General features: G+C 67.5%; 57 protein-coding genes and 2 pseudogenes (1 of these 59 only partly in view). 35 read left to right on the forward strand and 24 right to left on the reverse strand.

Going from position 1 to position 56,313, the window contains the following annotated elements:
• Nucleotides 1–280 precede the first annotated feature (280 nt).
• From M3498_07640 to M3498_07695, 12 genes and pseudogenes are all read right to left on the reverse strand, one after another.
• The gene (locus M3498_07640) at nt 281–955 is read right to left on the reverse strand and encodes a Crp/Fnr family transcriptional regulator (protein ID MDQ3459155.1); all 675 of its coding nucleotides are present in this window, start codon (nt 953–955) and stop codon (nt 281–283) included.
• A gap of 189 nt (nt 956–1,144) precedes the next feature.
• Nucleotides 1,145–1,312 carry a tetratricopeptide repeat protein gene (locus M3498_07645; GenBank protein ID MDQ3459156.1) on the reverse strand — a complete coding sequence of 56 codons (168 nt, stop codon included), beginning with the start codon at nt 1,310–1,312 and terminating at the stop codon, nt 1,145–1,147.
• Nucleotides 1,313–1,532: 220 nt separating this feature from the next.
• A pseudogene (locus tag M3498_07650) lies at nt 1,533–1,559 on the reverse strand (hypothetical protein).
• 200 nt (nt 1,560–1,759) lie between these two features.
• Nucleotides 1,760–1,876: pseudogene (locus tag M3498_07655) on the reverse strand (hypothetical protein).
• A gap of 80 nt (nt 1,877–1,956) precedes the next feature.
• Nucleotides 1,957–2,976, reverse strand: a complete 1,020-nt coding sequence (csaB, locus tag M3498_07660; GenBank protein ID MDQ3459157.1) for a polysaccharide pyruvyl transferase CsaB — start codon at nt 2,974–2,976, stop codon at nt 1,957–1,959.
• Between the two features lies 1 nt (nt 2,977).
• Nucleotides 2,978–4,804, reverse strand: a complete 1,827-nt coding sequence (locus M3498_07665) for a DUF5693 family protein (protein MDQ3459158.1) — start codon at nt 4,802–4,804, stop codon at nt 2,978–2,980.
• 347 nt (nt 4,805–5,151) lie between these two features.
• Entirely contained in the window at nt 5,152–6,861 is a 1,710-nt protein-coding gene (locus tag M3498_07670; GenBank protein ID MDQ3459159.1) for a CTP synthase, read from the reverse strand.
• A gap of 44 nt (nt 6,862–6,905) precedes the next feature.
• Nucleotides 6,906–7,823: a GNAT family N-acetyltransferase gene (locus tag M3498_07675; protein ID MDQ3459160.1), complete on the reverse strand. Its 918-nt coding sequence runs from the start codon at nt 7,821–7,823 to the stop codon at nt 6,906–6,908.
• A 150-nt stretch (nt 7,824–7,973) separates the two neighbouring features.
• The gene (locus M3498_07680) at nt 7,974–9,119 is read right to left on the reverse strand and encodes a glycosyltransferase (GenBank protein MDQ3459161.1); all 1,146 of its coding nucleotides are present in this window, start codon (nt 9,117–9,119) and stop codon (nt 7,974–7,976) included.
• Complete coding sequence (locus M3498_07685; protein ID MDQ3459162.1) at nt 9,119–9,370, reverse strand: hypothetical protein; 252 nt, start codon at nt 9,368–9,370, stop codon at nt 9,119–9,121. Before M3498_07685 ends, M3498_07680 begins: the two co-directional genes overlap by 1 nt.
• Nucleotides 9,367–9,564: a hypothetical protein gene (locus tag M3498_07690; protein ID MDQ3459163.1), complete on the reverse strand. Its 198-nt coding sequence runs from the start codon at nt 9,562–9,564 to the stop codon at nt 9,367–9,369. Before M3498_07690 ends, M3498_07685 begins: the two co-directional genes overlap by 4 nt.
• A gap of 49 nt (nt 9,565–9,613) precedes the next feature.
• Nucleotides 9,614–10,828 carry an NAD-dependent epimerase/dehydratase family protein gene (locus M3498_07695; GenBank protein ID MDQ3459164.1) on the reverse strand — a complete coding sequence of 405 codons (1,215 nt, stop codon included), beginning with the start codon at nt 10,826–10,828 and terminating at the stop codon, nt 9,614–9,616.
• 158 nt (nt 10,829–10,986) lie between these two features.
• On the opposite strand from M3498_07695, the gene M3498_07700 reads away from it, so the two are divergent.
• From M3498_07700 to M3498_07720, 5 genes are all read left to right on the forward strand, one after another.
• Nucleotides 10,987–13,284, forward strand: a complete 2,298-nt coding sequence (locus M3498_07700) for a DEAD/DEAH box helicase (GenBank protein MDQ3459165.1) — start codon at nt 10,987–10,989, stop codon at nt 13,282–13,284.
• A gap of 31 nt (nt 13,285–13,315) precedes the next feature.
• Entirely contained in the window at nt 13,316–13,555 is a 240-nt protein-coding gene (locus tag M3498_07705) for a ribbon-helix-helix protein, CopG family (GenBank protein ID MDQ3459166.1), read from the forward strand.
• Nucleotides 13,556–13,642: 87 nt separating this feature from the next.
• Nucleotides 13,643–13,849: a hypothetical protein gene (locus M3498_07710; protein ID MDQ3459167.1), complete on the forward strand. Its 207-nt coding sequence runs from the start codon at nt 13,643–13,645 to the stop codon at nt 13,847–13,849.
• A complete protein-coding gene (locus M3498_07715) occupies nt 13,850–14,554 on the forward strand; it encodes an AzlC family ABC transporter permease (protein ID MDQ3459168.1) in 705 nt (234 codons plus the stop codon). It abuts the gene before it with no gap.
• Nucleotides 14,555–14,577: 23 nt separating this feature from the next.
• Nucleotides 14,578–14,862 (forward strand): AzlD domain-containing protein, encoded by a 285-nt coding sequence (locus M3498_07720; GenBank protein MDQ3459169.1) that lies wholly within the window; start codon nt 14,578–14,580, stop codon nt 14,860–14,862.
• A gap of 130 nt (nt 14,863–14,992) precedes the next feature.
• Here the strand turns inward: M3498_07720 and M3498_07725 are convergent, their stop codons facing one another.
• The 3 genes from M3498_07725 to M3498_07735 form a co-directional block, all read right to left on the reverse strand.
• Nucleotides 14,993–16,882 (reverse strand): polysaccharide biosynthesis protein, encoded by a 1,890-nt coding sequence (locus tag M3498_07725; protein MDQ3459170.1) that lies wholly within the window; start codon nt 16,880–16,882, stop codon nt 14,993–14,995.
• A gap of 367 nt (nt 16,883–17,249) precedes the next feature.
• Nucleotides 17,250–18,227 (reverse strand): SDR family oxidoreductase, encoded by a 978-nt coding sequence (locus M3498_07730; GenBank protein ID MDQ3459171.1) that lies wholly within the window; start codon nt 18,225–18,227, stop codon nt 17,250–17,252.
• Nucleotides 18,228–18,390: 163 nt separating this feature from the next.
• Entirely contained in the window at nt 18,391–18,948 is a 558-nt protein-coding gene (locus M3498_07735; GenBank protein ID MDQ3459172.1) for a hypothetical protein, read from the reverse strand.
• 271 nt (nt 18,949–19,219) lie between these two features.
• Here M3498_07735 and M3498_07740 point away from each other — a divergent pair, with 271 nt between their 5' ends.
• Nucleotides 19,220–20,083: a malectin gene (locus M3498_07740; protein ID MDQ3459173.1), complete on the forward strand. Its 864-nt coding sequence runs from the start codon at nt 19,220–19,222 to the stop codon at nt 20,081–20,083.
• A 103-nt stretch (nt 20,084–20,186) separates the two neighbouring features.
• Here the strand turns inward: M3498_07740 and M3498_07745 are convergent, their stop codons facing one another.
• Nucleotides 20,187–21,023: a metallophosphoesterase gene (locus M3498_07745; protein MDQ3459174.1), complete on the reverse strand. Its 837-nt coding sequence runs from the start codon at nt 21,021–21,023 to the stop codon at nt 20,187–20,189.
• Nucleotides 21,024–21,517: 494 nt separating this feature from the next.
• Between M3498_07745 and M3498_07750 the strand changes: the two genes are divergently transcribed.
• The 17 genes from M3498_07750 (at nt 21,518) to M3498_07830 (ending at nt 39,871) form a co-directional block, all read left to right on the forward strand.
• Complete coding sequence (locus M3498_07750) at nt 21,518–23,914, forward strand: GDSL-type esterase/lipase family protein (GenBank protein MDQ3459175.1); 2,397 nt, start codon at nt 21,518–21,520, stop codon at nt 23,912–23,914.
• 198 nt (nt 23,915–24,112) lie between these two features.
• Nucleotides 24,113–25,903 (forward strand): hypothetical protein, encoded by a 1,791-nt coding sequence (locus M3498_07755; protein MDQ3459176.1) that lies wholly within the window; start codon nt 24,113–24,115, stop codon nt 25,901–25,903.
• A complete protein-coding gene (gene lpxD, locus M3498_07760) occupies nt 25,903–26,901 on the forward strand; it encodes a UDP-3-O-(3-hydroxymyristoyl)glucosamine N-acyltransferase (protein MDQ3459177.1) in 999 nt (332 codons plus the stop codon). Before M3498_07755 ends, lpxD begins: the two co-directional genes overlap by 1 nt.
• Nucleotides 26,883–27,677 (forward strand): UDP-3-O-acyl-N-acetylglucosamine deacetylase, encoded by a 795-nt coding sequence (locus M3498_07765; GenBank protein ID MDQ3459178.1) that lies wholly within the window; start codon nt 26,883–26,885, stop codon nt 27,675–27,677. The genes lpxD and M3498_07765 overlap by 19 nt, the downstream gene beginning before the upstream one ends.
• On the forward strand, nt 27,674–28,642 hold the full coding sequence (locus M3498_07770; GenBank protein MDQ3459179.1) for a Gfo/Idh/MocA family oxidoreductase: 969 nt from the start codon (nt 27,674–27,676) through the stop codon (nt 28,640–28,642). The genes M3498_07765 and M3498_07770 overlap by 4 nt, the downstream gene beginning before the upstream one ends.
• 254 nt (nt 28,643–28,896) lie before the next feature.
• Nucleotides 28,897–29,748: an NAD-dependent protein deacetylase gene (locus M3498_07775; GenBank protein MDQ3459180.1), complete on the forward strand. Its 852-nt coding sequence runs from the start codon at nt 28,897–28,899 to the stop codon at nt 29,746–29,748.
• Between the two features lie 77 nt (nt 29,749–29,825).
• Entirely contained in the window at nt 29,826–30,200 is a 375-nt protein-coding gene (locus tag M3498_07780; GenBank protein ID MDQ3459181.1) for a hypothetical protein, read from the forward strand.
• Nucleotides 30,200–30,442 (forward strand): chaperone modulator CbpM, encoded by a 243-nt coding sequence (locus M3498_07785; protein MDQ3459182.1) that lies wholly within the window; start codon nt 30,200–30,202, stop codon nt 30,440–30,442. The genes M3498_07780 and M3498_07785 overlap by 1 nt, the downstream gene beginning before the upstream one ends.
• A gap of 121 nt (nt 30,443–30,563) precedes the next feature.
• Nucleotides 30,564–32,891, forward strand: coding sequence for a glycosyltransferase (locus M3498_07790; protein ID MDQ3459183.1), 2,328 nt, complete (start codon nt 30,564–30,566; stop codon nt 32,889–32,891).
• 8 nt (nt 32,892–32,899) lie between these two features.
• On the forward strand, nt 32,900–33,934 hold the full coding sequence (locus M3498_07795) for a glycosyltransferase family 4 protein (protein MDQ3459184.1): 1,035 nt from the start codon (nt 32,900–32,902) through the stop codon (nt 33,932–33,934).
• A 45-nt stretch (nt 33,935–33,979) separates the two neighbouring features.
• A complete protein-coding gene (locus M3498_07800) occupies nt 33,980–34,999 on the forward strand; it encodes a glycosidase (protein MDQ3459185.1) in 1,020 nt (339 codons plus the stop codon).
• Between the two features lie 89 nt (nt 35,000–35,088).
• On the forward strand, nt 35,089–35,511 hold the full coding sequence (gene fabZ, locus M3498_07805; protein MDQ3459186.1) for a 3-hydroxyacyl-ACP dehydratase FabZ: 423 nt from the start codon (nt 35,089–35,091) through the stop codon (nt 35,509–35,511).
• 5 nt (nt 35,512–35,516) lie between these two features.
• Entirely contained in the window at nt 35,517–36,287 is a 771-nt protein-coding gene (gene lpxA / locus M3498_07810; GenBank protein MDQ3459187.1) for an acyl-ACP--UDP-N-acetylglucosamine O-acyltransferase, read from the forward strand.
• 133 nt (nt 36,288–36,420) lie between these two features.
• Nucleotides 36,421–37,545 (forward strand): sugar synthetase, encoded by a 1,125-nt coding sequence (locus tag M3498_07815; protein ID MDQ3459188.1) that lies wholly within the window; start codon nt 36,421–36,423, stop codon nt 37,543–37,545.
• 87 nt (nt 37,546–37,632) lie between these two features.
• On the forward strand, nt 37,633–39,228 hold the full coding sequence (locus M3498_07820; protein ID MDQ3459189.1) for an ABC transporter ATP-binding protein/permease: 1,596 nt from the start codon (nt 37,633–37,635) through the stop codon (nt 39,226–39,228).
• 60 nt (nt 39,229–39,288) lie between these two features.
• A complete protein-coding gene (locus M3498_07825; GenBank protein MDQ3459190.1) occupies nt 39,289–39,570 on the forward strand; it encodes a hypothetical protein in 282 nt (93 codons plus the stop codon).
• Between the two features lie 76 nt (nt 39,571–39,646).
• On the forward strand, nt 39,647–39,871 hold the full coding sequence (locus M3498_07830) for a hypothetical protein (GenBank protein ID MDQ3459191.1): 225 nt from the start codon (nt 39,647–39,649) through the stop codon (nt 39,869–39,871).
• On the opposite strand, the gene M3498_07835 is transcribed toward M3498_07830, so the two are convergent.
• Both M3498_07835 and tyrS read right to left on the reverse strand, forming a co-directional pair.
• Nucleotides 39,855–40,421, reverse strand: a complete 567-nt coding sequence (locus tag M3498_07835; protein MDQ3459192.1) for a hypothetical protein — start codon at nt 40,419–40,421, stop codon at nt 39,855–39,857. The genes M3498_07830 and M3498_07835 overlap by 17 nt on opposite strands.
• 250 nt (nt 40,422–40,671) lie before the next feature.
• Nucleotides 40,672–41,877: a tyrosine--tRNA ligase gene (gene tyrS / locus M3498_07840; GenBank protein MDQ3459193.1), complete on the reverse strand. Its 1,206-nt coding sequence runs from the start codon at nt 41,875–41,877 to the stop codon at nt 40,672–40,674.
• Nucleotides 41,878–42,187: 310 nt separating this feature from the next.
• On the opposite strand from tyrS, the gene zwf reads away from it, so the two are divergent.
• From zwf to M3498_07860, 4 genes are read left to right on the forward strand one after another with little or no spacing between them, the layout of a single operon-like run.
• Nucleotides 42,188–43,666 carry a glucose-6-phosphate dehydrogenase gene (zwf, locus tag M3498_07845; protein ID MDQ3459194.1) on the forward strand — a complete coding sequence of 493 codons (1,479 nt, stop codon included), beginning with the start codon at nt 42,188–42,190 and terminating at the stop codon, nt 43,664–43,666.
• A 22-nt stretch (nt 43,667–43,688) separates the two neighbouring features.
• On the forward strand, nt 43,689–43,979 hold the full coding sequence (locus M3498_07850) for a nucleotidyltransferase family protein (protein MDQ3459195.1): 291 nt from the start codon (nt 43,689–43,691) through the stop codon (nt 43,977–43,979).
• Between the two features lie 19 nt (nt 43,980–43,998).
• Nucleotides 43,999–44,307, forward strand: a complete 309-nt coding sequence (locus M3498_07855; protein MDQ3459196.1) for a DUF86 domain-containing protein — start codon at nt 43,999–44,001, stop codon at nt 44,305–44,307.
• Nucleotides 44,294–44,752: a GNAT family N-acetyltransferase gene (locus M3498_07860; protein ID MDQ3459197.1), complete on the forward strand. Its 459-nt coding sequence runs from the start codon at nt 44,294–44,296 to the stop codon at nt 44,750–44,752. Before M3498_07855 ends, M3498_07860 begins: the two co-directional genes overlap by 14 nt.
• A gap of 2 nt (nt 44,753–44,754) precedes the next feature.
• Here M3498_07860 and M3498_07865 read toward each other — a convergent pair whose 3' ends face one another.
• Complete coding sequence (locus M3498_07865) at nt 44,755–45,519, reverse strand: hypothetical protein (protein ID MDQ3459198.1); 765 nt, start codon at nt 45,517–45,519, stop codon at nt 44,755–44,757.
• A 138-nt stretch (nt 45,520–45,657) separates the two neighbouring features.
• Here M3498_07865 and rocF point away from each other — a divergent pair, with 138 nt between their 5' ends.
• Nucleotides 45,658–46,542 carry an arginase gene (gene rocF, locus M3498_07870; GenBank protein MDQ3459199.1) on the forward strand — a complete coding sequence of 295 codons (885 nt, stop codon included), beginning with the start codon at nt 45,658–45,660 and terminating at the stop codon, nt 46,540–46,542.
• 6 nt (nt 46,543–46,548) lie between these two features.
• On the opposite strand, the gene M3498_07875 is transcribed toward rocF, so the two are convergent.
• Nucleotides 46,549–47,424, reverse strand: a complete 876-nt coding sequence (locus M3498_07875; protein MDQ3459200.1) for a patatin-like phospholipase family protein — start codon at nt 47,422–47,424, stop codon at nt 46,549–46,551.
• Nucleotides 47,425–47,477: 53 nt separating this feature from the next.
• On the opposite strand from M3498_07875, the gene M3498_07880 reads away from it, so the two are divergent.
• Nucleotides 47,478–48,368, forward strand: a complete 891-nt coding sequence (locus M3498_07880; protein ID MDQ3459201.1) for a glycosyltransferase — start codon at nt 47,478–47,480, stop codon at nt 48,366–48,368.
• A 61-nt stretch (nt 48,369–48,429) separates the two neighbouring features.
• Here M3498_07880 and M3498_07885 read toward each other — a convergent pair whose 3' ends face one another.
• Entirely contained in the window at nt 48,430–49,368 is a 939-nt protein-coding gene (locus M3498_07885) for an ATP-binding protein (protein MDQ3459202.1), read from the reverse strand.
• Nucleotides 49,369–49,479: 111 nt separating this feature from the next.
• Nucleotides 49,480–50,145 carry a response regulator transcription factor gene (locus M3498_07890; GenBank protein MDQ3459203.1) on the reverse strand — a complete coding sequence of 222 codons (666 nt, stop codon included), beginning with the start codon at nt 50,143–50,145 and terminating at the stop codon, nt 49,480–49,482.
• 187 nt (nt 50,146–50,332) lie between these two features.
• On the opposite strand from M3498_07890, the gene phoU reads away from it, so the two are divergent.
• The 5 genes from phoU (at nt 50,333) to M3498_07915 (ending at nt 54,264) form a co-directional block, all read left to right on the forward strand.
• Nucleotides 50,333–50,971 carry a phosphate signaling complex protein PhoU gene (gene phoU, locus M3498_07895; protein ID MDQ3459204.1) on the forward strand — a complete coding sequence of 213 codons (639 nt, stop codon included), beginning with the start codon at nt 50,333–50,335 and terminating at the stop codon, nt 50,969–50,971.
• A 185-nt stretch (nt 50,972–51,156) separates the two neighbouring features.
• Nucleotides 51,157–52,002, forward strand: a complete 846-nt coding sequence (locus M3498_07900) for an N-acetylmuramoyl-L-alanine amidase (protein MDQ3459205.1) — start codon at nt 51,157–51,159, stop codon at nt 52,000–52,002.
• A 107-nt stretch (nt 52,003–52,109) separates the two neighbouring features.
• Nucleotides 52,110–52,715, forward strand: coding sequence for a cyclase family protein (locus M3498_07905; GenBank protein ID MDQ3459206.1), 606 nt, complete (start codon nt 52,110–52,112; stop codon nt 52,713–52,715).
• Nucleotides 52,712–53,911: a kynureninase gene (gene kynU, locus M3498_07910; protein ID MDQ3459207.1), complete on the forward strand. Its 1,200-nt coding sequence runs from the start codon at nt 52,712–52,714 to the stop codon at nt 53,909–53,911. Before M3498_07905 ends, kynU begins: the two co-directional genes overlap by 4 nt.
• Nucleotides 53,912–53,967: 56 nt before the next feature.
• Nucleotides 53,968–54,264, forward strand: a complete 297-nt coding sequence (locus M3498_07915; protein ID MDQ3459208.1) for a hypothetical protein — start codon at nt 53,968–53,970, stop codon at nt 54,262–54,264.
• Between the two features lie 29 nt (nt 54,265–54,293).
• On the opposite strand, the gene M3498_07920 is transcribed toward M3498_07915, so the two are convergent.
• Both M3498_07920 and M3498_07925 read right to left on the reverse strand, forming a co-directional pair.
• Nucleotides 54,294–54,623 (reverse strand): cyclic-di-AMP receptor, encoded by a 330-nt coding sequence (locus tag M3498_07920; protein ID MDQ3459209.1) that lies wholly within the window; start codon nt 54,621–54,623, stop codon nt 54,294–54,296.
• 63 nt (nt 54,624–54,686) lie between these two features.
• On the reverse strand, nt 54,687–56,030 hold the full coding sequence (locus M3498_07925) for a PASTA domain-containing protein (protein MDQ3459210.1): 1,344 nt from the start codon (nt 56,028–56,030) through the stop codon (nt 54,687–54,689).
• Nucleotides 56,031–56,144: 114 nt separating this feature from the next.
• Here M3498_07925 and M3498_07930 point away from each other — a divergent pair, with 114 nt between their 5' ends.
• Nucleotides 56,145–56,313 carry the beginning of a hypothetical protein gene (locus tag M3498_07930; protein ID MDQ3459211.1) on the forward strand. 467 nt of this gene lie beyond the right edge of the window, so the window shows 169 of its 636 coding nt (coding positions 1–169); the start codon lies at nt 56,145–56,147; its stop codon lies off the right edge, out of view.

Below are 56,313 nucleotides of genomic sequence, written 5' to 3' on the forward strand. Positions count from 1 at the left end.
TGAATCAGTGCGTCTTTCTCCTGGTGGGACAGTCCTTCCAGGGGAGGCAACTTCTCGGGCAACGAGGTCATAGCACTACTATTCACGTATGGACTGTGGATTGCAAGGGGGTTGAGTAATTACCTCATGGCTTACACCTGATCAATCGGCGATTTTCGCCTGATTATGCGCCTGATTATAGGGTGGTGACTTGTCAGGAGCCACTGTTCACAAAGTCCTAAGGGACAAAGAAAAAGGCGGGATAAATCCCGCCCTCGAGTAAGGTGGTAAGCCGCGTCGCTCAGATGGCCTGCATGACGTAGTTGTCGGTGGCTGCCTCGAGACCTTTTACATTGGCCAGGTAGACGCCGCGGGTGCCCGAGAGGGCGCCTTCGCCGCGCAGCTCGCCCAGAATCCGGGTGATGGTGACGCGCGAGGAACCGGTCAGCGAGGCGAGGTCCTCATGGGTGAGGGCGAGCGGCAGCTTGATGCCTTGGCCCTCGTCGGCGCCCTGGCCGAAGCGCTGGCTCAGGCGCAAGAAGGCGCGGGTGACGCGGGCGCCGACGGGCAGCTCGGCGTCGTCGATGGCCTCGCGGCTGCGGCGCAGTTGGCGCGCCAGGCCCTGCACGATAAAGTCGCGCAGCTTGCGGTCGCTCAAGGCCTGCTGCGGGTCGATGGGGGTGAGGCAGGCGTCGTGGACGGCGATGACCGTCTCGGCGTGGTTGGCGCCGTCGAGCGCTGCGGTGCCCAGGATGTCGCCGGGGCCGTAGAGGTCGGCGATGCGGTCACGGCCGAGCGAGGTCGGCACGATGGCCTTTAAGACGCCGTAGTTGACGATGTAGAGCGAGCTGGCTTCGCGGCCGGCTTCGTAGAGCACATCGTTGGGCTGCAGGGTGCGGGTGGGGTGGGCGAGCGTGCTGGGCACGACCTCGGGGGGGATGCACGCCTGCGGGCTGGCTTGAGGAATGCTTAGCATGTGAGGCCTCCTTTTTAGGCGGAACATGCTGCGGCGTGGCCGCAACAAGGGGGGTGAAGATGAACAGACTACTTGGTCTGTTACACTAGACTATAGCATAGCCTCGTCTCATAAAATACAAATAATTCCGAGTTCTCCTTAAGGATTTGATTAGGTTGAGAGTTGCGCGCGCTGGAGGGCTTTGCGGGCTTAGGGCCCCTCGTCCTCGAGGCGGTTGAGGGCGATTCTCGAGGGCTGGTGGATGGGGTCGGCCGAGAGCGCGGCGTAATAGTTCGCCCTCGCGTCCTCGCGCTGGCCCAAGGCCTCGTAGGCCTCGCCGAGGAGGTAGAAGGCCTCGACATAGGCCGGATGCGGCACCGCGGCCTCGTCGTTCCGGGGCGCCGCGTTCTCTGCCGCGTTCTCTGCGGTGTCCTCTGCGGTGTCCTCTGCCGCGACGATGACGTCGATGGCGGTCTGCAAGACGTCGATGGCCTCTTCGAAGCGTCCCTGGTAACCGAGCAGGCGGGCGTGGTTCAAGTAGGGCCAGGGCTGATAGCGGCCCCCTTCGCGCGCTTGGGCCTCCGTAAAGGCGCGGATGGCGCTGTCGAAGTCCCCGGCCTGCCAGGCGACGCGGCCCCAGTCCATCGCCAAGGCGTAGGAGGGTGCCGCGCTGAAGAGCCTCTCGAGCCTTTCCTGTGCCGCCTGAGGGCGCCCGCCGTCGGCCTCGAGCAGCGCCTCCAGCCAGCGGTAGCGCGGCTCGCCGCCGTCGCGCGCGATGGCCTCCTCGAGCTGCACCCCGGCCTCCACGAGGTCGCCGACGAGGTAGAGCGCCCGGCTGTAGAGGTAGTAGGCCTCGGCCTCCTCGGGAAAGGCCGTCACCAGGCGCGGTCCCTCGACCTGGACGGCCAGCGCGTAGCGGCCCTCGTCGAGGAGCGCCCGCATCGCCTCAAAGTTCTCCGGCTGCGCGTAGGCCAGCAGACCTGCCATCACCAGCGCCAGCGCCGCGAGACGGCCAGGGCGGCTCATCCTCGGCCTCTCTGGCCTTTTTTCGCGCCACCCCCCAGGGCACCGTCCAGCCAGTCCAGACCGGCCTCGGCGCGGCCCTTGAGAACGGCCAGCTTGTCCAGCTCGAGCGGCCTCGGGTCCAGCACGTCCGCGACGAGCCGCGCGTGATCGAGCGGCAGCGCGTGCGCGGGTCTGCCCGCCTCCTGCAAAAAGGCCGCCACCTTGGGATCATAGACGAGGCCGCTGAACCCCAAGTGAGCCACCGCCGCCAGGATGAGGCCGTGCAGCCTGCCGGAGACGACGTAGCGCGCGCCGGCCACCTGCGCCAGCGCCTCGGCCGGGCTCGCTGCCGCCAGGACCCGCAAGGAGGGGAGTTCTCTTCGCATCGCGTCCACACAGGGCCCGTCCTCAGCCTCGTGGATAGCCAGGGCAGCCACCCTCTGACCACGGCTCACCAGCGCCTGGCCCAGGTAGATGAGGCCCTCGGTGATCTCGGGATACCCCCCCCGCGGCACCAGCAGGAGGGGCGCGTCCGCCTGAGGCTCCCTGGGAGAGGCCTCGAGCAGGAGCGCGGCGTCGGCGGCGAGCGCCGCGTCGATGTCGAGCGCTCTCAAGACCCGCCTCGAGGTCTCGTCGCGCACCGCCACCGGCACGCGCCGCAGCGCCCTCGCCACGGCCACCCTGCCCACGGGGCTCAGCGGACCGACGGACTGCCCGTAGACGACCGCCCGCTTGCCGAGCCTTTGGGCCAGCGAAATGAGGCCCAGGTAGTAGCGCAGGCTGCGCGCGCTCGTCTTGTCCTGGAGAAGGCCGCCGCCGCCCGAGACGAGCGCGTCGTGTCTGAGCAGCGCAAGCAGCACCCCCCTCACCCGGTGAACGGCGGCGACGCCGTGCAGCGCCCACGTCCCCGCCGGATCGGCCGACAAGACCGTGACCTGGTGTCCCCTCGCGCGCAGGCCGTGCAGGAGTCCGCTCAGCAAGGCCTCGTCGCCCAGGTTGCCGAAACCGTAGTAGCCACTCAGCAAGACGCGCGCCAAGCTAAACGCGCTCCAGGCGGCCGTCGTTGGCGCTCCTGAGCCAGCGTTTGCCGCTCGAGGCGGCGACGCGGGCGAGAGGAAGCAGGACCAGGCCGACGGTGAGCCCGATAGTGAGGGCAATCAGCGTGCGCGCCAGCGAGATCAGCAGCGGGGTGTGGTAGTGGCTAAACGAGTTCAGGATGCTCGCCTGGGCGATGACGCCGCCCGTGAGCAGGAGCGCCCGCAGCGGCGCCGGCCAGCCCTCGTTGCCGAGGCCGAGCAGCGCCAGCGGGTGTCCCACCAGTTCCTTGAAGCGCGGCCGCACGAACCACTCCGAGAGCCAGGTCCTCACCATCAGCTCGAGCCCACTCGCGCCGACGATGGGAAAGTTGCCGCGGCGGATCACCACCAAGGCGAGCGCCGCCACACAGCCGAGGACGAGCAGCGCGTCGCCCAGGCGGATGGGATGGCGCCAGAAGTCGGTGAGCCAGTGGACGGGGCGGCGGTAGCGCAAGGCGTAGTGAAAGAGAAAGAGCGCGGGCGGCACCACCAGCGTCGCCGCCACCCCGGCGAAGGGCGTGATTCCCAGCAGCGCCTCCCGGTCGCTGCCGACTGCCGCCAGCAAGACCGCGCCCGAGAGGCTGACCAGGGTGGCGAGCCCCAGCGTGGTCAGCCTCTCGGGCAGCAGGCCGTAACCGATCACGGGAAAGACCAAGGCCGCGACGAGTGCCAGCGCGCTCCAGCTAGGGCCGCCCGCCAGGACGCCCAGGGCCAAGACGCCCGCTGCCACTGCCGGACCCCAGAGGCCGGGGTACATGAGCGCCAGCAGGCCCAGGCCCGCTAAGACGCCGGCGGCGCTGAGGAGGCGCAAGAGCGGCACCGTCCGGTAGTCCAGCACGCCCACCGGACCGATGCCGAAGCCCTCTTGTTGCAGCCCCGCCACCAGCGCCGCGATCAGGACCTCGGTGTTCTCGACCATATCGCCCACGCGCTCCTGGGTGTAGGGGCGCAGGTAGAGCAGGGTGGCGCCGCGCTCGCCGGCGGCGAGCAGGTACTTGCCGGCGACCTCGCGGGGCTTCAAGATGTTCTGCCAGTCCTGGCCGATGCCGAAGAGGCGCGCGGTGGGCACCTCGGCGCTCAGCCGCGACATGCCGTACTGGAGGGTGCCCTCGATCATGCCCGTGAGGTAGCTTCCAGAGGCCGCGGCCGTCTCCGCCAGGGCGCCCGGATGGCCGGCGACCTCGAGGCCCTGGTGGACGAGGTAGCGCGCTTCGGCCGGAAAGTCCGCGCCGGCACCGACCAGGCCGGGAAAGTTTAAGGGGCGGTAGGCGAGATCCCAGCCCGCCTCGTGCCAGCGGGCGATGGCCGCTAGGTCGGGCCCGGCGGGGCGCAGGTCGCTCGCGCCGGAAAACGCGTACCAAGTCCGCCCGTCCAGGGTCAGCCGCTGGGCCGGGGGCGTGTTCTTGGCTAAGGCGAAGGCGAGGGCGCCGGGCTCGAGCTCCGTCACCAGGGTGCTGTTCGGGGGGATGTCCGCGCCCGCGGCCAGCGCCAGCGTCTGCGCCTCGGCGGGCGTCAGCAGGACGACTCTGCCCTTTTGCGCCAGCGTGTCCAGGCTCTCCTCGTAGAGCGCGACGCCGTTTAGGCCGAACGTCCGGTAGCGTTCGCCCAGCTCGAAGGGCGTCAGCCCGTAGTAGAGCGCCTGCTCGAGCAGCGCCTGCTCGTCCATGAGCAGGGTGACGGTGCGCTCGCCGCCTTCGGCCCGCATGCGCGCAAACGCCAGGATGAGGCCGGGGATGAGACTGGCCAGGACGATGAGCCACAAGGCAGTCTTGAGCGTGCGTCTAGTCATCCCCTCAAGAATACAGCAGTCGAGAGCAGGGAGTCAGAGTGTAGGGCCACTAGGCCCCGCTAGTGCTTGGGGTCACTAAGTGCCCTGCGGAGCGGGTAAGACCGGCCTAGTGGGCCTGCAAGTGCGGGTACTACGAGGTTTTCTTCCGACCTTGTCTTTCGCAAGCCTTACCCAGGCCGGCAAGGCGGCGATGAGCAGCCGCTTCTTGCGCTTTGGCAGGATCGGCGCGTTTCGGGGGCTGGGCGAAGAGGTCGTGCGTGGGCTTGACCGTCTGGCGGTAGCCGGCGCTGTCGCTCTCGGCGTCACGGCCGCCAAGGGATGCTCCGGCTCATAGCTGGACTGCCGCCTCAGACGAGGCGCTCGGCGTTGATCGGGCGCTCCCTGTAGGGGTCGGCGTCGGCGAGGAGACGCCGCTGGCCTTCTGCCACGGCCGCGCGGATAAAGCCCACGAAGGGCGGGCTCGGCCGCATCAGCCTCGAGCTGAACTCCGGGTGCGACTGCAGGCCCAAGAAGAAGGGGTGGCCGCTCAGTTCGACCGCCTCGACCAGTCCCTCGCCGCGGCCGTTCGTGCCGGGGGTGATTCCCGAGATGCGCAGGCCCGCGCCCCTCAGCCTCTCGACGTAGCGCGGGTTGACCTCATAGCGGTGGCGGTGGCGCTCGTTGGTGACCCCGCCAAGCTGCGGCGGCAGCTCGTAGACGGCCTCGAGCAAGGTGCCCGGGGCGATCTCCATCGGCCAGTTGCCGAGGCGCATGGTGCCGCCCATGTCGGCGCGCTCCAACTGCTCGGGCATGAGGTCGATGACCGGGTGGGCGGTGTAGGGATCGAACTCGGTCGAGTTGGCGCCGCCCAGTCCGGCCACGTTTCTGGCATACTCGATGACGGCGACCTGCATGCCCAGACAGATGCCCAGGTAGGGAACGCCATGCTCGCGGGCGTAGCGGGCGGCGCGCACCTTGCCCTCGATGCCGCGGATGCCGAAGCCGCCGGGCACCAAGATGCCGTCGAGCCCTCTCAGCGCCCCCAGGTCGTCTTCGCCCGGATTGTCGACGTAGAGGTCCTCGGCGTTCACCCACTTCAGCGTGACGCCGGCGTCGTTGGCGATGCCCGCGTGCTTGAGCGCCTCCATCAGGCTGAGGTAGGCGTCGGGCATGGCCACGTACTTGCCGACGACGCCGATGATCACCTCTTTGGCGGGCTGGCGCAAGGTCTTGACGGCGTCCTGCCAGGCCCTCAGCTCGGGTAGAACCTTTTCCAGGCCCAGCCGCTTCTCGATAAAGCGGCCGATGCCCTGCTGCTCCAGGATTTCCGGCACGGCGTAGACCACGTCGGTGTCGTAGGAGTTGAAGACGTCTTGGGCCTCGACGTTGGTAAAGAGCGCGATCTTGTCGCGAATAGCGTCGGGCACCGGGCTCTTCGAGCGCAAGATGACCCCGTCGGGCTGGATGCCGACGCCGCGCAAGGTCGCCACCGAGTGCTGGGTGGGTTTGGTCTTGAACTCCGAAGAGCTGCCCAGGTAGGGCAGCAGCGTGACGTGCAGGTAGAGGGTGTTATCGCGCCCTTCCCCGAAGCGCATCTGCCGGATGGCTTCCAAAAAGGGCAAGGACTCGATGTCGCCGACCGTGCCGCCCACCTCGACCAAGACGAGTTCCGCCCCGGCCGCCCCGGCCGCCTCGCGCAGCCGGTTCTTGATCTCGTCGGTAAGGTGGGGGATCACCTGCACGGTCTGCGACAGGTACTCACCGCGCCGCTCCTTTTCGATCACCGACAAGTAGACCTGGCCGGTGGTCAGGTTGTTGACCCGGGAGAGGTCGATGTCCAAAAACCGCTCATAGGTGCCGATATCCAAATCGGTCTCGGCGCCGTCACTCGTCACGAAGACCTCGCCGTGCTCGTAGGGTCGCATCGTGCCCGCGTCCACGTTGATGTAGGGGTCTATCTTGACGGCGGTGACCTTGTAGCCCCGCGTCCGGAGCAGGGTGCCGATGCTGGACGTCGCGATGCCCTTGCCGAGGCTGCTCACCACGCCGCCCGTGATAAAGATGTACTTCGGCTTCATACTCGCCTCCGGGACACCATGCTAGCACTCCGGGCCGGTGGGATTTATGAATCCCCGGACTGGGGCGAGGGGTCGAGCTCGAGGGTGTGGGCGATCACGCCGTGCGCCAGTCTGAAGCCGACCTGCTCGATGGCGTGGCAGGCCGGGCGCTCGTCGTCGTGGGCGCGAGCCAGAACCAGCTCGACCTCGTCGTTGGCAAAGGCGCGTTGTAGCCCGTGGCTGAGGAGCGCCCGGCCGAGGCCATGGCCGCGGGCAGCCGGCAAGACGCCGAAGTAGGCAATCTCGGCGACGCCGTCCTCCAAAAACTCGAGCTCCACGTGCCCGATCGCCTTGCCCTCCTGATAGGCGATCATGAGCTGCACTCGGGGGTCCCGGAACCTCGCCTCGAGCTCCTCGTCGGTCCAGCCCAGGCGCGAGGCCCAGGCGTCGTTCGTCTCCCGGTAGAGCTCGCGGTAGAGGGCCGTGTCTACGTCACCGGGCCACTCGAAGCGCGCGTCCGGGCTTTCGGCGACCTTGGGCTCCTCCCCGCGCGCCATCTCGTAGATGTAGGTGGTCCGAAAGGGCGCGAAGCCGACCAGCGCCAGTGCCGCCTGCGCACGCTCGTTGCGGTCTTCGATAAAGGCCTCGAGAAAATCGAGCTCGCGAATCCGCGCCTCGGCGACGACGCGCTCCAAGAGAGGCGTGACAGCTTCGGGCGCGAGCTCGGGCACCATCAGAGGTCCTTCCAAAAAGGTCTCGCCCTCATAGCGGCAGAGGCTCACGTAGGCCAGCACCCGGCCGCCTTCTGCCATGACCAGCGGCAGGATCTCGTTGAAGGGATCGGTCGAGCTGAGCTCGAGCTCGAGCTCCTCCTCGCTGCGCCCCTCGGGCGACATGGCGCGGTGCTCTGGCTCGTCGTCTTGCCGCCTGAGCAACTCCAAGAGGCCGGGGAGGTCATGGTCGGTGAGGGAGCGGACGTTCATCGTTCACCATTCTAACGCATCTCCAGCGCATCGGGGCGAGGCTGCATCGCGCCTTCTGGTACACGCTCGGCTGGGTTGTGCGCTGCTCTGGTCGGAGGACCTGAACGCCGGACAAGACTAGCGGCGTCAGGGTAGCGAACCCCTTTGGGCTCAGTAGGCGCTCGGCGGGTCGTAGCGGCGCTGGATGGTGCGGGCGAGATGGTAGTACTCGAGCAGCCTTAGGGTAGCGGCGCGCCAGCCCCAGGGCTCCATATCGCGGCGGCCCTGCCTCCCGAACGCGTCGCGCAGCGCCCGGTTGAAGAGCAGCGCGCGAAGGTGCTCGCTCAGCTCGCCCAGGTCGCCGGGCGTGAACATGAGGCCGTTGTGGCCGTGGCGAATAACGTCGGGCAGGCCGCCCGCGCGGGCGCCGACGACGGGCACGCCCGAGGCGAACGCCTCCATCGCGCCGAAGCCCAGCGTTTCGGTGTCCGAGGGAAAGGCGAAGACGTCGGCGCTGGCGTAGGCCTGGGCGAGCTCCCGGCCGCTCAGGTAGCCGGTAAAGACGGTGTTGGTGTCCTTGAAGCGCTCTCGCAGGTGCGCCTCGGCCGGACCCGAACCCACCAAGGCCAGACGGACGCCGTCCAGTTGGGTGACGGGGGCGTAGAGCCAGTCGAGGCGCTTTTCATGGCTCAAGCGGCCGATGTAGACGAAGAGCGGCCGCTCGGGATTGCCGCCGCTCAGGCGCGCGCGCATCTCCGCTGACGCCATCGAGGGGTGATAGGTTTCGGTGTCCACGGCCTTGGGCCAGAGTCGCACCCGCTTGATGCCCAGGCCGCGCGCCGAGTTGACCATCGGCTGGCTGGTACAGAGGTTGACGTGGGCCTGGTTGTGCACGTCGCGCAAAAAGCTCCTCGAGATGGGCCTGAGGATGTGCAGGTTGAGGTGGGTGGCGTACTGAGTGATATCGGTGTGGTAGCTCGACAACAGCGGCAGGTTGCGCTGCTTGGTAATCGCCGTGCCCCAGAGCCCCAAGATGACCGGATTGACGATGTGGACGAGATCGGGCTTGAACTTGTCGAGCTCGCGGCCCAATCTAGGCCGGGGCATGCCCAGCATCAGCTCGGGATACCAGGGTTTGAAGGCGATACTGGGCACCGCCACCACCTTGTGGCCGGCGTAGCTCGCGGGAGGCTTGTGCGGCGCGAAGACGAGCGCCTCGTGGCCGAGGTCAGCCAAGTGCTCGAGCGTGCGCGTCAGCCGGGTGACGATGCCGTCTATTTTGGGCAGGAAGGTCTCGGTGAAGTAGGCGATGCGCATTAGGTATCGTCATCGGTCAGCCTGTCGGTAATCTCGTCCATCGTCGCCACTACGTCGTTGGCATCCAATCCAACCTGTACGGTTTGGGCATAGAGTTTACCTTCCAGTGTAGCGTACTCGTCGCTCGCCGGGTCGAGGCTCTTTAGCTTCGACAGCATGTCGAGATACATTTTGGCGTTGCCGGCGAGATGGTCGAGCAGCCACGCTTTGTGGTGCTCGAGGTCGGGGAGGTTGTCTACGGCTTGCTTCATCGTTTGCCTCCAGGAAGTTTGGCGCGCAGCTTATCGAGGGTGTTGAAGTGGTTTCGAACATCCTTTTCCCACTTGGCGATCGCGCGCTGGTCGGGATAGGTCTTCTCGAGCTCCTCCGCAATGAGCTTGAAATGTCTGTCGATGACCTCGAGTTCACCCTGTATTTTTTTGCGTAGACTTTTGTTCTTTCCCATAGGATCGGTTGCAGTGCCCTGGTATTGTCGGGCATTATGTCCAAAGCTATTAAACGACTGTCTCCAGGGACTGCTCGAGCCGCGCCGACGCTTCCCTCTGCTCCCTCGTCCAGAGTGAGGTGGAGGGGATTTTGCTGATGTCGCAGCGGTGGGCGTAGCGCCTCGCTACGTCGGTAACTTCTTGCATCAAGCCTTGGTTTAAGGTGATGGGCTTTAGGCCGAGCTTGAGAAAAAAGTCGTTTCTTACGTGGAGGTCGTTTTCGGCGGCTTCCTTGCGGGGGTTCTCGAGATGGGCCACCTCCACGCCGGTCATCTCCGAGACCATCTTGGCAAGGTCGCGGATGCGGTGCGTCTCGACCATCTGGTTGAAAATCTTGACGCGCTCGTTTTTCTGAGGCGGGTTTTCAAGCGCCAGCTCGATGCAGCGCACCGTGTCCTGGATGTGGATAAAGGCGCGCGTCTGACCGCCGGTGCCGTGGACGGTGAGGGGGTAGCCGATGGCCGCTTGCATGAGAAATCTGTTCAAGACGGTGCCGTAGTCGCCGTCGTAGTCGAAGCGGTTGATGAGGCGCTCGTCGAGCTTGGTCTCGGCGCTGTTGGTGCCCCAGACGATGCCCTGGTGCAAGTCGGTTATGCGCACGCCGTCGTTCTTGTTGTAGTAGGCGAAAAAGAGCTGGTCCTGGGTCTTGGTCATGTGGTAGACGCTGCCGGGATTGGCGGGATAGAGGATCTGCTGATGGGCGCGCTCGCCGCTTTCGGTCATGACCTCGATGTCCAGGTAACCTTCGGGGATCTTCATGCCCGCGCTGCCGTAGCCGTAAACGCCCATCGTGCCCAGGTGGACGAGGTGGATGTCCTGCCCCGACTCGACGATGGCGCAAAGGGTGTTGTGGGTGGCGTTTAGGTTGTTGTCGACGGTATAACGCTTGTGCCTGGGCGACTTCATCGAGTAGGGCGCGGCGCGCTGCTCGGCGAAGTGGACGACGGCGCCCGGCTCCTCCTCCTGGATAAGGTGCAAGAGGCCGTCGTAGTTCTGGGCGACGTCGAGATTGACGAAGCGTATCGCCTTGCCCGAGACCTCCCGCCAGGCCGCCAGCCGCGTGCCCATCGGCGCGATGGGGGTGAGCGACTCGGCCCCCAACTCGTTGTCGATGTTGCGCCTGCTGAGGTTGTCGACGATGACGACCTCATGGCCCAAGTTGGACAGGTGCAGCGAGGTCGGCCAGCCGCAAAAGCCGTCGCCGCCTAAGATCATTACCTTCATATTGCCTCCAGAGGCCTCGAGCCCCGCCATGAGCGTCGCGATGACCGCGACCTCGAGCGCCGTATGGGCCAAGTCTAGCAAACGGTTTCGGGAAGCTCCGTCTCCGCCGGGGTGGCCCCCGGTCGTATCCGCGCGCGGTGGCTACGGTAGGCTGAGCCGTGGCCGTCACCGTCCCCAACCTGCCCCCGGCGCTAGCCGGCGCCGCCTCCTACCACGAGTGGCTAAAGTCGCGCGAGGACTACCGGGGGCAGATCCGCGCCTACGCCTTTCTGCCGGGACGGCCCCAAGGACAGAGGCCGCGCTATGAGGGTGTGTACGCGCCCTACTTGGGGCGCCTTGGCATCGTCCCCTACCGCCACCAGGCCGAGGCGCTCGTCCGAGCCGAGGCGGGCGAAAACCTGGTGGTGGCGACGCCGACGGCCTCGGGCAAGTCGCTCGCCTACCAAATCCCGACCTTGCATACCTTGGACACGGGCGGCACCGTCCTCTACCTCTTCCCGACCAAGGCGCTCGCCCACGACCAGCTCGAGAAGCTCGCCGCGCTGGCCGCTGAGTTTGCGCTGGACGGCCTCGTCGCCTCCTACGACGGCGACACCGCCTCCTCTCGCCGCCGGGGCGTCCGCGCGGGAGCACGCTGCCTTCTCTCCAACCCCGACATGCTCCACTACGGCATCCTGCCGCACCATGCGGCTTGGGCGCGCTTTCTGGGCGTGCTCAGCTTTATCGTCGTGGACGAACTCCACTACTACCGCGGGGTGATGGGTACGCACGCGGCCAATATCTTGCGGCGCCTGTTGCGCCTCGCCCGGCACTACGGCGCCGCGCCGCAGGTCATCGCCGCCAGCGCCACCATCGGCAACCCGGCGGAGCACGCGGCCAACCTGACCGGGCTTCCCTTCGGCGCCGTCACCGAGGACTACGGCCCGCGCGCCGACCGCGAGTTCCTCTTCTGGCGGCCACCCGACCTGCCCGGCGACGGGAAGAGCGTACGGCGGCGCAGCCCCAACACCGAGGCAGCGGACCTAGCGGCGCGCTTCGTCAAGGCCGGACTCAAGAGCATCTTCTTCTGCAACTCGCGCAAGTCCGCCGAACTGCTCAGGCGCTACGCGGCGGGCCAGCTTTCAGAGGACGAGGCGGCGATGCTGTCGAGCTACCGCGCGGGCTACGACGCCGAGGACCGGCGGCGCATCGAGGCGGCCTTCAAGCGCGGCGACATCCGCGTCCTTACCGCCACCAGCGCGCTCGAGCTGGGCGTGGACGTAGGCGGGGTGGACGCGGTGGCGATGGTCGGCTACCCCGGCTCGATGACCGCCTTGTGGCAGCGCGCGGGCCGGGCGGGCCGCGGCGGCCGGCGCGCCCTCACCCTGCTCATCCCCGGCAACGACCCCTTGGACGAGTACTATTTGAACCACCCCGACCTCGTCACCGAGGGCCGGGCCGAGGGCGCCGTCGCCGACCCCTTCAACAGCGAACTCCACCCCCTGCACCTGGCCTGCGCGGCCTATGAAAAGCCACTGGCGTTGGACGAGGACCTGCTCGGCGAGGCCAACCGCGCTCGAGCGGCGAGGGGCGAGGCGGTGCCGCCGCTCACCCGCAGAGGAGAGAGGCTCGCCTACGTCGGCCCCTACCCCCACGCCCGGCTGAGCCTGCGCGGCTTGGGCGGCAGGCGTGTCGTGCTGAGAGACGGCTTCGGCAAGCGCCTGGGCGAGAGCGACCTGGCGGCCGCCCTGCGCGAGCTGCACCCCGGCGCGGTCTTTTTGCACCAGGGCGAGACCTACCTCGTGCGCAACCTGGACCTGGACGCGGGCGTCGCCGTGCTCTTGCCGCACCTGAGCGACTACTACACCCAGGCGCGCTCGGTCACCGACATCGAGATTCTGGAGAGGGAGGCGGTACGTTACGGCGTCCATGTCGGCCGGGTGCGGGTGACGACCGACGTGCTCTCCTATGTGCGCAAGCGCTACTTTAGCGAGGCGGTTTTGGACGAGACGCCGCTCGAGCTGCCCGAGCTGTCCTACCCCACCCAGGCGCTGTGGTTTGCCGTGACCGCGGTGGCGGGGGCGGTGCATCCGAGCCTCCTGCCCGCGGCGATTCACGCGCTCGAGCACACGCTCATCAGCCTCTTACCGGTCTTCGTGCTCTGCGAGCGGGCCGACGTGGGTGGGGTGTCTTATCCCATGTACCCGGCTACGGGCGAGCCGACGGTGTTTATCTACGACGGCTCGCCCGGCGGCGTCGGCTACAGCCGGGCGGGCGCCTCGGCCTTCGGCGACTGGCTTCTAGCGGCTCGAGACCTGTTGCGCGACTGCCCCTGTCAGGACGGCTGCCCCCGCTGCGTCCTCTCGCCCAAGTGCGGCAACGGCAACCAGTATTTGGACAAGGAGGCGGCGCTGATGCTGGCGGAGGCGCTCCTAGCGCGGCTCGAGCAGACTGCGCTCCCAAAGCTTCGGGCCTAGCGATGTTCATGACCGTGCTATCGTATCTGCTATGAAGACGGTATCGCTAACCGTATCGGAGGCGGATTATGAGGCGTTTCGGCGTGCGGCTCGAGATGAAAACAGACCGATAGCCCAGCTCATTCGTGAGGCGATGACGTTCTACCGCCAGGCGAAGTTGGAGGTGAGAACGCCGTTGAGTGACCTGCCCGTCTTGGTCGGCCATCGCGCCGTCACGGCGTTGCCGGAGCGTGCCGAGCTCTACGAGGAAGTATTTGCCGAGCGTGACTGAGCGCAGCTATCTCGGGCTGGATACCAACGTCCTCATCGAGGTTCAAAAAGCTCACCCCTCAGCTTAACCGCTTGTTAGAGTGAGCGCGTGGACGACGCCGAGCACATCCGCCGCCCTTTCGACGCCTACGGCGTGCGCGAGTGGGAGCGGCACGAGGCTAGGCCGCCCGACCGGGTGAGCGGCTGGCTTCACAAGCACTACCTGGCGCGCTTCGTGACGCCCGGCATGCACGTCCTCGAGCCCGGCGTTTTGGACGGCGGCACGCACATCGTCGCCGTGCTCAGGCGGCTCTAGGTGGCGCGCGTCGCGGCTCCGCTAGGCTTGGATGCCAGAAGCGCCCTTTGGGCGGGGGTCAGGGCCACCTCACCCCTGGTGCTCGGCATCATTCCCTTCGGGCTCATTTCCGGGGTGGCGGCCGTGGAGATCGGCCTGAACGCTGTGGAAGCCCTGGGCATGTCGGTCTTGGTCTTCGCGGGCTCGGCGCAACTGGCGGCGGTGCAGCTCCTGGGCGCGGGTGCCTCGGCGGCGGTAATCCTGCTGACCACGCTGGTCATCAACCTCCGCTTCGTGATGTACAGCGCCGCCCTGGCGCCGCACCTCAAGCGGCTCGAGCGGCCCTGGCGCTTCTCTCTGGCCTACCTGTTGACCGACCAGGCTTTTGCCCTGTCGGTGACACGCTTTACCGAAGATACCGGGGTCAGGCGGCGCTGGTTCTATCTTGGCGTATCGCTGCCGCTCTGGTTGGTGTGGCAAGCCGCGACGCTGGCGGGCGTTCTCGTGGGCGCCCAGTTGCCGGCGAGTCTGTCCTTGGGCTTCGCCATTCCCCTCACCTTTCTCGCCCTGACCTTTCCGGCCGTTCAGGACCGGCCCACTGCGGCGGCGGCCGTGAGCGCGGCGGCGGTGGCGGTGGCCGCGGCGAACCTGCCCTACAACCTGGGGCTCATCCTGGCGGCGGTGACGGGTGTGGCAGTCGGCCTCGTCCTCGAGGCGCGGCGGTGAGGTTCTGGCTCATCGTTCTCTTGATGGGCGTGCTCACCTTCTTGCTGCGCCTGTCGTTTTTGGAGCTGTTCGGCAAGGCTAGGGTGCCGGACGGCCTGGCCCGCGCCCTGCGCTTCGTGCCCGCGGCGGTCCTGCCCGCCCTGGTGGCGCCGGCCTTTGTTTACCGGGAGGGCGTGCTCGAGCTGTCGCTCGGCAACGAGCGTCTCCTGGCCGGCCTCATCGCCGCCCTGGTGGCCTGGCGCAGCAAGAGCATGCTCGCCACCATCATCGTGGGTATGCTGGCGCTATGGGCCTTGCAGCGGTTTTAGGAGCACGTTTGGGTTTGGGGCGCGTTTACAGCGGTTGCCGAAATGACTGAGGCTTCAACGAAGGACATCCATTTTTACTCGCTCTGCTCGCCCGCATGATCGAGGAACCTCAATCATGCGGTAAAACGCTCTAGGAGGCCTTGCTGGTTTGCTTTTCGAGCTCTGCGCCGGGCGCCTGGGGCGGGTAGTAGAAGTTGCAGCCGTCGATAAAGTCGGTGAGGATGCTCCTGACCGCCTCGCCGTCGGACTTTAGGGCCGCCTTGGTGAGCTCGGTGATGACCTCGTCTAGAATGGTCTCGTCGAACTCGAGCGGCTTGGAGACGAGGATCTGCTCGTGAGCGGTGGCCTGGTCCTTCTCCTCGGCGGTCATCAGCTCCTCGAAGAGCTTTTCGCCGGGGCGCATGCCGGTGAACTTGATGGGGATGTCCACCTCGGGCTCTAGGCCCGAGAGGCGGATGAGGTCATGCGCGAGGTTTAGGATCTTGACGGGCTCGCCCATCTCGAGGATGTAGACCTCGCCGTTTCGGCCCTGGCCGGCTGCCTGCAAGACGAGCTGGGTCGCCTCGGGGATGGTCATGAAGAAGCGCACCATGTCGGGGTGGGTGACCGTCACCGGGCCGCCGGCGATGATCTGCTTTTTGAAGACGGGAATCACGCTGCCGCGGCTGCCCAAGACGTTGCCGAAGCGCACCGACACGAAGACCTGGTTGCTCCTGGCCTTGTTCGAGGCGCTCTGCACCAGGTACTCCACCACCCGCTTGGACGCGCCCATCACCGAGGTAGGATTGACCGCCTTGTCGGTCGAGATGTTGACGAAGTGCGAAATGCCGTACTGCAGGGCCAGCTTGATCAGGTTCATGGAGCCGATGATGTTGTTGAAGACCGCCTCCTCGGGGTTGCCTTCCATCAGCGGCACGTGCTTGTGGGCGGCGGCGTGGAAGATGACCTCGGGCTGGTAGCGCCTGAACACGTAGTCGAGGCGGATCTTGTTCTGGATGGCGCCGATCACCGAGTGGTAAGGCACCTCCGGCCAGTTGCGGTCTAACTCGCGCTCGAGCTGGTAGATTGAGTTCTCGCCGTGGCCGAAGAGGATCAGGGCGCTCGGGTTGAAGCGGCAGATCTGCCGCACCAGCTCGGAGCCTATCGAGCCGCCCGCACCCGTGATCATCACCGTCTTGCCCTCGATGTAAGACGAGATGGCGGCGGTGTCCAGTTTGATGGGCTGGCGGTGCAGGAGGTCTTCGATCCTGACGTCGCGGATGCGGTTGACGCTCACCTGGCCGCTCAAGACCTCGTAGATGCCGGGAATGGTCCGCGACGGGACCTTGGCGGCCGCGGCCTGCGCCACGATGTTGCGGATCAGCTTGCCCTCGGCCGAGGGCATGGCGATGAGCACCTCGTCGACCTGGAATCTCTTGACCGTCTCCTGGAGGTCGGCAATGGTGCCGACGATGGGGATGGCCGCGATGCGCTGGCCAACCTTGCGGGGGTCGTCGTCCAAAAAGCCCACCGGCTTGAGCCCGGTCTTGGGGTGACGGAGCATCTCGCGGGCGATGAGCGTGCCGGCCTCACCCGCGCCTATGATCAAGACGCGGCTTCTGTCGGTAGTCTTGAGCTCGCGGCTCACGCTGCTCTCGTGCCAGTAGCGGGCGGCCGCCCGGAGGCTCACCAGCAAGAGCAGCGCGATGAGGCCGTCGAGCAGCGGAACCGAGCGGGGCACCCCGAGCGCGGGCCCGACAAAAAAGACCAAGCCGGCGGAGCCGGCGGTGACGGCAGCCACAGCCTGGAGCAGGGCCCTCAAGTCCCGGAAGGCGATCTTGTGCCAGGTCTGCCTGTGAAGGCCGAAGTAGAGGTGAGCAAGGAGCTTGAAACCCGCGAGGGCCGCCGTGATGAGCAGCATGGCCGAGAGGCTCTCCGCCGGGACGGCGCCGTCATGGCGAATCAAGAACGCGAGGGGCGTCGCCAGGGTCCAAGCGGCAATGTCGAGGAAGAATCTCGTCTGTCTCCTCATACGCTTCATGTAGTTATGCTCTTCATAGACGTCCCACCTTCGGTAAGGTTTCGTACCTGGGGCGATTATATACGGGGCTCACAAAAATCCATTCCGAAACCATCACACTACCGAAACCATCACGCTACCGAACGTCACGCTACCAAACCATCACGCTACCGTCACTTTACCGCAGCCTTGCGGGGGCAGCTTAAGCAAACATTAAGCGAATCCTAACTCCAAACCTCGAGTCCCTCTGTAAGAACGCCGAGGCTCGTCGGCGTTTGCCCTTTTGCGAGTATGCGCTCAGCCCACGGCTGGACCCTTGAGTCTGCTGCTGAGCCTGCTGCTCGCCTCGGAAGCGCTGGGCCGGCGGTCATCCATGAAAGCACGAGGCCTACCGCTCGCTCGCCTCGGCCGAACCCTCCCGGCTCTTGGCAAGCGTTTGCGCAAAGTAGGCGATGGTCTTGGTGAGGCCCTCCTCGAGCTTCACCCTGGGTTCCCAGCCGAGCGCCTCCTTGGCGAGGGTGATGTCCGGCCGGCGCTGCCTGGGGTCGTCTTGTGGCAGCGGCAAGAAGATCATTTCAGAGCTCGAGTTCGTGAGTCTGATGACCGCTTCAGCGAGCTCGAGCATGGTGAACTCGCCGGGGTTGCCGGTGTTGACGGGGCCGGTAAAGGCATCGTCCGTGTTCATCAGCCTGACGAGCGCGTCGATGAGGTCGGAGACGTAGCAAAACGAGCGGGTCTGGCTGCCGTCGCCGTAGACGGTGATGGCTTCGCCCCTGAGCGCCTGCACGATGAAGTTGGAGACCACCCGGCCATCGCTGGCCTGCATCCTGGGGCCGTAGGTGTTGAAGATGCGCGCCACCTTGACGCGCAGCTTGTGCTGGCGGTGGTAGTCGAAGAAGAGCGTCTCGGCGCAGCGCTTGCCCTCGTCGTAACCGCTTCTCGGGCCGATGGGGTTGACGTGACCCCAGTAGCTCTCGCTCTGAGGATGGACCGCGGGGTCGCCGTAGACCTCGCTGGTCGAGGCCTGGAGGATCTTGGCGCGCAGCCGCTTGGCCAGCCCCAGCATGTTGATGGCGCCGTGGACGCTCGTCTTGGTGGTCTGCACCGGGTCGTGCTGGTAGTGGATGGGCGAGGCCGGACAGGCCAGGTTATAGATCTCGTCGACCTCGACGTAAAGAGGAAAGGTCACGTCGTGGCGCATCAGCTCGAAGCGGGGATGGTCGAAGAGATGGCGGATATTGTCCTTGCGGCCGGTATAGAAGTTGTCGAGGCATAAGACGTCGTGGCCTTCGTCCAGCAGCCGCTCGCACAAGAACGAGCCCAAGAAGCCCGCGCCGCCGGTTACGAGAATGCGTTTTGTGCTCATATCTGCTCCCAGTTCGATCGTCCCGGTAGTTAGGTCGTCCCAGTGCCGGTTGCCCTCGGCGAGCGCGCCTGGTTGCCGTGCTAGGCATTCGACCATTGGCTGAGGGACGGGTGGTATTCGACAAAGTTACCACATTGCAGGCGTGATTGCAGGCGTGCACGCGCTAGCGGCACCTCGACAGGATCCGCCAAGCCAGCGCCAGCACCGTCGCCAGCCCGCTGCCGAAGAGGGGCGCGAGTGAGCGCCCGCTCGCCCGCGCGTACCTCTCCGCGTTGTCATCCCACCAGGCCCGAGCCAGCGCCCGGATCTGCTCCTCGCCGGCGCTGACGAGCTGGTCGCCGATGCTCACGGCCGTCTCCGCCTCGGAGTGAAGCGCGCTGCCGAAGAGGACGTGCAGCGCGCCGGGAGCCGCCTCCTCGAGCCCCAGTCCGGCGATCTCCTCGAAGGGGCCGACCTGGAGGATCGTCAGGTAACTGTAACTCTCTTCGGGAAAGTTCAGATAAGCCTCCGGGTCCAGGTAACGCGCCAGCACCTGAAGCCGGGTATAGGCCGGGTCGCCGCGGCAACTGGAGTGCGTTTCAAAGGCGAGGTCCAAGCTGCCGAACACCGCCTGCATCTCCGCCAGCAGGCGCGCCTCGAGCCGGCGCTCGAGCACCTCGTCTTGCGCCTCGCCTTCACGCTCGACAGCACTTCTCACGCTGGCCGCGTCGAGGCAGAGCACGCTGCCCTCCAGTTGCGACGCGCGGGGACCGTGGTCGGCCCGCGCTACCGTAAGAAAAGAGATCAGGAGAAAAGAGACCAGGAAAACCAACGTCGCGCGCCACCACACCTTCCGAGTTTATCCTGGCTCCGGCCCAAGCGGTAGAGACGTGACCAAAACCGTGAACCCGGGCCGCCATTTTGGTTATAGTTGGCTTCATGTCTTGCACTACGCCGTATGTCTTGCGCTATGCTGTCAAGACGCCATCATCATGAAGGAGAGTGATCAGCCCGTGCCCCAACAACTCATGCCCACCGTGCAGCGCATCCTCTTGACTTTGGCCGTGCTAGGACTCATCGTCGCGGGCTGTGCGCCCGCGGCGACCGAGGAGCCTGCCGCCCCGCCGCCCGTCGTGACCGAAACCGAGGAGACCTTGCCCGAGGTGCCCGACCTGACGCCTAGAGAGCCCGCGCCAGAAGAGCCTTTAGACGAAGCACCCATCGAAGAAGAACCTGTGGAAGAAGAGCCCGTGGAAGAAGAACCCGTGGAAGAAGAACCTGTTGAAGAAGAGCCTGTTGAAGAAGAGCCTGTTGAAGAAGAGCCCATCGAAGAAGAACCCGTGGAAGAGGGCGTCGTCCCTGCGGATGAGCCTTTTACGCTCGCTGTCAACGCGGGCGGCCCGGAGGTCGTGGCCGGCGGGGTGACCTGGACGGCGGACCAGTTTTTCGAGGGCGGCAGGACGACTTCGAACGAGGTCGTGACCGAGATCGAGGGAACGGACAACGACGAGATCTACTTGAATGCCCGGGTTGCCGACGCCAATTTGGACGGCTTCAGTTACAGCATTCCGGTGCCTACAGCGGGCGTCTACGAAGTGCGGCTGCACTTTGCCGAGCTGTACTTCGGCGCACCCGGGGGCGGCTCGGGTGGTGGCGAGGGTGACCGCGTCTTCAACGTCAGCTTCGAGGGGGGCGCGGTCGAGCTGACCGGCATCGACCTCGTTGCCGAGACCGGTGCCATGAACGCCGTCGTCAAGGCCTTCGAGGTGCCGGTCGAAGACGGTGTCCTCGACATCACCTTCACGGCGAGCGTCAACCGGCCCCTGGTCTCGGCCCTCGAGGTGCTGGGGCCCACTGACATGGGTACCGGCAACTAGACTTTTTCGTTATCACGGTTGTCAAATCACGGTTGTCAACGAGATGGGCGGCTTTTACGGCCGCCCATCTCGTTGGTCCTGCCCCGTTGCCTGGAGCCAGCCTTTAGAGCTGCGGCTCGAGGTCGAAGACCGCCAGTTCCGCCGGGCAGTTGAAGCGGACCGGCAAGACGCTGACCCCCAGGCCGCGCGAGATATAGGTGGGGTTCGGGGTCTCGAACCAACCGTCGACGAAACGCCAGCCGTAGCCCTCCGGGAGGAGCAGCGGCCCAAGGACGGGAAGTTTGACCTGGCCGCCGTGGGTGTGGCCGCACAGGGTCAGGTCTGCCGCTACCGAAACGTCGTACTCGAAAAAGACGATGGGGTTATGAAGGAGCATCAGGCAGGCGCGGTCGCTGGGCCGGTCTCTAAGAACTTGCCTGATACGCTTCCTGGCGTCGTCGATGCCCGCCAGATAGAGGTCGTCGCGCACTTCAGCGCCTTCGTTGACGAGCACCCTCACACCCGCTTGCCGCACCCGCGTTTCGAGGATTTCTAGGTTCGTACCGGGGAAGCGGCCGTAGTCGTGGTTGCCCCAGACGCCCCACACCCCTAGCGGTGCGTGGAGCTCAGCGAGGGCGCGCCCCAGAGGCGCCAGACCGTCCTCGAGGGCGGTATCGACGAAGTCGCCGGTGATGACGATGAGGTCGGGCGACTCGGCCATGGTGGCCGCCACCCAGGCCTCGAGCGAGCCCTCTTTGATGAAGGGCCCGTAGTGAAGGTCGCTGAGCTGAACCACCCGGAGCGGCCGCTTGAGCCCCGGCATGGCGAGGCGGTGACGGCTGATCTCGAAGTGGTAGGTATTGAGGACCGTAGCGCCGCCGACCAGGCCGGCGGCGCCGAGCGCCGCGCCGCCGAGAAACCGTCGCCGCGACAGCCTCGAGTTGTGCCTACTATCCTTCACGGCGCAAGTCTACAACGCCTTTTCGCTTTGGAACGTCGGCGGCCCTGCGCTCTCACCGGCTTTGCGCCAGGGCGGGCTGCCGCTCTGGCAACGCGGCCCGCGACCTCCGCTTAGCTCGAGGGAGGCGCGGCGCGTTCCCGGCGCCTTTTACCGTCCCCATTACCGTCCCTTATTACCGCCTCTCTGCGCCTCCAGGATTGGTTCGGGTGGCCGGCGTGAGAGCTGTCACGCCCCATCCGAAAAGGCCTTGCTAGCCTGAGCTTCGTGTGTGAACGGCCACATCCCGACGAGCACGCTCGAGGCGGTGCTTTATGGCCTCCGTAAGAGCGCAAAGGGATTTGAAAGCAACTTTGTGAGCGACAGGAACTTTATGAGCGACAGGAAGGAGCTTTGTGAGCAACAAGGAGGAGCGCTTTATGGCTAAGGGGAGGGTCGCCCGGGTGAAGGCTGCTTTCAGTACGGGGGCACCGCGCAGGCCGAGGGTTACAGCTGGCTTGCTGACGCTGCTCTGCCTGCTCGTCCTGCTGGCGGCTTGTAACCGCAACGCGCCTCCTGTAGACGAGGACGAGCTTGCCGGCTTGGCCAGCCGGGTGGTGAGCTTCAGCCTCATCGACGCCGAGACCGGCCAGCCGCTTGCCGGTTACGACCCGCTGAAGGACGCTGCCGTGCTCGACTTGGCAGCCCTGCCGACGAGGAAGCTGACCATCCGCGCCAACACCGACCCGCAGACGGTCGGCAGCGTGCGCTTCGGGCTCAACGGCGCCTACAAGACGGCGAACGTGGCGCCCTATCTGCTGGCAGGCGAACGTGTGGCAGGCGAACGTGTGGGAGACCGCCAGCCCTGGACGCCCGCGGTGGGAGACTACCGCCTGACGGCCACACCCTATACCCGCCCCGACACGGTAGGCACCCTGGGCACTGCCTTGAGCATCGCCTTTCGCGTCAGCGACCCTGCCCGGGCGCCCGAGCCGCAGCCTCATGGGGTGACCTTTCCCTTCGACGACCCCGCCGTCTTCTACAGCCCCTACAACTGGCGTGACGGCGGCGGCTTCGCGGAGTCGAATACGCCCGGCGCCTACCTCAAGGCGGGCTTTTCGGGAGCTTCCCTCAAGCTCAACGTGGACGTGTCGCAGCTTGCGGGCGAGGCGGCCGGCAACTACCCCAGCCTGCGCGCGGTGATCGACGGGGTGGCCTCGGATCACAGCCTTGGCGCCGGGCAGACCCAGGTCACGCTGGCGAGCGGACTCAGCGGCGGCGACCACAGCCTCGAGCTGCACTTCGTCAACGTCAGGGACAGGGTGGACCGCTGGTTCACGCCCAAGAACGCGCTGCGCATAGGCGGCTTCGAGCTCGCGAGCGGCGCGCGGCTGAGCCCCGCTCCCCTGCGGCCCAAGCGGCTGCTCGTCTTCGGCGACTCCATCACCGAAGGGCGCCTCATCGGCGACGACGAGACCCACGACGCCACCCTGACCTATATTCAGGGAACGGCCGCCGACCTGGACGCCGAAGTGTCCATCGTCGCCTTTGGCGGTCAGGGCTACCGCGCGGGGGGCATCGGCAACGTGCCCGCCTTTTCGGTCGCCTCCAGCCATTACCTGGCGCAGTCGGACCTGTCACTCCTGCCGCAGCCGGACTACATCCTGATCGCTCACGGCCGCAACGACCTCAAGGAGAGCGACCGCGTGATCGCGGGCGAGGTCAAGGCCACGCTGGACAGGCTGCGGAGCATGGCGCCCGAGGCGGCGCTCTTGGTGATGGTGCCCTTCGCCGGCACCAAGCGCGCGGCCATCACCGGGGGCTTTGAGGGCTATCAGACCAGCGCCGACGCCAAGGCCTATCTGATCGACCTCGGCAGCGAGGGCGAGGCGATTCTCGCCAGCCATAGCCACGACGGCACCCACCCCGACGAGACGGGGCACCGTCTCTTGGCTGGCGCCTTGACCGCGGCGATTCGCGCCAGCATCAGCGCGCCGGCGAGAGCGTTCAACAGCCTCGCCTGGACCGAGAGGAAAGCCTCACCGCGCGGAGTGACGGAGGCGCAGGGAGCGGTGGTGGACGGCCGGCTCTACGTGTTTGGCGGCTACACCTCCTGGTTTCCCTTTTGCACCACCACCGAGGCGAGAGTCTACGACCCCGCCGACGACACCTGGACCAGGCTCGCCGCCATGCCCGAGCCGTGGAGCCACGGCGGCACGGCGGTCGACGGGCGCACCATCTACCTTGCCGGCAGCTACCTGAACGAGCCCAACTGCACCCTGGCCGAAGTGGCCACGACCACCGTCTACAGCTACGACGTGGGCGGCGACCGCTGGCACGACGACCTGCCGCCCCTGCCCCAGCCTCGCGGCTCGGGTGGCTTCGTGCGCTTGGGCCGCAACCTGCATTTTTTTGGGGGCACGGACACGGCTAGAGTGGACAAGGGCGACCACTGGGTGTTATCGCTGGACGATCCCACGGCCTGGACGGCGGCGGCGCCTCTGCCCAACCCGCGCAGCCACATGGGCGCGACGGTCCTGAACGGCAAGATCTACGCGGTCGGTGGTCAGCATAGCTACGAGGAGAAGGCGTCGATGCAGCGCTCGGTCCATGTCTACGATCCTACCAGCGACCTCTGGACGGAGCTGGCGCCCCTGCCCGCGCCTCTGTCGCACACCTCCGCCTCGACCTTCGTGTTGGACGGGCGCATCGTAGTGGCAGGCGGCGAGCGCAGTCATGATAAGCCGGTCGCCGAGGTGCTGGCCTACGACCCGGCCAAAGACGAGTGGAGAGCGCTGAGCCCGCTGCCCGCCGAGCGCCGGGCGGGGGTGGCAGGCGTCGTCGGTGGCAAGGTCGTCTATTCGGGCGGCCACAACTTCTCCGCGCAGACCTACCTGGCTACGCCCGCCGAGTGAAGGGCTGCAGCGGTGGTGTCGCGGCGCGCGGGAGGTCGTGAGCAGTGTGGGCACGGGTTAGAGTTGTTTGCAAAGAGGAATTGGCGGCTTCCTCCCGCCCCCTGCTCGTCGCCTCCTGCTAAGGTCTTGGACGACGGTCCGCTCCGAAACCGCGAGAACATTTAGCTCGCTCTCAAAAACATCTGTTCTAATGGAGCGATGGAACCTTCATTCGCGGCTCGAGTCCTGCTTGCTCTCCTCTTCGGCCTCGGTACCTCCGCGCTCGCGCAGGCCGAGGCTATCTTTCCCCTGGCCGAAGTCGCCCCGGGCCAGCAAGGACATGGCCTCACCGCCGGGCCGGGTAACGTGCTCGAGCGCTTTTCGGTCGAGATCTTGGCCGTTCAAGACGACATGGGCCCGGGCTTTCCGCTGATCCTGATCCGCACGGGCGGCGACTTTATCGAGCGCGCCGGCGGGGTAGCGGCGGGCATGAGCGGCAGCCCCATCTACATAGCGGGGCGCCTCCTGGGCGCGCTCGCTTACGCCTTTCCGCAGAGCGACCACCGCCTGGCCCTGGTCACCCCCGCCGAGATCATCGTGGCGACCGATCCGAGCGCCGCGCTGCCCCAACCAGGCTCGCAGGAGGTCATGCGCGAGGTCATGCGCGAGGTCGTGTACGAGGGCGAGAGCTTAGGACCCGCCGCCGCCGTGCGCACACCCGTCTTGGTGACGGGCCTGAGCGCGCGAGCGGCCGAGGAGCTCCAAAGACTCTTTGAGGGCGGCCTCTTCAGGGGCGACATCCTGCCGCTCCAGGCCGGGCGCATGAGCGCGCAGGGCGACGAGGATTATCACGTGGAGCCCGGCAGCGCCGTGTCGGTGCAGCTCGTGCGCGGCGACGTCAGCTTGGCGGCCGTCGGTACCGTCACCCGGGTGGACGACGCGCGGGTCTGGGCCTTTGGGCACCCGCTGGTCGAGCGCGGCGCGGTGAGTTTCGCGCTCTCCCCCGCCTACATCTCCCACATCGTGCCCAGCTCGAGCCTGCCCTTTAAGCTCGCCAACAGCGGCCGCCGCCTCCTGGGCGTGATCAACCAGGACAGGCCACACGGCGTCAGCGGCGTGCTCGGCAGAACGCCGGTCTTCATCCCGGTGAGCCTGGTCTTTGACGGTCCCGAGGGCAGCAGCGAGAAGCAGTTCGAGGTCACCAGCGACGAGCGCTTCTACGCGCCGCTCGTCTTTGCGGCCAGCCTCCAGACCATCGACGAGGCCCTCGAGCAACTGGGCGACGGCACCGCCGAACTCGCCTGGGAGATCGCCTTGGCGGGCGGGCGGACGCTGCGCCTGCTCGAGCAGACCGCGGACAGCAGCGACATCGCCGCCAGCGCGGCCCTCTTGGCGGCGGCGCCGCTGGAGGTTCTGGCCGACAACGTCTTTGCAGCACCCGGGGTCAAGAGCATCAAGCTCACGGTCCGCTATGACCGCGAGAGGCGCGTCGCAAGCGTCGTCCGCGCGGTCGCCGAGAACGACACCCTGAGACCCGGCGACACCCTGCTCGCTCACGTGCGCCTCCAACCCTTCCGCGGCGAGGCTCGCCTCGAGACGGTGCGCGTGCCCATTCCCGAGGAGGCAGCGGGTCCCCTCGAGATCACCTTTCGCGGCGGCCTCGAGGCCAGCCCCGAGGAGGCCGCGGGGGGCGAGAACGCGCCGCTCACCTTTGGCGAGCTCATAGCGGCGCTGGAGGGGCGCGTGCAGGCCAGCGAGCTCGTAGCGGAGGCTTTTGTGAACGGCGACTACCGGCAACTGGCGCGGGTCCGGCTGCCCTTTTTAGTGGAGGGCTATGAGAGCCTGACCGTCCATGTCCTGGGCGCGGACGAGGAGGCCGAACCCCAGCCCGCGCCCGAGCCGGCCGAGGAGGAGAGGCTCCCGCTGCCGCCCCAAGCGCCCGAGCCCGAGCTCCCGCCGCCCCCCGCGCCCCTGCCCGACAGCCCGCGCGGAAGCCGCGGAGGCCGATAATGCGCCTGAGCGAGATCGCCGAGCGGCTGGGCGGCCGGCTCGAGGGTGAGGACGGCGAGGCACGCGGTCTGGCCGGCCCGCGGCAGCCCAGCGAGGCTTGCATCGTGGTGCTCGAGCGCTCGGCCGCGCTGGACGGACTCGAGCGCTCGGCCGCGCTGGTGGTGGCGGAAGACCTCGAGCTTCCCGGGCCTCCCGCCAGCCTGATCCGCGTCAGCGACCCCCGCCTGGCTCTCGCCCGCTTGAGCGCGCTCTTCGACTCGAGGCCGAGAACGCCGGCAGGCATTCATGGCTCGGCCTCGGTTCATCCCTCGGCCCGCCTGGGCGAGGACGTGGCGGTGGGCGCACAGGCTGTGCTGGAAGAGGGCGTGGTCGTCGGCAACGGTGCCGAGATCGGCGCGGGCTGTTTTTTGGGCGCGGGCGTGGTCGTCGGCGCGGCAACGCGGCTGCACGCGGGCGTCACCATTTGTGACGGCGTCAGGCTGGGCGAGCGCGTGCTCGTCCACAGCGGTGCGGTCGTCGGCGCGGACGGCTTCGGCTTCGTGCGCGGCCCGGAGGGCGCCGTCAAGATCCACCACCTGGGCGGCGTCGAGATCGGCGATGACGTCGAGATCGGCGCGAACAGCTGCATCGACCGCGGCACCCTGGGGAGCACGCGCATCGGGCCGCGCACCAAGATCGACAACCTGGTGCAGATCGCTCACAACGTCCAGATCGGTGCGGACTGCCTCATCGCCGGCCACTCGGGCGTCGCCGGCAGCTCGGTCTTGGAGGACGGCGTCGTCCTGGGCGGCGGCGTCAGCGTCACCGACCACGTCCGCATCGGCCGGAGCGCCCGCTTGGCGGGCCGCAGCGGCGTGACCAAGAGCGTGCCGCCCGGCGAGACCTGGGCGGGCTTTCCCGCTCAGCCGCAGCGCAAGTGGGTGCGGCAACTCTACCTCCTCGGCCGCTTGGGCGAAATCTGGGATATGCTGAAGGAAGAGTGGCGAACGAAGTCATAATCAGCGGCAGGGCGCTTCACAGCGGCCTTATGAGCCACGTTCGCTTGCATCCCGCCGAAGGCGGGGTGCGGTTTTTTTTAGAGGGCAAGACCGTGATCGCGCGCCTGGACCACGTTACCGACACTCACCGCTGCACCGTCCTCGGCGCGGAGGGGGTCAAGGTGGCACTCGTCGAGCACCTGCTCGCGGCGCTGCACATCCGCGGCTGGTGGCGGGGCTTGGTGATCGAGCTGAGCGCGGCCGAACTGCCCATCTTGGACGGCTCGGCGCAGGAATGGTTGGCGGCCTTGGACCTCTTGGGCAGCCCGCCGCCGCCGCCGCCGCCGCTCCAGGTCGCCCGCCCCTGGCGGCGCGCCTACGGCAGCTCTCGCGTGAGCGTGACGCCCGGCGCGCGGCGGCTCTGCTGCCACATCGCCTTCGACCACCCCGCCATCGGCGAACAACGCTGGTGCGGCGGTCCGGAGGGCTTCACCGCACTGGCCGGAGCGCGCACCTTCGGCTTTCTGAGCGAGCTCGAGTCGCTCCGGGCTCGAGGCCTGGCCGGCGCCGCCGGCTTGAGCAATGTAGCCGTCTTCGCTGAAGAGGCACCCCTTGCGCCCTTACGATTTGCTGACGAGCCTGTCCGTCATAAGGCCTTGGACGCGCTTGGTGACTTTTTCTTGCTGGGCAGGCCGCTTCAGGCCGCCTTGCGCATCAGCAGGGGATCGCACCGGGTCCACAGTCAGACCATGCGCGACATGATAGCCTGCGGGCTGGTGAACGGAGCGCACCTTTGAAACGTCTCAAGGTCGCCGTTGTCGGCTTCGGCGTGATGGGCAAATACCACGCCAACGTCTACGCTGCTCTGCCCCACACCGACCTCGTCGCGGTCGTCGATCCCGACCCCTTGCGCTGCCTCGAGGCCGAGACGACCTATGCGGTTCGCTCCTTCTGCCATGCCTGTGCCATGTTGGAGAGCTTCAGGCCCGACGCCGTCAGCATCGCCGCCCCCACCTCCTGCCACTACGAGCTGACCAAACGCTTTTTGGAGGCGGGCGTTCACGTCCTCGTCGAGAAGCCCGTCGCCACCGAGGTGATGCAGGCGCAAAAGCTCGCCCACATGAGCCGCCGGCGCGGCCTCGTCTTGCAAGTCGGCCACATCACCCGCTTCTACCGCTCGGTGCAGCTCCTGCGCGAGCGCATCCGCGAGCCCTACCTGATCGAGGCGCGGCGGCTCACGCCCCACGCCCGCATCAAGGACGTCGGCGCGATTTTGGACCTGATGATCCACGACATCGACATCCTCTTGAGCCTGGTGCAGAGCGACATCCAGGAGGTCACGGTGGCCGGGCAGATCTTGAACGGCAGCCTCTTTGAAGACGTGGCCGCCGCGCAGATCGTCTTCGCCAACGGCTGCATCGCCCGGCTGCTGGCCAGCCGGGTGGCGCCCAACGCCGAGCGCTCCCTGGTGGTCGCCGAGGCCAAGCAGACCATCCGGCTCGACTTCGGCAAGGACCCCTACGCCGAGATCGCCGTCTACCGGCCCGTCGCCGACGGGACCGGCAGCAACCACGTCCAGGTCGACCGCATCGAGGTGCGCGAGGACAACCCGCTCAGAACCGAGCTCGAGCACTTCACCGCGCGCATCCGCGGCGCGGAGGCGCCCATCGGCACCTTGGAGGACGACCTGCGCTCCTTGCAACTAGCCACCCGGCTGATCGCGCAGCTCAAGGCCAAGTGCCGGGTCGAGCTGAGTTATTAGAGAGCTACGGCAGGAACAACCGCCCCTGCCGTAATGGACGAGACCACGCGAACAAGCACCAGGCACACCGGCATCACGGCCAGGCTCATCATCGCCCGCAAGCCCGTCCACAACAAGGCGGCCTAAAACCTTGAGCCGGTAGGTCGGGTTTGGATTCAGCTCGAGGCCTCGCTGTCCTTCGCCGCTGTCCTTCGCGGCGCACGATAGCGAGCTGGCTCCTTGACCCGCGCCGGACTCGAGCCTAGGCTGGTGAGGTGAGCCCAGCGTTACCGGCCCCCACCCACGACCTCACCCACGACCTCGACGCGCTTGGCCACATCCTGCGCGGCCGCCGCGTCCTGGTCTTGAGCGGCGCGGGCATCAGCACCGACTCGGGCATCCCCGACTACCGCGGGCCCAAAAGCCTACAAAGGCCGCACAGACCCATGCTCTACGGGCAGTTCGTCGGCAGCGAGGAGGCCAGGCGGCGCTACTGGGCGCGCAGCCTGGTCGGCTGGCTTCGCATTCACCAGGCCAAACCCAACGGCGGCCACCGCGCGCTCGCCCGGCTCGAGCAGGGCGGCGCCATCAGCGGGCTAATCACCCAGAACGTCGACGGCCTGCACCAGGCCGCCGGCAGCCGCAGCGTGCTCGAGCTGCACGGCAGCCTGGCGCTGGTTCGCTGCCTGCGGTGCGGCACGCCGGAGTCGCGGCGGACGCTGCAAGGGCGGATGCAGGAGCTGAACCCCCGTTTTCACGCAGCGCAGGTAGCAATGGCGCCGGACGGCGACGCGGAGCTCCCGCAAGCGCTCATCGACGGCTTCAGGGTGCCGGCGTGCCGGCGCTGCGGGGGCGCGCTCAAGCCCGACGTGGTGTTCTTCGGCGAGAACGTGCCCAAGGCGCGCGTCGAGCGGGCCTACGGCATGTTGGGGCGCGCCGAGGTGCTGCTGGTCGTCGGCTCGTCGCTGACCGTATTTTCGGGCTACCGCTTCGTGGTGAGGGCTGCCAAGCAGCAAAAACCCATCGCCATCGTCAACCAGGGGCCGACCCGGGGCGACGCCGACGCCTCGCTCCGGGTGAGCGGCTGGCTCGGCGAGGTGTTGCCCCAGCTCGCGGAGGAACTCTGAGAAACGAGGAGACCCTGAACATCGGCGGCGAGGTCCTCACCGTCACCATCCCAGCGGGGGTCCAGAGCGGCAGCCGCATCCGCCTCGCGGGCAAGGGCAGCCCCGGCAGCCCGCCCGGCGACCTCTACTTGAGGGTGCGCCTCGCCGAGCATCCGGTCTTCCGGCTGGACGGCGACGATGTCCATATGACCGTGGACGTTCTCGCTCCCACGGCGGTGGTGGGCGGTACGGTGCGGGTGCCTAGCTTGGACGGTGCGGTCGAGCTCACCGTGCCGCCCAGGAGCCGCACCGGCAGGCGGCTCAGGCTGAGAGGCAAGGGCTGGCCCAAGCGGGGCGGCGGCCGGGGCGACGCCTACGCGGAACTGAGGATCACGGTGCCGGAGAGCCCCAGCCCGGAAGAGGAAAGGCTCTATCGGGAGCTCGCCAAGCTTGAGGAAGGGGTGCTGCGCTGATGCTGGTGCGAACGGGACGCTGTAGCCTGGCCACGCTCGAGCGCGAGGGGCTCGCGCGCGGCGCGGTGGCAGCCTATATCGAGATCGGCTTCGTCGAGGCCGAGTGCCTCGGGGAGGAGCTCTACTTCAGCCTGCGCGACGCTGAGCGGCTGTGTCGCGCCGAACGCATCCGCCGCGAGTTGGGCGCGAACCTGGTCGGGGCAGCGCTGGTGGTCGAGGTTCTGGAGCGCTTCGGAGCCTAACAGCATCCACAGTTCCGGACAGCACCCTTGGAAAGCTGCACGGGCTGGTTTAAGATAGTGGCGTAGCGGAGCGCAGACCGGAGGGTTGGCGCCGGGGCGGACGAAGGAGCGGTGGAGCAAAGTGGCGGAACGCGACGCAGCAACACTCAAAACCCTAGCCTTCATCGGCAACTATCTGCCGCGCCAGTGCGGGATCGCCACCTTTACCACCCATCTCTGCGAGGCGGTCGCCGGCGCCTTTCCCCAGCTGCAGCTCATGGCCCTGCCGATGAACGACAGCGAGGCGGGCTACGCCTATCCCGAGCCCGTCCGCTTCGAGGTCCAGCAGAACGAGCTGGCGTCATACCGCTCGGCCGCCGACTTCCTCAACATCAACAATGTCGATCTGGTCTGTTTGCAACACGAGTACGGCATCTTCGGCGGTTCCGCCGGGAGCCACGTGCTGGCCCTGCTGCGCGAGTTGCGAACGCCGATCGTGACCACGCTGCACACGGTCTTGGACAGGCCGAACCCGAGCCAGCACCGGGTGATGCTCGAGCTCGGCGCGCTCTCCGACCGGCTGGTGGTGATGAGCGAGCGCGGCCGGCAGTATCTGGAGACGGTCTACGGCTTTGCTGCGGACAAGATCGACCTGATCCCGCACGGCATTCCGGACATGCCTTTCATCGACCCCAGCTTCTACAAAGACCAGTTCGGCGTCGAAGGAAAGCTGGTGCTCCTCACCTTCGGCCTGCTCTCGGCCGCCAAGGGGATCGAGGAGGTGATCAAGGCGCTGCCGCGGATCACCGAGCGTTACCCCAACCTGATCTACCTCGTCTTGGGCGCGACCCACCCCCACGTCAAGCGCGCGGAAGGCGAGCTGTACCGGCTCGGCCTGCAGCGCCTGGCCGCAGCGCTCGGGGTCGAGGCGCACGTGAGCTTCTACAACCGCTTCGTGAGCGAGGCGGAGCTGCTGGAATTCATCGCCGCCGCGGATCTCTACATCACCCCCTATCTCAATCGGGAGCAGATCGTCTCCGGGACGCTTGCCTACGCGGCCGGGGCGGGCAAGGCCGTGATCTCGACACCCTACTGGTACGCCGAAGAGTTTCTCGCGGACGGTCGCGGGCGGCTGGTGCCCTTCCGCGACGCGCCAGCGATCGCGGCGGCGGTGCTCGAGCTCCTGGACAACGAGACGGAGCGTCACGCCATGCGCAAGCGCGCCTATCTGGCGGGTCGGGAGATGATCTGGTCTCAGGTGGCGCGGCGCTACCTGGAGAGCTTCGTGAGGGCGAAGGAGGCGCGGGCAGCGGCGCCCCGGCGCGTTTCGGCGACGAAGACCCTGGGCGAGCGCGCGGGCGAGCTGCCCCTCTTGAAGCTCGATCACCTGCACCGCATGACCGACGGCACCGGCCTGTTGCAACACGCCAAGTTCGCGGTGCCCAACTACGCCGAGGGCTACACCACCGACGACAACGCGCGGGCGCTGGTGCTGAGCGTCTACGCCTGGTCGCTCGGCCCGGACGACGCCCGGGAGGCCTATGACCTGGCGACGCGCTATCTGGCATTTCTCAACCACGCCTTCGAGCCCGCGTCCGGCCGCTTTCGCAACGTGATGAACTTCGAGCGCCGCTGGCTCGAGCTCGTCGGTTCGGACGACAGCCACGGGCGCGCCCTGTGGGGCCTGGGGACGGTGCTCGGCCGCCTCGCCGACGATGGGCTCCGCGGCCTCGCCGCCACGCTCTTCGACCGGGCGCTGCCGGCTGTCCTGAAGGTGACGAGCCCGCGGGCTTGGGCCTTCGCGCTGCTCGGGATGCACGGGTACCTCCGCGCCTTTCCCGGTGACAGCGCCGCCAAGCACGCCTGCGAGATGCTGGCGGGGCACCTGCTGACTGCCTACCGCCGCTGCGCCGGCGAGGACTGGCGCTGGTTCGAAGACATCCTGGCCTACAGCAATGCCAAGCTGCCTCACGCCCTGATCCTCGCCGGGAGGCAGCTCGGTGACAAGGAGATGCTGGCGCTAGGCCTCGAGACGCTCCGCTGGCTCGTGGCGGTGCAGCGCGACGAGGCCGGGCACTTCGTGCCGGTCGGCTCCAACGGCTTCTACCCGCGCGGCGAGGTGCGGGCGCGCTTCGATCAGCAGCCGGTAGAGGCGCATGCGACGGTTTCGGCCTGCCTCGAGGCCTACCGGGCGACGAACGAGAGGGTTTGGCTGGACGAGGCCAGGCGTGCCTTCGACTGGTTCTTAGGGCGCAACGACCTCGGCTTGCCTCTCTACGATCCGTTGACTGGCGGCTGCCGCGACGGCCTCCATCCGGACCGCGTCAACCAGAACCAGGGCGCCGAGGCCAGCCTGTCGTTCCTGCTCTCGCTCGCCGAGTTGCGCATGGCCGAACACGTGATCGACGCCCTGTCGGATGCCCTGCCGGAAGCCTCCCCGGCCGTCGGGGAGCGGCCCGACGCGGCTTGAGGTAAAGGATGCGCGTCGCCATGCTCGCGCCCATCGCCTGGCGCGTCCCGCCCCGCCACTACGGCCCCTGGGAGCGCGTGGTCTCGCTCCTCACCGAGGGGCTGGTGGCGCGCGGCGTAGACGTGACGCTTTTCGCCACCGCCGACTCGCTTACGGCAGCGAAGCTCGTCGCGGTGTGCCCGCGGCCCTACCAGGAGGACCCGGGGATCGACGCCAAGGTCTACGAGTGCCTGCACGTCGCCGAGGTCTTCGAGCGCGCGGGCGACTTCGAGCTGATCCACAACCACTTCGACTTCCTGCCGCTCAGCTACAGCGGCCTCGTCGACACGCCCGTGCTGACGACCATCCACGGCTTTTCCTCCGAGCGCATCCTGCCCGTCTACCGGAAGTACCAGCGCCGCGGCTTCTACACGTCGATCAGCCAGGCCGACCGCCACCCGGCGCTCGACTATCTCGCCACGGTCTACCACGGCATCGACCTTGCCGAGTTCACGCTCCGCGAGGCGGCGGGCGACTACCTGCTCTTTTTCGGGCGCATCCACCCGGATAAGGGGGTGGCGGAGGCGATCAGACTGGCCCGGCGGACGGGACGCCCGCTCAAGCTGGCCGGCATCGTCCACGACCGCACGTACTTCGAGCGCGAGGTGGCGCCCGCACTCGGCGACGGGGTGAGCTACCTCGGCTCGGTGGGTCCCGCCGAGCGCGACGCTCTCCTGGGCGGGGCCTACGCGCTCGTGCACCTGGTGAACTTCGACGAGCCCTTCGGTCTCAGCATGGTCGAGGCGATGGCCTGCGGCACCCCGGTGATCGCGCGCCGCCGCGGGGCGATCCCCGAGGTCGTGGCCCACGGTGAGAGCGGCTTCGTGGTCGAGACGCTCGCCGAGGCCGCCGCGGCGCTCGAGGCGGTGGCAGATCTCGACCGCGCGCGGGTCCGCGCCTACGCGGCCACGCGGTTCAGCCAGGCACGCATGGTCGAGGCGTATCTCGAGCTCTACCACAAGGTGACCGAAGGGTACACAATAGGGCGAGGGCATGTCAGCTAGCGGTGTCGGAGACTAGCAGCATCAACAGAGGTCATGGAGGGTGCTATGGAGAAAACGTTCAAGCCAAAGCCCGTTGTCAAGAGCCCACCCGAGAAGCCGATCGGGGGCAGCCACCCGATTCTCTTCCAGCGCTATCCGCACAACCCCATCCTGACGGCCTCCGACTGGCCCTATCCCGTAAACACCGTCTTCAACGCCGGGGCGACGCGCCTCAAGGACGGCACTACCTTGCTCCTCTGCCGCGTCGAGGACCGCACCGGGCTGTCGCACCTCGGGGTGGCGCGCTCCCCGAACGGCGTCGACGGCTGGGAGATCGACCCCGAGCCGACCCTCTTGCCCGCGCCGAAGGATCACCCGGAGGAGAGCTGGGGCATCGAGGACCCCCGCATCACCTTCGTGCCGGAGCTCGACCAGTACGTCATCGCCTACACCTCGTACTCGCGGGGCGGCCCGGGTGTCTCGCTGGCGCTCACCGAGGACTTTAGACGCTTCGAGCGCCTGGGGCTCATCATGTCTCCCGAGGACAAGGACGCGGCGCTCTTCCCGCAGCGCATCGGCGGGCGCTGGGTCTTGATCCACCGCCCGATGACGCCGCTGGGCGCGCACATGTGGCTCTCCTACTCGCCGGACCTGCATCACTGGGGGCACCACGAGCTGATGCTCGAGGCCCGGCGCGGCGCCTGGTGGGACGCGCACAAGATCGGCCTGTCGCCGCCCCCGATCGAGACATCCGCAGGCTGGCTCGTCATCTATCACGGGGTCCGCGCCACCACCTCGAGTAGCCTCTACCGGCTCGGCCTGGCGCTCTTCGACCTCGAGCACCCGGAGCGCTGCCTAAAGCGCGGTGACCGCTGGGTGTTCGGCGCCGAGGAGAGCTACGAGCGCGAGGGGGACGTGAGCAATGTGGTCTTTCCCTGTGGCTTCACCGTCGGGGACGACGGCGACACGCTGAACCTCTACTACGGCGGGGCGGATACCTGCGTCGCGCTGGCCACAAGCAGCGTCCAGGCGCTGTTGGGCTGGCTCGACCAGCACGGGGTGCCGCCGCGGCTCGGGGTCGAGTAGTGGCGAGCTCGCTCTGGTAGAGGTCGAGCTCTGGCTGCAGCTGGGGCTCCAGTCGAGCGGGTAGAAGGCGATTGAGGTAGACTTCGCTCATGAAGACCGTGGATATCCGCGCCATCTTGCCTCACCGTTACCCCTTTTTGCTGGTGGACAAGTTCGTCTCGCAAGAGGGCGACGGCTTTGAATGCCTCAAGAACGTGAGCGCGGGCGAGCCCTTTTTCCAGGGCCACTTTCCAGGCGAGCCCGTCATGCCCGGAGTGCTCATCGTCGAGGCGCTGGCGCAGGCGGCGGCGGTGGGGTTGGCGGTGCGCGAGGGCTTGCAGGAGCGCGGGCCGGGTTACTTTGCCGCCATCGAGAGCGCCAAATTCAAACGCAAGGTGGTTCCCGGCGACGCGCTCAGGCTCACCGGCACCATCTTGATGTTCCGGCGCGGCCTCTGCAAGGTCGAGGCGAGGGCGCTAGTGGAGAGCGACGTCGCGGCCGAGGCCACGCTCTCCTTTATCTTCACGAAGTAGGCGTGGTGGCCTCGAGCGCAACCGTCCACCCGACCGCGGTCGTGCACGGTGACGCTGTTTTGGAGAATGGCGTCGTCGTCGGACCCTTCGTGGTGATAGGGGCGGACGTGCGGGTGGGCGCGGGGACGGCGCTCCTGCCGGGCACCGTCTTGCACAGCGGCAGCCGCGTCGGACGGAACTGCCGCCTGGGGCCTTACGCCACCGTGAGCGGCGAGCCGATGGACCTGCGCTTTGGAGGCGAGCCAAGCTGCGCGGTCTTGGAAGACGAGGTCGTGATGCGCGACTTTTCAAGCGTCCACCGCGCCAGCGGTGAAGGCGAGGCGACGAGAGTGGGCAGGGGAAGCCTGCTGATGAGTTACAGCCACGTCTCCCACAACGTCAGCGTCGGCCGGGGCTGCGTCTTGACCACCAGCGTGCAGCTGGGCGGTCACAGCCAGGTGGGCGACCACGCCAACCTGGGCGCGGGCGCGCTGCTGCACCAGTTCTGCCGCGTCGGCACCTGCGCCATGTACGGCGCGGGCAGCGCCAGCAACCAGGACATCCTGCCCTACAGCATGGCCCGCGGCAACCCCGCCAAACACTACCGGCTCAACCGGGTGGGCCTCGAGCGCCGCGGCCTCACGGTCGAAGCGTATGGGATGCTCGAGCGCGCGATTCGCGCCGCGCGGCGGCGGGACTGGGAGACAGTCGCCGACCTCGCCCAAGAGAGCGACGAGGTGCGCGAGATGCTCCGCTTCAAGGAGGCGTCCAAGCGCGGTATCTGCGGCTTCGTCTGACTCCACCCACCACTCACCAACCACCCTTTGGAGGAGCCAAACCATCGAAGCAGTCCTGGTCAGCAACGGTCCCGGCGAGCTCTATACCTGGGTGCAGCCCGTCCTGCGCGAGCTGCGCAGGAGGCGGCCGGACATGACACTCACCGTCTCGCTCATCCCCTGCCAGTTCGCCAGCGGCAACGAGGCAGAGATCGCTCGTGACTTCGGCGCCGACGCGGTGACCACCCCCGCCGACTTCCTGCGCTTCGTCGCCACCGGGCGCAAGCCGGAAACCCGGCAGCGCGTCTGGAGGGGCCCTCAGGGCTTCGTCCTCAGCATGGGCGGCAACACCGGCCTGGCCCTCAAGCTGGCCCACAGGCTCGGCTACCCCGGCTACCGCTACGCCTTCAACCCCTACTGGCACCGGCGCCTGCGGCGCCTCTTCGTGGCCGACGCTAGGGCCGCCAAGCGCTCGAGGCTCCTTGGAGCGCCCGCGCACCGCGTCGAGGTCGTCGGCAACCTCGTCGCCGACGCCGCCCAGAACGCCGAGCGCGCGCCCCGCCCCGGCCGGCCCCACATCGTGGTGATGACCGGCAGCAGGAACAGCATGGCCGTCCACCTCATCCCCTTCATGCTGGCGGTGGTCGAAAGGTTGGGCGCGCAGTTTCCCGAGGCGCGCTTCGTCTGGCCCGTGAGCCGCCTCTTGAGCGACGAATCGGTGACGGCGGGCATCGCCGGGCGGGACAAGGCGACGCTCGGCGGCGTGGCGGGCAGGCGCGACGGGAACCTCGTCACCACGCCCTCGGGCTACGCCGTCGAGATCATCGCCGAGGGGGAGCGCTACGCCCACATGCGCGCCGCCGACCTGGCCCTGACGATTCCCGGCACCAACACCTTGGAGCTGGGCGTCGCCGGGGTGCCCAGCGTGGTGGTTCTGCCACTCAACAAGCCCGAGGTCATCCCGCTCGAGGGCCCCGGCCACTGGCTCTCGCTCATCCCCTTGGTCGGCACCGCCCTGAAGCGCCAGGCGGTCCTCCTGGCCGCGCCGCGCTTTCCGGTCGCCTTGCCCAACCACATCAGCGGCGAGGATCTGATGCTCGAGATCAAGGGCAAGGTCAGCGCCGAGGGGGTCGCCGCGGGCATGCGCACGCTGCTCGAAGACCCCGAGGAGCTCGCCCGCCGCCGCGAGCGCCTGCGCGCGACCATGCCCCGGCCGGGGGCTGCCAAGGCGCTGGTCGCCCGCATCCTCGAGGACCTGGAGGAAGACGCAAGGGCGTGAGCGCCAACCCCCCCCTCCCTCCTCCTGCCCCTCATCCCCTGGGCCGTCCTCGGCGGGCTGGCGGCGGGGCTCAATGCCCTCTTGCGCGTGGCGGTGGCGCCCCTTTTCATCCAGCCCGTCTTTGACCGGGTCCTCTCCGGCGGCGAGCTGTCGGCCCTGCCGGGGGTGCTGGCGGTGGGCGGCCTCATCGTCACCCTGGGTTCCGCCGCTCTCTGGGCGCAGGACGCCTGGCTCGGGCGCGCGGCCGCGCTCGTCGCGGCGGGCTGGCGCGAGGCCGTCTACGCGCGCCTGCTGGGGCGCCAGCCCGGCCGGCTGGGCGGCAGCAGCGGCGGCCTGGCGAGCCGCATCCTCACCGACCTGCGCGACATAGAGACCTACCTTCAGTTCGGCCTGGGCACCCTGGTCGCCGAGTCGCTCACCCTCTTGGGCATCGTCTTTGTCCTTTTCTACACCAACGCTACCGCCACCCTCTACCTCCTCGTCATGGCCCTGCCGCTCGCTCTGGGCCTGTGGCTGGCGGGGCGGCAGGTGACCAGGAGCGCCCGCGAGGCCCAGGAACAGACCGAGGAGGTCGGCGCTCACCTCCAGGAGGGGCTCAAGGGGCTCGAGGTCGCCCGCGCCTTTGGCCTGACGGGTTTCCTCTTGTCGCGCCTGGGCGGCGCCAACCGCGCCACCGCCAGGGCCCAGTCGCGCCGGGCGCTGTGGGCGGGCTTGCAGACGCCGCTCGCCCAGATTCTGGGCTTCGCCGCCGCCTCTGCGCTGCTGGTCATCTTGGCGCGCAGCCGGGCGGCGGGCGAGATGAGCTTAGGCGAGGTCAGCGCCTACATCACGCTCCTGGCGCTCATCGCCACGCCCGCGCAGCTCCTGCCCAAGGGCTACGCCCTGCTGCAAGGCGCCAAGGCCGCCAAGGTCCGGCTGCACGCGCTCTACAGGCTGCCCCAGGAGCCCGTGGCCACGGCCACCCTTCGCTCCGGGCGGGCGCGGGGGGCCGGGAGCCTCCGCCTCGAGGGCGTCTCCTTCGCCCACCCCGGCGGCCCCGCCCTGCTGGACAAGGTAAGTGCCGACTGGCAGGGGCCCGGGCTCGTCGCCCTCAGCGGCGAGAGCGGGAGCGGCAAGAGCAGCCTGCTCAGGCTCCTGCTCGGCTTTCTGGAGCCGGACGGCGGCCGCATCCTCCTGGACGGCCGGCCGCTGGGGGCCTACGCCGAGGCCGAGTTGCGCCGGCGCGTCGCCTACGTGCCCCAGGACAACCTCCTCTTTCGCGGCAGCCTGCGCGACAACCTGCTTCTGGGCCGCGCCTACAGCGAGGCGCGGCTTCTGGAGGTCTTGCGGGCGGTCAGGCTCCTGGAGGCGGTGAGGGACTTGGGCGGCCTCGACTACCGCCTCAGCGAGGACGGCGCGGGCTTCTCGGGCGGCCAGCGGCAGCGCCTGGCGGCCGCCCGCGCCCTGCTCGCGGAGCCCGAGGTCCTGCTCTTGGACGAACCCAGCGCCAACCTGGACGAGGCGAGCGAGCGCGCCCTGGTGGCAACGCTGCTCGAGCAGTCGCGGCGGCGGCTGGTCATCGTGGTGGCGCACCGCCCGGCGCTCCTGGGGGCGGCGGACGAGGTCTACGAGCTGACGGCGCAGGGCCGTCTGAGCCTCATAGCCCCCGAAGATGGGCTGACGCCACGCCGGCTCAGCCCTTAGAATAAGGACGGCACGACGATTCCATAGAGCGCGGCGACGCGCTCGAAAGCCGGTGAGAGCATGAACTTCGAACCCGCCACCCTAAACGACACCGAAGGCACGGCCATCGCCACCGTGGCGACCTCGCTCGTCGGCTCCAAGTCCATCCGCGGCACCTTCAAGGGCGACTTAGGGGCGCTCAAGGCCGCCGAGACGAGCGGCATGATCTATAAGGGGATGGTCGAGCAGGACGGGCGCCTCTACCGCGTGGAGGTGCCCGTCACCGTCAGCTTCGAGGAGGAAGAGATCGACACCGCGACCTTTCTCTCCTTGAGCGAGCCGACCGTCATGGAGCCCCTGTGACGCACCACGCTCGAGCACGAGCTTTCCTCTACCAGACCCTTGACAGGACGCGCAGGTTCTGGGGACGCGCTACTACTTGGACCGAGTAGGCGAAGGCGGCAGGCTGGTAGGCGAAGGCGGCAGGCTGACCCGCGAGACGGCCACCCTCACCCAGCGCTACTACCGCCGCTTCGAGCTCGAGCGCGCCCTGAGAGGGGCGGGCTTTATGCACTTGCAGTTCTACGGCAACTTCGAGCGGGAACGCTACCGGGCGAGCTCGAGCCAGCTCATCTGCTTAGCGCGCCCTAGAAGTGGTAGTTGAGGCCGAGCGCGAGCTTGGGAACAGGGACCAGGACCGGCCCAAACGCGATCCCCTGCGTGCTGATCCCCAAGAGGGCGAGCGAGGCGTCGGCTTCCAGAAAGAGGCCGACCTGGGCGTAGCGCAGTTCGAAGCCGCCGATGCCGCCCACGCCAAGGATGACGCCGCTCGGCGCGACGAGGAGCGCGAGCAGCCGGGGACCGCCGCCGCCATAGGCGACGAACGACAGCGAGGCGTCCAGTGGGGGTCTGGCGGTGTGGCCGAGCGCGTTCGCCCCCAGTTCGAAAAAGAGCGGCGGCGGCGACGGCGGCGCGTCGGGGCCGGGCATACCCAAAACGAGCGGCAGGTAGGCCAGGTCGAACCTGGCGTCGAGGCCTTCGCCCAGGAGGCCGCTGACGCCGAGGCCCGCCTGAACCCCGCTCAGCAAGATCCTCGAGGTGAGCGAGGCGCCAAACCACAGCCCCTCCTCGCCGTCGGGCGTCTCCGCGCTCGCCGCCGGAGCGAGAAGGATCAGCAGGGCCAACAAGGTTGTAGGGAGGCAAGGTGCTCTCATGGCATCATCATGCCACGTCTCGCCCCTCGAGGCGCCGACGTTTTCTGGATTCGGTGGGTTCAAGGGACCGCGGCGGTTCCAGGCCTTTTCGGCTGCGGCGCGCACGCGTGCCACAGCGGATTTCTTCGTCGGTAGGTCGAGATTGAGAGGCTAGATGCTGATTGATGAGGTGATGATTGATGAGCTAATGAGGTCACGGCGCATCAGCGTGTGAAGATCAGCGCTGCCGAAAATCACCTTCGGGAGAGCCCTAAGCTGCACCCACCTTTACGAAGCGGTCCTTGCCCTTTTGCAAGACCACGGGCTCGGCGAGGCCGACCTTGGCCTGAAAATCCTCGACGACCTCGCCGTTCAGCTTGAGCCCCCGGTTCTGGATGAGGCGCCGGGCCTCGCCGCTCGAGGCGCTCAGGCCTGCCAAGGTGACAAGTTTGCAGATCCAGATCTCGCCATCGGTAAGCTCGCTCCTGTCGATGACGAGCTCGGGCACGTCGTCGGGAATGCCGCCCCTGGCGACGTAGTCGTAGCGCGCCTCGGCGTGACCGACGGGTGCCTCGCCGTGGTAGAGGCGCACGAGCTCGCGGGCGAAGACCCGGTGGGCGCTCTTGATGTCCCGGCCTAGCAGGCGCTTCATCTCGGCGAGGTCGAGACCGGTGGCGAGTTCGGTGTAGCGCAGCAGCAGGGCGTCGGGCACCTGCATCGCCTTCTTGAACATGCGCTCGGGCGGCTCGCCGATGCCGATGTAGTTGCCCAGCGACTTGGACATCTTTTCCGAACCGTCCAAGCCCTCCAAGAGCGGCATGACCAGGGCGACTTGCGGCTCCTGGCCGTACTCGCGCTGGATGTCGCGGCCGACGAGCAGGTTGAAGAGTTGATCGGTGCCACCGAGTTCAACATCTGCACGGATAGCGACCGAGTCGTAGGCCTGCGAGAGCGGGTAGAGCAGCTCGTGCACACCTATCGGCTCGCCCGCCCGGTAGCGCTTGGTGAAGTCGTCGCGCTCGAGCATTCTGGCGACCGTGTAGCTCGAGGCCAGCTTGATCACCTCGGCGAAGCCCATGGGCTCCAACCACTCCGAGTTGTAGCGGATCTCGAGCCTGCCGGGGTCGGGGTCTAGAATCTTGGTCACCTGAGCAACGTAGGTCTCGCCGTTCCTGCGGGTCTCCTCGAGGCTTAAGACCGGGCGGGTCTTGGAGCGGCCGGTGGGGTCGCCGATCATGGCGGTGAAGTCACCGATGATCAGAACCACCTTGTGGCCCAGATCCTGGAACTGGCGCATCTTTCTGAGCACGATGGCATGGCCGATATGGAGGTCGGTGCTGGACGGGTCCGCGCCCAGCTTGACCCTGAGCGGCACGCCCGTCTCCCGGGCCCGCTCGAGCTTGCTGGCGAGCGCCTCTTCGGGCACGATCCGCACGGCGCCGCGCTTGATAGCGGCAAGCGCTTCTGCTGGGGACATAGACTCCCTCCAAACAATGAAATTGAACGTTGAAAATTTCAAATTGAAAATAGAAGACCTTTTAATTTTCAATATTGAATCTTCAATCGCCCCTCAGATTACCTGCCAAGCTCGAGCCTAAGCAACTCCGCTTTGCAGTAGCATGGGTGGCCATGAGGCTCGGCATCATGCATATCACGCAGCGCATGAAGCGCTGCGGCAGGCTCTGGCGCGAGCGGGCCCGACGGCAGCGTGACTGAAAAGCCTGCCCGCATGAGCACCTGTTAGAGTAAGCCCAGTGCTTGACGACTACCCCGAACTAGGAGGCCTTATGCAAACCCCCCACGCCGAAGCCTGCGCCTTTGTCATCCTGGGCGTCACCGGCGACCTCGCCGCCAGGAAGCTCATGCCCGCCCTCTATGAACTCCACCTCATGGGCGCGCTCCACCCAGACACGCGCCTCGTCGGCATGGCGCGGGGCGAGCTCAGCGACGAGACCTTTCGCGAGAGGATGAAGGAGGCGCTCAAGGAGCACAGCCCCAAGACCTTCGACGAAGCGCGCTGGCGCGAGCTCGAGGGGCGCCTCTCCTACCTCGTCGGAGGCTACGACGACATCGGCGCCTACAAGCGCCTGGCGGCGAAGCTCGCCGATGTCGATGAGGGCAAGGGGCTGGGCCCGGCGGGCAACCGCGTCTTTTACCTGTCGGTGCCGCCGAGCGTCTTTGCGAGCGTGATTCGCGGCCTGCACGCCGTGGGGCTGAGCAGGGAGGACAGGGGCTGGGCCCGCTTGGTGGTCGAAAAGCCCTTCGGCCACGACCTCGCTTCGGCCAGAGGGCTGAACACGGTCTTGGAGCGCGCCTTCAAGGAAGAGCAGATCTACCGCATCGACCACTACCTGGGCAAGGAGACGGCGCAGAACATCGCCGCCTTGCGCTTTGCCAACGCGCTGTTCGAGCCCAACTGGAACAACCAGTACCTAGACCACGTGCAGATCACCGTGGCCGAGGCTATGGGCGTGGCGGGCCGGGGCTCCTTTTACGAGGAGGCCGGGGTCTTGCGCGACATCATCCAGAACCACGTCCTGCAACTCGTGGCCCTGACCGCCACCGAGGCGCCGGCGAGCTACGACGCCCGGAGCGTGCGCGACGAGAAGGTGAAGGTCCTGCGGGCCATGCGCTGCGTCCGGCCGCAGGACGCCGTCAAGGGGCGGTACCTGGGCGCCAACGGCATGAAGGGCTACCTCGAGGAGGAGGGCGTAGCCGAGGGCTCGAGACAGGGCAGCTACCTGGCCGCCACCTTCCACATCGACAACTGGCGCTGGGCCGGGGTACCCTTCTACGTCAGGTCGGGCAAGCGCATGGCGGCCAAGGCCAGCGAGATCGTCTTGCGCTTCAAGACCCCGCCGCATATCCCCTTCAAGCTGGCCGAGCCCCCGGCACCCGACGCCCTCATCTTGCGCCTGCATCCGGGCGAGGGCATCAGCCTGCGCTTCAACGCCAAGGTGCCCGGCGGCAGCCTCAAGCTCCAGCAGACCAGCATGGACTTCACCTACGACCGCGGCTTCAAAGGGGACAATCCCGACGCTTACGAGACGCTCCTCTTGGACGTCATGCGCGGCGACGCCACGCTGTTCATGCGTGCCGACGAGATAGAGGCCCAGTGGCAGGTGGTCGCGCCTCTCATCGCCGCGTGGGACGAGATGGAACCCGTGCCCTACCCGGCGGGGAGCTGGGGGCCGGTGGAGGCCGAGGCGCTGCTCGAGGCCTCGGGACGGCGCTGGCAGGTGCCGGGGGACGGCGGTTCAACCTGAACTGCCGTATCATGCAAAAGAGATGAGGCTTCCCCCCGCATTGGTCCGCGACTTCTGCCAGCATCACCATATCCACAAGCTGTCGCTCTTCGGCTCAGTGGTCCGCGGCGAGGCCGGTCCCGACAGTGACATCGACGTCTTGGTCGAATTTGAACGGGGTCACGTGCCGGGCTTGCTGCGCCTGGCAGGTATAGAGCGGGAACTGTCGGACTTGCTTGGGGCCAAGGTCGATATGCGGACGCCAGAGGATCTGAGCCGTCATTTTCGCCATGAGGTAATGGCAATGGCGGAAGTCCAGTATGCAAAGACCTGATCGCGTTCGGCTTCAGCACATGCTCGAGGCAGCCCACGAAGCTCTGCTGTTCGCAGACGGCAAGCACCGGGAGCATCTCGACACTGATCGAATGCTGGTCCTGTCGCTGGTCAAGCTGATCGAGATTATCGGTGAGGCAGCGACCGGCCTTTCAAACGAGTACAGACAGGCACACCCGCATATTCCTTGGCGTGACCTCGTCGCTATGAGAAACCGCTTGATTCACGCTTATTTTGACGTCAACCTGGATATCGTCTGGCGTACCGTCACAGAAGAACTGCCCAGGCTCTGCAAAGATCTCGAGGAGGCCCTCGTTGTTGGAGAGTGAATTAGCACGACTGACGATTGTATCAGCTGAAGAGTCTGACCTGCCACCGCTGGCCCGGATGAACAAACGGCTTATCCAAGACGAAGGCAGCCGCAATCCTATGAGCATTGGCGAGCTCGAGGCGCGCATGTGGGGCTGGTTACGCGGCGACTGGGCCATCACCCTCTTCATGGAGGACAGCAGGATCGTCGGCTACGCCGTCCATCAAGAGCGCCAGGACGACTATGACGCGAGCCGAACGCTCATCTACCTGCGTCAGTTCTATGTCGAGCCGGATCGGCGCGGCCGGGGACTCGGCCGCGCGGCCTTCGAGCACCTGAGGCGAACGCACTTTCCTGACGGTGCTGAAGTCGTCCTCGAAGTTCTCGCCTCCAATCCTGAGGGACAACGCTTTTGGTCGTCACTTGGCTTTGAGGCTTATGCCCTGAGCATGAGACGCAAGTGACCCTAGCCCTTTACACGCTTCAACTCCGCGACAGTCTCGGCCATTAGCCGTGAAGCACGCGGAAGCTTCGCGGCTATATCAGTTGTGGTGTTCACAGCATACAAAGCCGTTAGGGTGGCAACAACATCAGAGGGAAGGTCTTGGCTAATGTCCTTGAGGTAGAAGTCTCGCTTGGTAGGTTCGTACTTGATCCGCAAGACCTCGACGAGGGGTTGCAAGACATGGCTGTGATAGTTGCGGAGCGCCTCTAAAAACCGATTGCGCGCCAGTTCTTTCTTTACCCACACTTGGAAGAGGCTACACTCGCGCTCGAGCCGCTCAATTCTCTCCTGAAGCTCTTCCTCGAACTGCGCCTTATCTAACGGCTTAAATTTGATAGCGTCAGCCTTGTTGAAAAGAACCTTGATCGCTTCGCCTTTATTTTCCCTGGTAAAGGCGAGGTCCCGACTATGACTTTGAATGTTGAGGTCGAGAACAAGAAACTCAGGCGTTCCCTGGAGCCGAAAAAAAGCCTGCCGGATTTGGAGGTGAGGATGCTCGGCTTCGTACTCAAACTCAAGAGGTGCCAACGAGCCCAACGTCCACTTCACCCCCTTCAGGACATCCCCTTCATGACCGTCCTGAACATCGAGCCACATGTCGATGTCCGAGTACGCATCTACCCGCTCCTGAGCGTCCGCACCTTCCAGCCAGCAGGCAAACACGAATGGATGCCTGAAGAGCGCTTCGCTTACAGCGCCAACGATGTCTTCCCTGCTTGGGAACATAGCCAAGAGTATAGCAACCGCTTGGCAAAAATTCCGAAACGGGTCGTGAGAATAGCAAGCTGCCGTAAAGGCTATGCGTGGTCTTGTAATAAGATGCATATTCGCGTCCCTGACATGCCCTTGTGCTAAGCTCGAGCTATGAAAAAGATCACCATCCTGGGCGTTCCGATGGACCTCGGCGCGGGCAGGCGCGGGGTGGACATGGGGCCGAGCGCCATCCGGCTGGCCAGGCTCGAGGCTAGCCTGCGGAAGTTGGGGCACCAGGTCCAAGACCTCGGCAACGTCGAGGCGCCCGTGCCCGAGGCACTGAGTGACAAGAACGGCCTTCACTTTTTGGGCGCCATCGCCGACGCCTGCGCGCAGACGCGGAGGCGGCTTCGGGAACTCGCCGCGGACTCCTTCCCCATCGTCCTGGGCGGCGATCACTCGATCTCGATGGGTACCGTGGCCGGGGTCGCCGGGGCAGGCCGCACCGGCCTGTTGTGGATCGACGCGCACACCGACGTCAACGTGCCAAGCACCAGCCCGAGCGGCAACGTCCACGGCATGCCGCTCGCCCACCTGCTCGGCGAGGGCGACGCGCGGCTCCTGGCCATCTGGGGCGGCGGGGCCGTGCTGAGGCCCGAGGATGTGGTCTTTATCGGCGTCCGCAGCGTGGACGAGGGCGAGCGCGACTTTATCCGGCAGCGCGGCATCAAGGCCTTTACCATGAAGACCATCGACCACCAGGGCGTCGCCGCGGTGGCCGCGGAGGCGCTCGAGCACCTGGGGCACTTGGAACGCCTGCACGTCTCCTTCGACGCCGACGTGCTCGACCCCGCGGTCGCGCCGGGCGTGGGCACGCCGGTCCCGGGCGGGCTCTCCTACCGCGAGGCGCACCTGTTGATGGAGCTCTTGGCCGACGCGGGCGGCGTCACCAGCCTCGACCTGGTCGAGGTCAATCCCATTTTGGACGTGCAGAACAAGACCGCGCGGATCATAGTCGAGATGGCCTCGAGCCTGCTGGGCAAGACGATTCTCTAGCCGGAGCTAAGGCCGGCAGCGGCGGCTGGCCTCGAGGAGGCGCGGCAGAAAGGCCTCGACGGCGGCCTCGCCCGCTGCGATCGCCGCTTCGGCCCGGTGGAAGGTGAGCCAGCCGATGGACGGCGTCACCTGGACGTGCAAGGCGTCCTCGGCTCGCCCCTGCGGTTCCCAGGAGGCGACGACGTAGCCGAGACTGCGCCCGAGCACCCGCACGGGGTGCTCGCCGGCTTGCGCGCAGAGGTGGCGCCGCAGACTCCGGCCCCAGGGCGTAGCCAGGACGCGGCGGGTGAGGCGGATGGGCGCCGAGTGGTCGCCCTCGAGCCCGGTGCCGATGCCGATGGCCAGATCGACCCCTTCGCCGCCCAAGGTCTCGAGCGGCACCGGCGAGCCGAGGCCGCCGTCCATGAGGCGGCGGCCGTCCACCTGGACGGGGCTCAGCAGGCCGGGCAGGGCCACGGTCGCACGCAGGGCCCGGGCGACGGACCCCGAGCGCAGGAGCACCCGCTCGCCGCTGGCGGCGTCGGTCGTCACCACCACGAGTTCGCATCTCAGGTCGGCAAAGGTCCGGCCGTCCAGCAGCGCGTCGAAGTAAACCTCGAGCCTGTCGCCCTTTAGCAGCGCCGCCTGGCGAAAGCCCGCGTCCCACACCGCTGAGAGGAGCTCGCGCCGGCGCACGCCGTTGGCGAGATCGGCGAGTGCGTCAGGGCTGCGGCCCGCGGCGTAGAGCGCGCCGATGACGGCGCCAAAGGAGGTACCGGCGATGACCTGCGGCGCCAAGCCGTGGCGCTCGAGGCTCTTAAGCGCGCCGATGTGAGCGTAACCTCGGGCGCTGCCACCGCCCAGGGCCACGCCGATGCGCAAGGGACGCGAACCGCGGGTCATGCCTTCAGTCTACGCGGGCACCTATGAGAACGCAGCCAGGTAGAATCGGGCCTGTGAACACGTTCGCCCTCACCGATCTCACCGTCCTCGTCATCCACTACCGCACGCCGCTGCTCCTTCGCGCCTGCTTGCGCCGGCTGCGCCGGCACGCCGCCGGCGCCCACCTGGTGGTGGTCGAGAGCGGCGACGCCGAGGAGACCAGCGAGCTGCTCAGGGCCTTTCCCGGGGTCGCGCTGCTGAGGGTCGCCAACCACAGCCTCGCTCACGCCGTCAACGAAGGCCTCAAGCGCTGCGAGACCAGGGTCGCCGCCCACATCAACGCCGACGTGCTCGTCGGCGAGGAGACCTTTGGGCGGCTCCTGGGGGTCCTCGGCACGGCGCGCACGGGCATGGTCGGGCCGCTGCCGCTCACCCCGCGGGGCAGCGTCCAGGACCAGGGCCTCCCCTACCGCCTGCACACCTGGCGGCTGGCGCGGCGGCCGCTGGGCGCCGCGCTGGGCGTCTCCTGGCTGGCGGGCTGCTTGCAGGTCGTTCGGATGGAGGCCGTGCTGGCGGTCGGCGGCATGGACCCCAGCCTGCGCTTCTACAACGAGGACATCGACTGGTCCTGGCGTTTGCGCCGGGCGGGCTGGCACTGCCGGCTCGTGAACAGCCCGGTCCTTCACCTGGGCGGCAGCGCCACGCCGGCCCGGCCCGACTTTCTGCTCGAGGGCTACCGCGGCGGCTACAAGCTGTCGCAGCGCTACCGGGGACGGGGCTACCGCTGGCTGCACCGCCGGGCCGTCCTGGCTCAGTCCTTCTGGGAAGCACGCTGCGGCAAGGACCCGCTCAGGCGAGAGGCCTTTGCGCGGATCGCCCGGATGTTCCGCCAGGGGCGCTTCGACATAAGCCCCTTCGGCGACAGCCTCGAGACCTCCGATCCGGCCTTTCTAGGCGGACCCTAGCGCCTGCTCGAGCATAGCCACTACCGCGGGCTCTCTCGAGCAGCGCCGTCAGGCCCACGCCCTAAGGGGGCGCCAGCGGCACCGAGAAGCCGAACTCGTTGCCCGCCGCCAGCGCCCGGCCCCAGGCTCGGCCGCCCCAGCGCTGGGCGATGCTGCGCACGATGTAGAGGCCCAAGCCGGTGCCCTTGGCCTTGGCATTGACAGTTGGGCCGCGGCTGTGGGGCTCGAAGAGCGAGGCGATGCTTTCAGGCGGCAGGGGCCGGCCCTCGTCGCGCACCGTCACCTCGGCGAAGCCGCCCTTGGCCGCGCCGTCCAGAGAGACCCTGCGCCCATCGGGACCGTGGATGGCGGCGTTCTCGAGCAGGTTGATGAGGATCTGCAGGAGCTTGTCGCTGTCGGCCAGCACCGTCAGCTCGGGCAGAGCGGCCGTGGCGAGGACGCGGTGCTCGGCGAAGGTGTCCTGCAGGAGCATGACGGCCCGGTCGCCCACCTCGCGCAGGGCGATGCGGCGCAGTCGGGGCGGCTTCACGTCCACGGTGAGGTCCGCGAGGAGCCGCACCAGCCGCTCGGTCTCGGCCTTGGCACGGCCCAAAAAGTGCTCGCGCTGCGCGGGCGGCAGCTCGTAGGCGAGCGCCTCCAGGGCCGAGCGGATGGTCGTCACCGGCGTGCGCAGTTCGTGCGAGAGGACGGCTAGCAGCTCGCGGGCCTCCTCCTGGGCACGGCGCAGCTCGCTCACGTCCTGGAGCGCGAGCCCCGCCGGGATGGGCCGGACCAGCAGCCTGCGGCCGCGCGTCTCGAGCTCGGCGGCCACGCCCTCTAAGTAGGCGCGCTCGAGCCGGTGGTCGCGCAAGACGGCGATGAGGGGAAGGTTTCTGGCCCCTTCGGGCGCGACCTCGAGGAGGCGCCCGGCCTCGCGGTTGATAAAGCCTACCCGGCCGCCGCGGATGATTACCACGCCCTCGCTCAGGGTGTCGAGAAGCGCGACATCAGGGTCGGTCATGCCTCGATTGTACGGCTCCAGGCTGTGCGGGCCCAGACTGTCCAGACTGTATTGTCCCAGACTGTACGGCTCCAGACTGTGCGGGCCCAGATGGTATGGCCGCCGTTACGGCTAACCCTCACGCGCGGGCGGAATCCGGTAGCCCCGGCCCCTGACCGTCTCGATGCGGCTCCCGCCGAGCAGCGCCCGGAGCTGCGCCACGTGCTGGTCCACGGTGCGCTCGGTGCCCAGGAAGTCCTCACCCCAGACGCGGTCCAAGAGCTCGCTGCGGCTGAAGACCCGGCCCGGGTGCGCCGCCAAATAGGCGATCAGCTCGAACTCGCGCCGGGTGAGCTGCAGGCGCCGGCCGGCCAGGGTGACCAGCCCCTGGGCCACGTCGATCCTGAGGTCGCCGAGCTCGAGTTGCGTGTCCGCGCCCGCGCGGCGCAGGAGCGCGCGCAGCCGGGCGACGAGCTCGGCGGCGCTGAAGGGCTTGACGAGATAGTCGTCGGCACCGCTTTCCAGGCCCTGCACCTTGTCCATCTCGGTGGCGCGCGCCGTCAGCATGAGCACCGGCAGCTTGTGGTAGCGCCCTTCGCGGCGCAGCCGCCTGAGCCAGTCCACGCCCGGCTCGTCAGGGAGCATCCAGTCGAGGACCACCGCGTCGGCCTCGGGCAGCAGCGTCCAGCCCTCGGCGGCCCGCTCGGCCTCGAGGACGCGAAAACCCGCCCGCCCCAGGTGAAAGGCGATGAGCTCGCGCACCACCCCCTCGTCCTCCACGACCAGAACGCGACTCACGGCTCAGTCTCCCAAAGCGCCATAAAGACGATTCTAGCGTCCCCTCTGTCATGGCAAGGTCAGCCAAAGGCAGGGCTGGCTTCTGAGGATTAGGGTCTTGACTTTCCCCAACCCCTAACCCCCGCCTCCTGACGCGCCCCTGACACGCCCGCTCCATACTGGCGAGACTATGCTACTGTCAGAGCCGATGAACGCCCTCGAGCAGAAGCTTCAGGAGCTGAGCGGCGCGGTGGTGCGCATGCTCAGCTTCGTCCGCGAGAGCACCTACCTCGCCCGGCGGGCCCTCCTGGACGGCGACGCCGAGGCGGCCCTGCGCTGCGCCGAAAACGACCGGCGCATCGACGCCCTGCAAGCGCAGCTCGAGCAGACCATCCTCACCATCATCGCCCGCCGCCAGCCCGCCGCCGGCGATCTGCGCTTTTTGGGCGCCATGTACCGCGCCCTGGCCGACATCGAGCGCGCCGGCGACTACGCCGAGCACGTCGCCCGCACCGGCGCTGAGCTCGCCTTTGAGACCCCGCTCAAAAAGTACCTGGACCTGGCGCGCATCTTCGACATCCTGACCGGCATGATCGAGGCGACCATCAAGGCCCTGGCCGAGTCGAGCGCCGAGGACGCCCGCGCCGCGCTTGCCATGGACGACGAGATCGACGAGCTCTACGAGCAGGTGCAGCGCGAACTCCTCACCTACATGATGGAGGACCCGCAGACCATCGGCAAGGCGACCAAGCTCCTAAACGTCGGCCGCTACTTAGAGCGCTTGGGCGACCACCTCGAGAATGTCAACGAGCACATCATCTTTTGGTTGACGGGGGAGCGGCTCTAGGGCAGGGCCGAGGGCTGAGCCTAGAGAACTGGGTTTAAGGACTGGATTTAAGGATTGGCTTAAAGGCCAAACTTCGCCCCAGGTCTGGCAAACTGTCCAGCTCCGATTATGCGAGATTTTATGCGAGATTTTTCTCGGCTCCCGGTCCTCAGCCTCCGGTCCTCCGCCGGTGCTAGGCTTGGCTTGTGTACGGCCCGCGCTATGACGAGCTCGAGGATGGTAGCGGCTTCGAAGAGGCCTTGGCAGAAGAGGCCTTGGCAGAGCGGGACAAGTCGCCCCGCTACCGGCGCGCGCTGCTCCTCGCCCTGCTGCTCTGCTGCTTGCTCCTCTTGGGCATGGGCATGGACGGCGCCGCGCGCGAGGCGGGCACGTCGCTGCGCGGCGCCGTGGGGACGACGCTGCAGAGCTACCGCCGAGACTTCGTCAACTGGCGGCTCGGCCCGGTCCGGGTGGGCCTGCAGATCGGCCATCTGCGCGCGAGCGAGCAGCCCGACGAGCTCGCCGCCCTCAGGCTGAACACCGGCGCCTACGCGGGCGGGGTCAGCGAGGTGGGCGTCAACCTGGCCGTGGCCGAGAGGCTCAAGGCCAAGCTCGAGGCGCGCGGGCTAGCGGTGGACCTCTTGCCGGCCACGGTGCCGCCCGGCTACCGCGCCGACCTCTTCGTCGCGCTGCACGCCGACAGCGCCTACGACCCGGCGCGGCGCGGCTACAAGTCGGCCCACTTCGTGCCCGCGCGCAACCCGCTCGAGCCCGTCCTCAAGGGCTTTATCGACGCGGCCTACCACGGCCGCCTCGGCTTTCCCGACGACCACCACAACGTCACCCGCAACATGCTGCACTATTACGCCCTCAACCATCGCCGCTACCGCCACAGCGTCAGCCCGCGCACGCCCGGCGTCATCGTCGAACTCGGCTACCTCAGCCATCCCGGCGAACGCCAGGTGCTCTTGGCGGCCACGCGCCCGGCCGAGGCGCTGGCAGTAGGCATTCTCGGCTACCTCGAGAGCCAGGGCCGGCTGCGGAGCGACTAGTGCGGACGCTCAGGACCTTCATCGCCGCCGAGTTGCCGGTCGAAATAGAGGCTCGCCTCACCTTATGGGCGGAATTTGCCGGGCGACGAACCTGCTATGCTCTGGGCATGAAAGACATCACCCGCGTGCTCCATCCAGGCCACCCCGTCTGGCCCGGCGATACCACCTTTGCCCTCGAGCAGTCCGCTACCCTGGGCGAGGGCTCGAGCGTCAACATCATGAAGCTGACGTCCACCACCCACCTGGGCACGCACGTAGACGCGCCCTTTCACTACCTCGCGGACGGCCCCAGGTTGGCGGCGGTGCCGCTGGAACTCCTCGTCGGCGAGGCCGAGGTCATCGACGCTCGCGGCTATCACCCCGTCAGCCCTGACGTCCTGGCGGGTCACGGTGCGCTGCCCGAGCGGGTGCTCTTCTATACGGGCCAGCCGGAGCGCTGGGAAGCGTTTCCCGAAGACTTCGCCCCGCTCAGCCCCGAACTCGTCGACGCGCTGGCGGCGCGCGGCGTGCGGCTGGTGGGCACCGACGCGCCCAGCATGGACGCCTTTGCTTCCAAGGAGCTGCCGGTCCACGCGGCCTTTGCCAGGCACGACATGATAATCATCGAGGGTCTCAATCTGGCCCACGTGGCGTTGGGCCGCTTTGAGCTCATCTGCCTGCCGCTCAGCCTGCCTCACGCCGACGCCTCCCCCGTTCGGGCGGTCTTGCGGTGAAGCGCGACGCCTTTGCCATGCCCAAGGGCATCTACTTAGACGGCAACTCGCTCGGCCCCATGCCGCACCTGGCGCGCGCGGCCGTCGAGCGCCGCCTCAGGCAGTGGGCGCAGGAGGGCGTGAACGCCTGGGAGGACTGGTTCGACCTGGCTGAACGCCTCTCCCCCGCGCTGGCGAGGCTGGTCGGCGCCAGCGCGAGCGAGGTCGTCGCCACCGGGAGCATCACCGCCAACCTGCACGCGCTGCTGGCTACCTTCTACCGGCCAGACGGTGAACGGCGCAACCTGCTCGCCACCGAGCTCGACTTTCCCAGCGATCTCTACGCGCTTCGGGCCTGGGCCGAGCGGCTGGGCGGCGAGCTCAGGTTGGTGCCGTCGCGTGACGGGCACAGCCTCGAGACCCGAGACATCCTCGCCAACCTGACGCCCGACATTGCCCTGGCCTGGCTGCCGACGGTCCTCTACCGCAGCGGCCAGCGCCTGGACGTGCGCGCCATCACCGCCGCGGCGGGGGCGCGGGGGATTCTCAGCGGCTGGGACGCCGCCCACTCGGTCGGCGCCATGCCCCACCGTTTTCACGACGACGGCGTGGACTTCGCGGTGTGGTGCCATTACAAGTACGTCAATGCCGGCCCCGGCGCGCCCGCCGGGCTCTTCGTCCACGACAAGCACACGGGCGTCCGCCCCGGCCTGCCCGGCTGGTGGGGACACGACAAGGCGAGCCAGTTCGAGATGAGCTCCGACTTTCGCCCTGCCGAGGGCGCGGGCGCTTTTCAGATCGGCACCCCCAGCATCCTGGCGACGGCGGCCTTGGAGGGCGCGCTCGAGGTCTTCGAGAACTGCAGCCTGGAGGCTATCCGCGCTCGCTCGCTCGAGCTCACCGACGTACTCATCGCGCTCGTAGACGAGCAACTGCCAGAAGTCAGCGTCCGCACGCCGCGCCAGCACGAGGCGCGCGGCGGACACGTAGCGCTCGAGTGCAGGAGCGCGCGGCGCATCAGCCTGGCCCTGCGCGAGCGCAACATCACCGCCGACTTCCGGCCACCCAACCTCTTGCGCCTGACCCCCGTCGCCCTCTACAACACCGAGGCCGAGCTCGAGGAGGCCGTCACCGTCCTGCGCGAGCTGCTCACCGCGAGCGCGCGCCGCGAGGCGACGAACAGCCCCGGCAAGGACGCGCCGCCCAGGGTCACGTAAGGGTCACTTGAGGGCTGAGCCTCAATGTTGTCCGTCCTCCCGCCTTAGAGTGAGGCGTGGACGAGGCGGAGCTTTACGGTATTGTCGGTACAGGCCTGCTGGTCCCTCAGACCCGCAAAGGCGAGCTCGTCTTGCGCGGTGACTGGCAGGCTGGCGGCCCGGTCGTGGCGCGTGACCTGCAGCGCCTGCGCGACGCCTTTTACGGCGGCAGGGCCATCCCCTTCTCGGGTCTTGTCCAGGACGGCGACGGCGGCAAGCAGGCGGTCGCCCTCGAGGTCTGTATCCTGGCGCTCGACTTAGGCGAGCCGCTCAGCGCCAGTCTCGAGTCCGCCAAAGCCACGCCCGCGCCTTGATCGCGCCTGATCTTGGACCCTGCTTGACCTTAGAGCTTCTCGTACTGCTCGACCCCCAGGACGAAGACGACCGCGCCGCCGACGGTGACCTCGAGCGGCTGGCCCAGGTAGCCCTCCTGCATGTCGGCCAGGGGCGGGTTGGGCGTCATCGCCTTGACGCGCTCGCGACAGGTCTCGTGGATGATACGCTTGACGCGCTCGACCTCATGGTCCTCGACGCCGACGAGCAAGGTGGTGTTGCCTTCGCGGAGAAAGCCCCCCGTCGAGGCCAGCTTGGTGGCCCCGAAGCCGCTCGAGACGAGCGCCTTTTGCAGGGACTGAGCGTCCGCGTCCTGGATGATCGTGAGCAAGAGTTTCATTTCGCAGTCTAGCATACCGCCCCGCCCTCGAGGGCAACATCCGCCCCTGGGCTGGCCGTGAAGCTAGGGAAACCAGGAGTAGACCCAGTCCTCGTCGAGATAGAAGGACACCTCGACCTCGCCGAACACGGTGATGCTGGTCTGCACCGTATCGCCCGGCCTGACGTCCTGTTCAAAGGCGGTGCGCTGGCCCTCGTCGTCGTCCACGACGATGCGAAAGCGGTAGGTCCGGTTGGTCAGGGTATCCAAGATGGGATAGCTGATGGGGATGACGCGGCCCAACCCCTCGACAGCGGGCTCAGCTGAGGCCGGGGAGGCAGCCGGGAAGGGGACGGTGGTGGTCAGCCGCGACGGGTCAAAGCCGCCCTGCAGGGCGGCTCCGTCCTGCCAGCGCAGGCTGTCCGGCAGGAGCAGGTCGTCGAACGCGGCCTCATCCGCCTCCGACACGCCGCTGCGGTTGACGACCAGGACGACGGGGCTGCCCTGCACCGTCCAGCCCGAGGGACGCACGTCGACGACACCGGCGGGCTGCTCGGGGTCGTTCTCTTCGCTGATCCAGGCCGGCGTCAGGCCGAGCTGGCGCAGGCGCAGTTGGGCGCGCGAGAGGCTCATCCCGGAGAGGTCGGGAATCTCGACCACGCGCTCGTCCGCCAAGTTGTAATAGATGGTGACGGGCTGCGTGTCGAGGACCACCTGGCCCGGCTCCGGCGACTGCGCCCGCACCGCGTCGATCCCCGAGCGGCTTACCGTCGAGACGACCGCCTCGATGTTGTAAAAGCCCGCGCTCTCGAGCTGGCGCCGCGCGTCGGCGACCGACAGGCCGATCACCCGCGGCACCTGGCGCTGGCTCGCCTGAAAGCCGCGGCTCACCGCGACGTCCACGGCCGTCCCGGCCTGCACGCTCGCCCCGGCCGGAGGCTCGTGAGCGACGATCTGACCGATGGGCGCCGTACTGTAGACGTAGCTCGCCTGGCCGAGGCCGAGCCCGGCCGCCTCGAGCGCGCGCGCCGCCCCCTGCTGCGCCGTGCCCACGAGATCGGGCACGGCGAGGTTCTCGCGCGGCAGGTTGACCGCTAGGCTGACCGAGCGCCCCTGCCGGACCAGGCTGCCGGGCTCGGGGTTTTGCGCGATCACGCTGCTGAGCGGCAGGTCGGGCGAATGCTGGATATAAGGACGCGCCTCGAGCCCCGCCTGCTCGAGGCTGAGGGTGGCGGCGTCGATGTTGTGGCCGACGAGGTCGGGCACCCGGATCTCCTCGGTGTTCAAATAGCGCAGGCCGTAAAGGAGCAGGGCCACCGCGGTGACGACCAGAAACAGGAGCGCTAGGACCAGCCGGAGGACGGGCATGCCCGCGCCCGGCGGGCGGCGCTGCCGGACTCTTTGCGGGGCACGAGCGCGCGTTGCCATACAGGCCAGAGTCTAACACGACAGGGCAAGGAAAGGGTCGGGACAGAGCGGCACAAGCCGGCTGCTGATCCTTTCCTTCTGGCTCCTGACCTCCGGCTCCTGTATCCTGAGCTTATGACCTCCCAGCCCGCCAGGGGCCCACTCAAACTGAGGGACTACCTCAACTCCGGACTGCAGGGCTCCGGGGGTGAGCTGAGCGCGCTGGCCAGGCTCGAGGCGGCGGGCCTCTCCGTCGCGCCGACGCGCATCATCAGCGCCGAGGAGGAGGAGCGCTTCTACCGGC

It is taken from the genome of Deinococcota bacterium, assembly GCA_030858465.1.
Lineage (GTDB): Bacteria > Deinococcota > Deinococci > Deinococcales > Trueperaceae > JALZLY01.

Bases quoted from the DNA above. Each gene is read 5' to 3' on its own strand.
- M3498_07665 (MDQ3459158.1), bottom strand. From the start codon at position 4,804: ATGACTAGACGCACGCTCAAGACTGCCTTGTGGCTCATCGTCCTGGCC.
- M3498_07850 (MDQ3459195.1), top strand. From the start codon at position 43,689: ATGAGGCTTCCCCCCGCATTGGTCCGCGACTTCTGCCAGCATCACCAT.
- M3498_07785 (MDQ3459182.1), top strand. From the start codon at position 30,200: ATGCTGGTGCGAACGGGACGCTGTAGCCTGGCCACGCTCGAGCGCGAG.
- M3498_07865 (MDQ3459198.1), bottom strand. From the start codon at position 45,519: ATGTTCCCAAGCAGGGAAGACATCGTTGGCGCTGTAAGCGAAGCGCTC.
- M3498_07670 (MDQ3459159.1), bottom strand. From the start codon at position 6,861: ATGAAGCCGAAGTACATCTTTATCACGGGCGGCGTGGTGAGCAGCCTC.
- M3498_07855 (MDQ3459196.1), top strand. From the start codon at position 43,999: ATGCTCGAGGCAGCCCACGAAGCTCTGCTGTTCGCAGACGGCAAGCAC.
- M3498_07925 (MDQ3459210.1), bottom strand. From the start codon at position 56,030: ATGGCAACGCGCGCTCGTGCCCCGCAAAGAGTCCGGCAGCGCCGCCCG.
- M3498_07755 (MDQ3459176.1), top strand. From the start codon at position 24,113: ATGGAACCTTCATTCGCGGCTCGAGTCCTGCTTGCTCTCCTCTTCGGC.
- fabZ (MDQ3459186.1), top strand. From the start codon at position 35,089: ATGAAGACCGTGGATATCCGCGCCATCTTGCCTCACCGTTACCCCTTT.
- rocF (MDQ3459199.1), top strand. From the start codon at position 45,658: ATGAAAAAGATCACCATCCTGGGCGTTCCGATGGACCTCGGCGCGGGC.
- lpxD (MDQ3459177.1), top strand. From the start codon at position 25,903: ATGCGCCTGAGCGAGATCGCCGAGCGGCTGGGCGGCCGGCTCGAGGGT.
- M3498_07695 (MDQ3459164.1), bottom strand. From the start codon at position 10,828: ATGAAGGTAATGATCTTAGGCGGCGACGGCTTTTGCGGCTGGCCGACC.
- M3498_07685 (MDQ3459162.1), bottom strand. From the start codon at position 9,370: ATGAAGCAAGCCGTAGACAACCTCCCCGACCTCGAGCACCACAAAGCG.
- M3498_07795 (MDQ3459184.1), top strand. From the start codon at position 32,900: ATGCGCGTCGCCATGCTCGCGCCCATCGCCTGGCGCGTCCCGCCCCGC.
- M3498_07905 (MDQ3459206.1), top strand. From the start codon at position 52,110: ATGAAAGACATCACCCGCGTGCTCCATCCAGGCCACCCCGTCTGGCCC.
- M3498_07725 (MDQ3459170.1), bottom strand. From the start codon at position 16,882: ATGAAGCGTATGAGGAGACAGACGAGATTCTTCCTCGACATTGCCGCT.
- M3498_07690 (MDQ3459163.1), bottom strand. From the start codon at position 9,564: ATGGGAAAGAACAAAAGTCTACGCAAAAAAATACAGGGTGAACTCGAG.
- phoU (MDQ3459204.1), top strand. From the start codon at position 50,333: ATGAACGCCCTCGAGCAGAAGCTTCAGGAGCTGAGCGGCGCGGTGGTG.
- M3498_07825 (MDQ3459190.1), top strand. From the start codon at position 39,289: ATGAACTTCGAACCCGCCACCCTAAACGACACCGAAGGCACGGCCATC.
- M3498_07875 (MDQ3459200.1), bottom strand. From the start codon at position 47,424: ATGACCCGCGGTTCGCGTCCCTTGCGCATCGGCGTGGCCCTGGGCGGT.
- M3498_07705 (MDQ3459166.1), top strand. From the start codon at position 13,316: ATGAAGACGGTATCGCTAACCGTATCGGAGGCGGATTATGAGGCGTTT.
- tyrS (MDQ3459193.1), bottom strand. From the start codon at position 41,877: ATGTCCCCAGCAGAAGCGCTTGCCGCTATCAAGCGCGGCGCCGTGCGG.
- M3498_07885 (MDQ3459202.1), bottom strand. From the start codon at position 49,368: ATGACCGACCCTGATGTCGCGCTTCTCGACACCCTGAGCGAGGGCGTG.
- M3498_07720 (MDQ3459169.1), top strand. From the start codon at position 14,578: ATGGGCGTGCTCACCTTCTTGCTGCGCCTGTCGTTTTTGGAGCTGTTC.
- M3498_07800 (MDQ3459185.1), top strand. From the start codon at position 33,980: ATGGAGAAAACGTTCAAGCCAAAGCCCGTTGTCAAGAGCCCACCCGAG.
- M3498_07680 (MDQ3459161.1), bottom strand. From the start codon at position 9,119: ATGCGCATCGCCTACTTCACCGAGACCTTCCTGCCCAAAATAGACGGC.
- M3498_07675 (MDQ3459160.1), bottom strand. From the start codon at position 7,823: ATGAACGTCCGCTCCCTCACCGACCATGACCTCCCCGGCCTCTTGGAG.
- M3498_07640 (MDQ3459155.1), bottom strand. From the start codon at position 955: ATGCTAAGCATTCCTCAAGCCAGCCCGCAGGCGTGCATCCCCCCCGAG.
- M3498_07835 (MDQ3459192.1), bottom strand. From the start codon at position 40,421: ATGAGAGCACCTTGCCTCCCTACAACCTTGTTGGCCCTGCTGATCCTT.
- M3498_07815 (MDQ3459188.1), top strand. From the start codon at position 36,421: ATGACACTCACCGTCTCGCTCATCCCCTGCCAGTTCGCCAGCGGCAAC.
- M3498_07920 (MDQ3459209.1), bottom strand. From the start codon at position 54,623: ATGAAACTCTTGCTCACGATCATCCAGGACGCGGACGCTCAGTCCCTG.
- M3498_07730 (MDQ3459171.1), bottom strand. From the start codon at position 18,227: ATGAGCACAAAACGCATTCTCGTAACCGGCGGCGCGGGCTTCTTGGGC.
- zwf (MDQ3459194.1), top strand. From the start codon at position 42,188: ATGCAAACCCCCCACGCCGAAGCCTGCGCCTTTGTCATCCTGGGCGTC.